General features: G+C 68.9%; 33 protein-coding genes and 4 pseudogenes (1 of these 37 cut by a window edge). 19 read left to right on the top strand and 18 right to left on the bottom strand.

Features of this window, described 5'->3' with window-relative positions:
* Positions 1 to 234: 234 nt before the first annotated feature.
* Positions 235 to 445: pseudogene (locus AB0N14_RS28280) on the bottom strand (transposase); the annotation flags it as partial.
* Between the two features lie 135 nt (positions 446 to 580).
* A complete protein-coding gene (locus tag AB0N14_RS28275; protein ID WP_366028531.1) occupies positions 581 to 2,383 on the bottom strand; it encodes a coagulation factor 5/8 type domain-containing protein in 1,803 nt (600 codons plus the stop codon).
* 261 nt (positions 2,384 to 2,644) lie between these two features.
* Between AB0N14_RS28275 and AB0N14_RS28270 the strand changes: the two genes are divergently transcribed.
* A complete protein-coding gene (locus AB0N14_RS28270) occupies positions 2,645 to 2,989 on the top strand; it encodes a hypothetical protein (protein ID WP_366028530.1) in 345 nt (114 codons plus the stop codon).
* A gap of 346 nt (positions 2,990 to 3,335) precedes the next feature.
* Here the strand turns inward: AB0N14_RS28270 and AB0N14_RS28265 are convergent, their stop codons facing one another.
* The 5 genes from AB0N14_RS28265 to AB0N14_RS28245 all read right to left on the bottom strand — a co-directional run bounded on the left by AB0N14_RS28265 (position 3,336) and on the right by AB0N14_RS28245 (position 6,940).
* Positions 3,336 to 3,950 carry a GAF domain-containing protein gene (locus AB0N14_RS28265; RefSeq protein WP_366028529.1) on the bottom strand — a complete coding sequence of 205 codons (615 nt, stop codon included), beginning with the start codon at positions 3,948 to 3,950 and terminating at the stop codon, positions 3,336 to 3,338.
* The gene (locus AB0N14_RS28260; protein WP_366028528.1) at positions 3,913 to 4,536 is read right to left on the bottom strand and encodes an ATP/GTP-binding protein; all 624 of its coding nucleotides are present in this window, start codon (positions 4,534 to 4,536) and stop codon (positions 3,913 to 3,915) included. The genes AB0N14_RS28265 and AB0N14_RS28260 overlap by 38 nt, the downstream gene beginning before the upstream one ends.
* Entirely contained in the window at positions 4,514 to 4,900 is a 387-nt protein-coding gene (locus AB0N14_RS28255; protein ID WP_366028527.1) for a DUF742 domain-containing protein, read from the bottom strand. The genes AB0N14_RS28260 and AB0N14_RS28255 overlap by 23 nt, the downstream gene beginning before the upstream one ends.
* A gap of 3 nt (positions 4,901 to 4,903) precedes the next feature.
* Positions 4,904 to 5,296 carry a roadblock/LC7 domain-containing protein gene (locus AB0N14_RS28250; RefSeq protein ID WP_263227256.1) on the bottom strand — a complete coding sequence of 131 codons (393 nt, stop codon included), beginning with the start codon at positions 5,294 to 5,296 and terminating at the stop codon, positions 4,904 to 4,906.
* Positions 5,297 to 5,371: 75 nt separating this feature from the next.
* Positions 5,372 to 6,940, bottom strand: coding sequence for an ATP-binding protein (locus AB0N14_RS28245; protein WP_366028526.1), 1,569 nt, complete (start codon positions 6,938 to 6,940; stop codon positions 5,372 to 5,374).
* Positions 6,941 to 7,191: 251 nt separating this feature from the next.
* Between AB0N14_RS28245 and AB0N14_RS28240 the strand changes: the two genes are divergently transcribed.
* Positions 7,192 to 8,055, top strand: a complete 864-nt coding sequence (locus AB0N14_RS28240; protein ID WP_366028537.1) for a DUF4328 domain-containing protein — start codon at positions 7,192 to 7,194, stop codon at positions 8,053 to 8,055.
* Here AB0N14_RS28240 and AB0N14_RS28235 read toward each other — a convergent pair.
* Entirely contained in the window at positions 7,952 to 9,661 is a 1,710-nt protein-coding gene (locus AB0N14_RS28235; protein WP_366028525.1) for an MFS transporter, read from the bottom strand. The two genes, AB0N14_RS28240 and AB0N14_RS28235, sit on opposite strands and share 104 nt — an antisense overlap.
* 580 nt (positions 9,662 to 10,241) lie before the next feature.
* A complete protein-coding gene (locus AB0N14_RS28230; RefSeq protein WP_366028524.1) occupies positions 10,242 to 11,444 on the bottom strand; it encodes a cytochrome P450 in 1,203 nt (400 codons plus the stop codon).
* A 438-nt stretch (positions 11,445 to 11,882) separates the two neighbouring features.
* Here AB0N14_RS28230 and adh point away from each other — a divergent pair.
* The 3 genes and pseudogenes from adh to AB0N14_RS28215 all read left to right on the top strand — a co-directional run.
* A pseudogene (gene adh / locus AB0N14_RS28225) lies at positions 11,883 to 12,551 on the top strand (aldehyde dehydrogenase); the annotation flags it as partial.
* Between the two features lie 912 nt (positions 12,552 to 13,463).
* On the top strand, positions 13,464 to 17,075 hold the full coding sequence (locus AB0N14_RS28220; RefSeq protein ID WP_366028523.1) for a discoidin domain-containing protein: 3,612 nt from the start codon (positions 13,464 to 13,466) through the stop codon (positions 17,073 to 17,075).
* Between the two features lie 178 nt (positions 17,076 to 17,253).
* The gene (locus AB0N14_RS28215; RefSeq protein WP_366028522.1) at positions 17,254 to 17,691 is read left to right on the top strand and encodes a hypothetical protein; all 438 of its coding nucleotides are present in this window, start codon (positions 17,254 to 17,256) and stop codon (positions 17,689 to 17,691) included.
* Between the two features lie 51 nt (positions 17,692 to 17,742).
* Here AB0N14_RS28215 and AB0N14_RS28210 read toward each other — a convergent pair whose 3' ends face one another.
* Positions 17,743 to 20,985, bottom strand: a complete 3,243-nt coding sequence (locus AB0N14_RS28210; protein ID WP_366028521.1) for a discoidin domain-containing protein — start codon at positions 20,983 to 20,985, stop codon at positions 17,743 to 17,745.
* A 450-nt stretch (positions 20,986 to 21,435) separates the two neighbouring features.
* Here AB0N14_RS28210 and AB0N14_RS28205 point away from each other — a divergent pair, with 450 nt between their 5' ends.
* The 6 genes from AB0N14_RS28205 to AB0N14_RS28180 all read left to right on the top strand — a co-directional run bounded on the left by AB0N14_RS28205 (position 21,436) and on the right by AB0N14_RS28180 (position 29,646).
* Complete coding sequence (locus AB0N14_RS28205; RefSeq protein WP_366028520.1) at positions 21,436 to 22,458, top strand: LacI family DNA-binding transcriptional regulator; 1,023 nt, start codon at positions 21,436 to 21,438, stop codon at positions 22,456 to 22,458.
* 192 nt (positions 22,459 to 22,650) lie between these two features.
* The gene (locus tag AB0N14_RS28200) at positions 22,651 to 24,009 is read left to right on the top strand and encodes an extracellular solute-binding protein (RefSeq protein WP_366028519.1); all 1,359 of its coding nucleotides are present in this window, start codon (positions 22,651 to 22,653) and stop codon (positions 24,007 to 24,009) included.
* 51 nt (positions 24,010 to 24,060) lie between these two features.
* The gene (locus tag AB0N14_RS28195) at positions 24,061 to 25,002 is read left to right on the top strand and encodes a sugar ABC transporter permease (protein ID WP_366028518.1); all 942 of its coding nucleotides are present in this window, start codon (positions 24,061 to 24,063) and stop codon (positions 25,000 to 25,002) included.
* Complete coding sequence (locus AB0N14_RS28190; RefSeq protein ID WP_366028517.1) at positions 24,999 to 25,865, top strand: carbohydrate ABC transporter permease; 867 nt, start codon at positions 24,999 to 25,001, stop codon at positions 25,863 to 25,865. The genes AB0N14_RS28195 and AB0N14_RS28190 overlap by 4 nt, the downstream gene beginning before the upstream one ends.
* A gap of 26 nt (positions 25,866 to 25,891) precedes the next feature.
* Positions 25,892 to 27,493 (top strand): glycoside hydrolase family 13 protein, encoded by a 1,602-nt coding sequence (locus tag AB0N14_RS28185; RefSeq protein ID WP_366028516.1) that lies wholly within the window; start codon positions 25,892 to 25,894, stop codon positions 27,491 to 27,493.
* Positions 27,494 to 27,699: 206 nt separating this feature from the next.
* The gene (locus AB0N14_RS28180; protein WP_366028536.1) at positions 27,700 to 29,646 is read left to right on the top strand and encodes a glycosyl hydrolase family 28-related protein; all 1,947 of its coding nucleotides are present in this window, start codon (positions 27,700 to 27,702) and stop codon (positions 29,644 to 29,646) included.
* A gap of 109 nt (positions 29,647 to 29,755) precedes the next feature.
* On the opposite strand, the gene AB0N14_RS28175 is transcribed toward AB0N14_RS28180, so the two are convergent.
* From AB0N14_RS28175 to mgrA, 8 genes and pseudogenes are all read right to left on the bottom strand, one after another.
* Positions 29,756 to 30,280, bottom strand: a complete 525-nt coding sequence (locus tag AB0N14_RS28175) for a 2'-5' RNA ligase family protein (protein WP_366028515.1) — start codon at positions 30,278 to 30,280, stop codon at positions 29,756 to 29,758.
* A pseudogene (locus AB0N14_RS28170) lies at positions 30,243 to 30,350 on the bottom strand (SAM-dependent methyltransferase); the annotation flags it as partial. The pseudogene AB0N14_RS28170 and the gene AB0N14_RS28175, both read right to left, overlap by 38 nt.
* A 106-nt stretch (positions 30,351 to 30,456) precedes the next feature.
* Positions 30,457 to 30,828, bottom strand: coding sequence for a ricin-type beta-trefoil lectin domain protein (locus tag AB0N14_RS28165; RefSeq protein ID WP_366028535.1), 372 nt, complete (start codon positions 30,826 to 30,828; stop codon positions 30,457 to 30,459).
* 45 nt (positions 30,829 to 30,873) lie between these two features.
* Positions 30,874 to 32,109: pseudogene (locus AB0N14_RS28160) on the bottom strand (alginate lyase family protein); the annotation flags it as partial.
* 609 nt (positions 32,110 to 32,718) lie between these two features.
* Positions 32,719 to 33,351 carry a hypothetical protein gene (locus tag AB0N14_RS28155; RefSeq protein ID WP_366028514.1) on the bottom strand — a complete coding sequence of 211 codons (633 nt, stop codon included), beginning with the start codon at positions 33,349 to 33,351 and terminating at the stop codon, positions 32,719 to 32,721.
* Between the two features lie 225 nt (positions 33,352 to 33,576).
* A complete protein-coding gene (gene msrA, locus AB0N14_RS28150; protein ID WP_366028512.1) occupies positions 33,577 to 34,089 on the bottom strand; it encodes a peptide-methionine (S)-S-oxide reductase MsrA in 513 nt (170 codons plus the stop codon).
* Between the two features lie 290 nt (positions 34,090 to 34,379).
* Positions 34,380 to 34,706 carry a putative quinol monooxygenase gene (locus tag AB0N14_RS28145; protein ID WP_366028511.1) on the bottom strand — a complete coding sequence of 109 codons (327 nt, stop codon included), beginning with the start codon at positions 34,704 to 34,706 and terminating at the stop codon, positions 34,380 to 34,382.
* A gap of 29 nt (positions 34,707 to 34,735) precedes the next feature.
* Positions 34,736 to 35,779 (bottom strand): L-glyceraldehyde 3-phosphate reductase, encoded by a 1,044-nt coding sequence (gene mgrA / locus AB0N14_RS28140; RefSeq protein ID WP_366028510.1) that lies wholly within the window; start codon positions 35,777 to 35,779, stop codon positions 34,736 to 34,738.
* 209 nt (positions 35,780 to 35,988) lie between these two features.
* On the opposite strand from mgrA, the gene AB0N14_RS28135 reads away from it, so the two are divergent.
* The 8 genes from AB0N14_RS28135 to AB0N14_RS28100 form a co-directional block, all read left to right on the top strand.
* On the top strand, positions 35,989 to 36,627 hold the full coding sequence (locus AB0N14_RS28135) for a TetR family transcriptional regulator (RefSeq protein ID WP_366028509.1): 639 nt from the start codon (positions 35,989 to 35,991) through the stop codon (positions 36,625 to 36,627).
* 68 nt (positions 36,628 to 36,695) lie between these two features.
* Positions 36,696 to 37,391, top strand: a complete 696-nt coding sequence (locus AB0N14_RS28130; protein WP_366028508.1) for a ParA family protein — start codon at positions 36,696 to 36,698, stop codon at positions 37,389 to 37,391.
* Positions 37,388 to 37,612: a hypothetical protein gene (locus AB0N14_RS28125; protein WP_366028507.1), complete on the top strand. Its 225-nt coding sequence runs from the start codon at positions 37,388 to 37,390 to the stop codon at positions 37,610 to 37,612. Before AB0N14_RS28130 ends, AB0N14_RS28125 begins: the two co-directional genes overlap by 4 nt.
* Before the next feature lie 483 nt (positions 37,613 to 38,095).
* Positions 38,096 to 39,091, top strand: a complete 996-nt coding sequence (locus tag AB0N14_RS28120; RefSeq protein ID WP_366028506.1) for an ABC transporter permease — start codon at positions 38,096 to 38,098, stop codon at positions 39,089 to 39,091.
* A gap of 134 nt (positions 39,092 to 39,225) precedes the next feature.
* Complete coding sequence (locus tag AB0N14_RS28115) at positions 39,226 to 40,812, top strand: Na+/H+ antiporter (RefSeq protein WP_366028505.1); 1,587 nt, start codon at positions 39,226 to 39,228, stop codon at positions 40,810 to 40,812.
* 301 nt (positions 40,813 to 41,113) lie between these two features.
* Positions 41,114 to 41,323, top strand: a complete 210-nt coding sequence (locus AB0N14_RS28110; protein WP_366028504.1) for a hypothetical protein — start codon at positions 41,114 to 41,116, stop codon at positions 41,321 to 41,323.
* Between the two features lie 50 nt (positions 41,324 to 41,373).
* A complete protein-coding gene (locus AB0N14_RS28105; protein WP_366028503.1) occupies positions 41,374 to 42,465 on the top strand; it encodes a substrate-binding domain-containing protein in 1,092 nt (363 codons plus the stop codon).
* Between the two features lie 203 nt (positions 42,466 to 42,668).
* On the top strand, positions 42,669 to 42,978 hold the 5' end (the start) of the coding sequence (locus tag AB0N14_RS28100; protein ID WP_366028502.1) for an ATP-binding cassette domain-containing protein. Its footprint extends 473 nt past the window's final position; 310 of the gene's 783 nt are visible here — the first part of the coding sequence; it begins with the start codon at positions 42,669 to 42,671; its stop codon lies beyond the right edge, outside the window.

Raw genomic sequence — 42,978 nt, 5'->3', positions numbered from 1 at the left:
GCCCGGCGCGGCGGCGCCCCCCCGCCCCGCCCGGGCCCGCGGGCCCCCCCCGGGCAGGCGTTCGGGGATCGCCGGAGCGGGTGTTCGCGGAGCCGGTCTTCGCCGGTGACGTGCCGGGGTGGGGCGGCAGCCGCACGGTGAAGCAGGCTCCGCCCTCCGGTCCCCGTCCCCGGACGGTGATGCGCGCTGCGAGGAGGCCGGTCAGGCGGTGGGCGATGGCCAGGCCTCAAAAGGCACCGTGCCGTGGCCACGCGCTATGACAAGATGTTCCGGCGCGAGCGCCGGGTCGACCAGGGTCTTGACCGGGCCGTCGGTGCACAGCAGTGCGTCGGTCAGCTCGAACAGGGCGTCCCGGCGGCCGCTCAGGCAGTCGTAGAGCTCCCGCCCGGAAGCATGACGGCGTCGCGAACGCCTCTCGCCTGCCCGGCCGTTGCAGCACACTCATCTCTACGGCCCCGGTCTGATCGCGTGGTCCTGGTCGGAGCACAGGATCAGACCGGGGCCGCCCGATGTCCGGCGAACGCCCAGGTGCGCAATCAAGTTCGAATCGCGTGTCGGACCAGGACCTCGAACGACAAGCTCAGGGGTACGACACCACGGTCGACGGGGTGGTGGAGGTGCCCGACGTCGGCGCGCCGGTCTCGTTGATGACGTGCTCGTACTGGCCCTGGCCGCCCAGCGAGACCACGAGCAGGTCGTGGAACCTCACCCCGGGCGCGGCGGGCGCCGAGAAGCCGTTGTGCTGCACGATGGTCGGGTCCACGTTGTAGTAGCAGTAGCTGCCCAGGCCCCAGCCCTCGTGGGTGGTGACCTGGTCGCCGACCTTGTAGGCGGCGTAGCCCTTGACCGGACCGTTCTGGACGGCGGCCTGGTTCGGGGCGTCGTACGCCTTCTCGTTCTGGAAGAAGATCGTGCGGCCCCGCTGCCCGTACCACTGCACGTCGTACTTGTTGAAGTGCTCCACGAACAGGCCGGTGCACAGCACGTCGTCGCCGTTCACGACGATGCCGTAGTCCGCGCGGTTGGTCTCCCAGCCGACGCCGGTGCCGTGGTCGGCGCGCCACAGCCAGGTGTGGTCGACGATGGTGTGCCGGCTGTTGATCACCATGCTCGTGGTCGCCTTGCCGGCGCCCGCGCCGCCGATGCGCACGAACACGTCCTGCACCGTGGTCGGATTGGCCGAGTGGTCCTTCGCCGCGCCCTGCGGGCCGACCTCCAGCAGCGTCGAGGAGTTGACCGGGCCGGCGTCGATCAGGAACCCGGCGAGCCGTACACCGTCGACGTCGGCCACCTTCATCACCGAGGCGCCGTTGTCGGGCACCAACGTCGCGTAACCGAGGCCCAACACCACTGTGTTGGGGCGGTCCACCTGGATCGGCTGGTCCACGTGGTAGATGCCCGGGGTCAGCAGCAGGTGGAGTCCCTGGGCGAGGGCCTGGTTGAGGGTCGCCGCGCTGACGCCGGGCTTCGCGACGTAGAACCGCGACAGCGGCAGGGACGTGCCCCGCGGGGTGCCGTTGCCCCAGGTGACACCCCGCGCGTTCGTGCGTTTCTCGGGCAGGAAGACCCGGAACTCGCTGCCGCTGACGTACAGGAACGGTTTCTCACGGGAGACCGGTGTGGTGTCGAGGGTGGTGTACGGCGGGTTGGGGAAGCTCTGCGCCGGGGCGCCCTGGACGCCGGAGAACACCATGTTCCACACGCCGTTGAGCCAGCTGCCGATCACGCTGTCGCGGGTGTACCACTGCTGCTGCGAGTACGGCCCGACCTGGCCGTCGATCCGGCTGTCCGCGATGTAGCCGCCGCTGGCCCAGCCGTAGCCGGACGGCGCCAGGTTGAGGCCGCCGCGTACGTGCATACGGCGGAACGGCGCGGCCTGTGCCACCGCCCACCGGTTGGTGCCACTGGCGGGTGTCAGGGCCAGGTTCTCCGCAGAACGCCAGAAGTTCTGGGTGGCGTTGCCGTTGAACCAGCCCGCGTCGACCGTGACGTCCCCGTTGATCGTCGTGTCGTCGGGGGAGAGGCCGAGGCCGGCGATGGAGGTGTAGAAGCCGATCTGGGCGTTGAGGCCGTTGTAGGTGCCGGGTTTGAACAGCAGAGCGTAGCGGCCGCTGCCGAACTGGGCCGACTCCTGCTGGTGGAAGACCTGGTCCAGCCTGGCCTGGATGTCCGGGGTGGACGGGTCGAAGACGAGCACGTTCGGTCCGAGATCACCGCCGCCGGGCAGGGCGCGGGGGAGCGTGCGGGACCGGGTGGCGGCCCGCGCCGGAGTGGACACGCCCGCCAGGACGGGCACGGCCGCGGCGGCGGCTCCTAGAACCGTCCGACGGCCCACGGGCGTCGGGGAGTCAGGGGAGTCAGGAGTGGGGGAAGACGGGGGCATGCGCGGCTCTCCTGGTTCAGGAAGTGAACGGAGTGGGGTGTGGGGAGCGCTCTCTCGCCGTTGGATGCTTCATTGGTGTGAAGCACACGTCAAGAGTTGTGACCGACATTCCTCATGCTTTGCATGACAGAGCGTCACATTCCTTACGTGGCCTTCGAGAAGTGATGTCAGTGTTCCGCTGATCCTTTGGTCGATTTCCTTGACGCCCTCGTGTCAACGGCTCAACACTCCAGCGGTGGGAGAGCGCTCTCCACGGACGGGGTGAGCAACAGCTACTGGGGTGCGCCCGCGCCCGGCGCCTCGGTGACGTACACCTTCCGCAAGCCGTTCCGCCTGGTCGACGTGATCACCGCCAACGGCCCGTCCAACGACCCGGAGCAGTACGCCCGCCAGGCACGCGCCCTTCAGATGGACCTGGTGGTGACGACGCGGGATGGCGGGCAGCAGCGCAAGCAACTCACCCTCAGCGACAAGGCCGGCCCGCAGACGATCCCCACCGGCATCAGCGACGTGCGGAGCGTACGCCTGGTCCTGCGCTCGCCCGTGGGTCTGACGACGGGCCGCCAACTGGCCCTCGCCGAGGTCGAGTTCTTCCAACGAGGCTGAGTCGCACCACCCGCGACGCTCGCGACCGGCCTCCATCGGCGCTGCACGCATTCTGATGCGCCACTTCCGCGGTCGCCCCGAGGCCTCAGTCCTCAGGCGCGTTCCACAGCTCGCTCAGTCCGGTCCAGTCGGGTGCCGGGCCCGGCAGCGCGGCGGCCCGGTCAGGGGCCGAGGTGTGCAGCCGGCGAGGACCAGGTGGCGTCCGCCTTGACCGACTGGGTCCGCTTCGTCGTCGTCTCCGGCCTCCGGTGGATGGGCAGAGTCGGCGTGGGGGAGCCGCGGTCGGGTGCTGGACGGCCGCGCCGGGGACGCTCCGGGCGGCCGCGTGCAAGTCCGGCAGCGCCGGTCAGCTGCGACGGTGCGCCGACTCCTCCAGCCGCTCGACGAGTTCGGCAGCCATGGCCTTGATGGTTTCCAGCCCCTTGCGCCCCCACGGCTGGGGGTCCTGGTCGACCACGCAGATCGTGCCGAGCACCACGCCGGTGCTGTCTATCAGCGGTGCGCCCAGGTAGGAGTGGACGCCGATCGCGTCGACCACCGGGTTACCGGCGAACCGCGGGAAGTCCCGGATGTCCTCCAGCACCAGCGCCCGGCGGCGCTTGACCACGTGCGGGCAGATGCCCATGTCGATGTCGCGGGGCATGACGCGGCCCGGCACCGGTTCCTCCAGCAACGGCGGTCCCCCGTGGGCCGTGGTGTCCTGCGCGGCGCTGTACAAGCCTGCGAAGTACTGGCGGTCGGCGTCGAGGAAGAAGTTGACCCCGGCGTAGCAGCCGCCGGTACGGTGTGCCAGTTCCCGTGCGAAGGCGTCGAGTTCCGCATCCGGACGGGCGTCGATGCCCAGCTCGCGCAGCCGCTCGGATCGGGCACGCACCTGTGGGTCCTCCGGGGGGAGGAGCAGGTGGCGCACGGCGATCCCGGACTCACGCCCGGAGGAGGGGTTGGTCGGTGTCGGTGCCATGGGAACTCCTTGTCGTGAGCAGATGCTGAATCAGTTCGAGCAGCACGCGGACGCCCGAGCTCTGGACGCGGGCGTCGCACAGCACCACCGGCACCTCCTGACTGAGGTCGAGTGCGGTCCGCACCTCCTCCCCGCGGTAGCGGTGGGCCCCGTCGAACTCGTTGACGGCGACGACGAAGGGCATGCCGCGCCGCTCGAAGAAGTCCACCGCCGCGAACGAGTGCTCCAGCCTGCGCGTGTCGGCGAGAACGACCGCCCCGAGCGCTCCCTCGGAGAGTTCGTCCCACATGAACCAGAAGCGCTCCTGTCCGGGCGTGCCGAACAAGTACAGGACATGGAACGGACTGAGCGTGATCCGGCCGAAGTCCAGGGCCACCGTGGTGGTGGCTTTGTTCTCCACTCCGTCCAGCCGGTCCGTGGCCGCGCTGACGGCGGTCAGCATCTCCTCGGTACTCAGCGGCTCGATCTCGCTGAGCGCGTTGACGAAAGTGGTCTTTCCCACGCCGAACCCACCGGCGATCAGCACCTTGATGCCCACCGGCAGCACTTCGGCCGGCAGCGGGTCACAGTCGTTTGATGAGGCCATCGCGTACCGCTTCCAGGAGGTCTCGATCAGGTCGTGCGTAGTGGCCCGGGGACGCCGGGTGCGTATCACCTGCGACCACCGCGCCTCCCTCGGCCAGATCGGAAAGCAACACCTTGACCACGGCGGCGGGCACCTGCATCCGGGCCGCGACCTCGGCGACGCTCACCGGCCGCTCGCACAGCGCCAGCACCTGGGCATGCTCCAGGCCGAAGGCGCCCTGCGTCTGGGCGCCAGTGGCCCGCACCATGGTCACCAGCGTGAAGTGGGACGTGGCCCTGGTCCGGCCGTCGCTCACCGTGTAGGGGCGGACCAGCCGCCCGGCCGCTTCGTCGACCAGCGGTCCGTCCGGGAGGACCGGCGTCATCGGTCACCCCACCGGGTGCCGGGGCGGTGTGGCCAGGTGCGGGCGCACGCTCTTCACCATCATCCCCATCTCGTAGCCCAGCACCGCCGCGTCGGCCTCGCGTCCGGCCAGCACGGCCAGCACCGCACCGTGCCCGGCGGAGGAGACGAACAGCAGCGAGGTGCTGAGCTCCGTCACGATCTGTCGTACGTCCCCGCCGTCGTCGAAGTGCCGGCCCGCGCTGCGCGCCAGCGAGTACAGCCCACTGGCGAGGGCGGCCAACTGGTCCGCGGCGTCCTCGTCGAGCCCCTCCGCTGCCTTCACCAGCCCGTCCGAGGACAGCAACAGGGCGCTTCGCGTGTGCGGCACCCGGTTCACCAGACCCGTCAACAGCCAGGAAAGGTCTTCGCTCGCCACGATCGTGTACTCCTCTTCGACGGAAGGAAACAGCTTGCTGGGCGGGGGCCATGGGCCCTCAGGGCGGCTCGGCCGTCAGGGCGTCTCCGCTTCCTCGGCCCTGCGTAGTCCGGCCTGGAACGCGGCCATCAGGCCCGGGTCGTGTGCGATGTCCTCGGAGGCATCGGTGCTGGGGACCGGGTGCGGCCGTTCCGCGGCGTGGCCCTGGCGGCGGCGCTGAGGCAGCTGCGGACGGTCGTCCGCGCCGTCGGAGGGCACTGGGGCGGGCTGGGGTTCGAAATGGGGCACGCGCGGATCCGTAACGACGGTCGCCACTGTCGCCCGGGGATCCGCCACGTCGGGTTCCACCGGGTCCTGCGGCCCCGCGTCAGAGGTCGGGACGGTGTGGTGCGCGGGCGCGGGTACCGCCGGCTGCGGGCCGAGCAGTGCGCCGGGCAGCACCATGACGGCCTGAGTGCCGCCGTAGACATTGCTCAGCAACTGCACGGCGATGTCGTGCCGCTGAGCCAGGACGGAGACCACGTACAGGCCGATCCGGCCGTCTTGCAGCAGCTCGCCGAGGGCGACCTTGTCGGGTGCACTCAAAAGGGTGTTCATCTGGTTGCGCTCGGCCGGGGACATGCCCAGACCCCGGTCCTCGACCTCGATCGCCACCCCCGCGGCCACGGGCTCCACCCGCACGTGCACGGTGGTCTGGGGCGGTGAGAACACCGTCGCGTTCTCCAGCAGCTCGGCCAGCAGATGGACGACGTCGACCACGGCGTGGCCGCTGACCGTTCCCTCGATGGGCGGGACCAGCTTGACGCGGGCGTACTGGTCGATCTCGGCGACGGCGGAACGCAGCACGTCGGTCAGGCCGACGGGTCGGGTCCACTGGCGGTGGGTGTTCGCGCCACCGAGCACGGCCAGGTTCTCGGCGTAGCGGCGGATCCGGGTGGACAGGTGGTCCACCCGGAACAGCCCCTTGAGCAGGTCGGGGTCCTCGACCTCGTTCTCCAGGTCGTCCAGCAGGCCGATCTCTCGGTGCACCAGCGACTCCAGGCGGCGTGCCAGGTTGGCGAACACCTCGAACTGCTCCAGCCGGGAGTTGTGTTCCGCACCGACCACCCCGGCGGCGGTCTCCAGCAGGGCTGCCTCCGCCTCCTGTCGGGTCGCGGCGATCTCGAATCCGAGGCGGGAGAGTTCGTCCGGGCCGGTCTGCGGCGGCAGTTCCGGCCGGCGCCGCGCAGGCCGCTCCCCGGCCCGCAACCGGCGGCACAACAACTCCAGTTCGGTCCTGCCCTCGGCCGTGATACGGGTCAGCTCGGCCAGCTCGGCACGGTTCCGGTCGGCCGCGCGGGACAGCTCCGCCCAGTGTGTGTCGACTGCTCGTGCCTCCGCCGAAGCCCGTATGCCCGCGATCCCCGCCGCCATGGTGCCGATGAGCACCACGCCGCCGAACACCGCGCCCCGGTCCGCCCGGTCCAGGTGGCCATCGCGGACCAGCGCGGTGGCCACCGCACCGGCCACGGCGACCACGCTCGGTGGCAGCACGGACGACAGCACCAGACGCCGCCTCAAGGCCCCGGCTCGCGACTCGGCCGTCACACGGGAGATCACGGGCGGCCTCGGCCGGTCGTCCGGCGGCACGGAAGGATCAGGCATAACAGTCCCCGGGCAGTGTGATGATCAGGCCGAGCGCGCACGTTATCGCGCACCAGGACCCCGGCGTCAGCCCCTGGCGCGTACAGAAATCGAACCGTTGTCCTCAAGTTCGCTTCGAAGCGCCCGTCCCAGGCGTGCGAGTGGGGAAGGGGCCACCAGCACTGGGGACAGCATCGCGCCCGCGGCCGTCACCAGCAGCCTGGTGCTTGCATTCCACGGATGCGTCGCTGAAGGAGTCCGGGTTCACGTCGATGGTCTTCGTATATGCAATGACGGCGGCAGCGGTGTTGCTCCTTGTATGGCCGGGGCGCTGTCGGCGTAACGCGCAGAGTCTCACCGGGACATCTGTCGGAACATCCGGAGTCTGGGCTGTCGTGGCGTGGTTCATCCCCGTGATCAACTGGTGGTTTCCGCGCCAGTTCGTGTTGGACATCGAGCGCGCGAGTGCCGGCGCGTCGCAAAAGGCGAGCAACGCGGCTTTGGTGAACGCCTGGTGGGCTAGCAGACCGACCCGGACACCGGCACCACGACGTTCGACAAGTACGACGACCTCAGCAACCTGCTGCAGACCACCTACGCGCGGCCAGACGCTCTCGTACGCCTACGATGTGCTGGACGGCAAGACCGCCGAGTCCTCCGGCGCCTGGTCCGCGACCCCGGACACGAGCAAGGAACTCGCGTCCTTCAGCTATGACACCCTGGCCAAGGGACACCCAACCTCCTCGACCCGCTATGTGGGCGGCGCGGGCGGAGACGCCTGCCCCCAGGCCATCACCGACTACACCACCGACTACCAGCCCACCGGCGCCGCCACCAGCGTTCCGACATCAACCGGTTTCCCCAGCAACGGCACCGGCAGCAACTCCAACACCTACACCGTCAAGTACAGCTACACGGAATGGCCGGGGGCTGGGCTGCCCCCGGTGGCAGCCGCGCGGATGATGGCCGACGCGGACAGCCTGGGTGGGCAGCGCAAGGGCTGCCCTCCCAGGCTGGAGGGTGGCCGCGGGATCAGTCGCCCTTCTCGGCGAGGGCCGCCAGTTCACGATCCACGGCGCGCTGGTGCTCCACCGCCTCATCGCGGGCCTTGCGCGGGCTCCAACGGCCGGTCATGACGAAGACGAACGGCAGGAAGAGCACTTGTCCGGCGACACAGATCAACCACCAGGTGCGCCACTGTTCGGGGCCCTGGGCTGCGGCGGTCTTCACCTGTGATCCGTAGCGTTGCAGCAGAGCCAACTGTGGCCGGGCCCTGCGCACGGTGGCCAGGTCGTCGGCCCCGACCTCGCGCACCGCCTGAGCCGCCAGTGCCGGCGGGACTGCGGTCGGAGGGTACGCCTCGAGTTGTGCGAAAAGCCGCGGGTGCGCGTCGATGATGGCCAAAGCAGGGGCGGCCTGGACGCTAGCTGCCTTGACCTGGGCGCCATGCTCGACCAGTGGTGTGGCCGACGTCACCACGACCGGGACGAACGCTGTGGAGATTGCGACCACCGCCCGGATGATCCATCCCCACACGGCCAGACCGGTCGCCGTAGCGGCCGGGTTCTGCTTCTCCACGGTTTCGGTGAAGCTCGCCATCCAGGGTGCGTAGGTCACGCCGGTGAGCACACCGATGGCGACGAACAGTGCGGCAAAGGTGTAGTAACCGGTTTGCGGCTCTGTGGCGTGCAGGGCGAAGAGCGTGGTGACCGCGATCGAGCCGATGGCTCCGACGATCATGAACGGTTTGCGCACCTTCAGCTTGTCGGAGAGTAGCCCCGCCGCCACCAGCGCGACCGCGTTGGCCGCCCAGTACCAGTTGGCCAGCCCGTTGGTGCGCTGCTCGCTGTAGCCGAAGGTCGCGGCGAAATAGACGACGAAGTTTCCCACAGCGCCGAAGTAGAGCAGGAGGAAGAGGCTGACAGCGGTGGCCGAGCCGACGATGTCCAGCCGCAGCATCTGCCGCCAGTGGCCCTCGGCCGCCGTCCTCGGATTGATGCCCTTGGCCCGCGCTTCGACCAGCGCACGGTCGCGGAGGCTGACCATGATCTGGTCACGCAGCCCGGGCGACAGCTCGCGCAGCCCCAAGAGTGCCAACACGAAGACGGCAAGCCCGGCCCAGCCGGAGTAGCGCAGCTCGTCCTGCCAGCCGGCGAAGGACAGGGTGCTGCTGGTGACGACGGTGACGACCAGGCTCCCGATGACCGGGCCCATGGTCCAGTAGCCCATTGCGGTGGCTCGGCCGAGCTGCGGAGAGAAGTCCCGGATCAGTGCCGGCGTGGCCACCAGCACGATGCCTTCGATGAAGCTGAGGCAGGCGAAGAGCACCAGGTAGGTGCCCTTGTCCGGGGCGTTGGGCAGGCCGAGGAGGCTGAGCAGGGCGGCGATGAGAAGCCCGTAGACCACCATGTTGGCCCGGCCCCAGCGGTCGGCGAGGCCCGCCACGAGCGAGGCGAAGGCGCCGACCGCGTTGCCGATGACGGAGACCCACACGAAATAGCTGTAGGTCATGTGGAAGTGCGTGATGATCGACGTGGCGACCGCGTACTGCACGTAGAGGGCGTAGTACAGGACCACGGTGGTCAACACCACGATCGCCAGGTACGCCATGCGGCGTGAGGTGACAGGGTAGTGGTTCAACTCGCGGCGCCACAACCGGGCGGCGCGGCCGGGAGTTTCCGGCCTGCCGGTATCGGCTGGTCTGAGATTCGTGTCGTCGGGCGAAGCAGGCATGGCAGTCATGCGGCGGCTCCTGGGTACGGGCCCATGGGCCCGGTGCGGTGGGTGCGGACAGTGCACGCCGTGCGGCGCGGCTGGCACGAGCACTGTTCGGCCGGGTGGGCCGAACCCCGGGGTCTCTGTGTCCAGACGGGGAGGATGTGCGCAGAGGCTAGTACCGACCAGTCGGTACGACCTAGAGGTGTGCATGGGGATGCCGAAATGTGACCTTGGGTCCGGTCACGCCGGGACCGGGAGTGTCTGATCAACGGTGGGTTCGGCCACCGAGCAGCCGCACCGGGCCAAGCGACGCTGCGGGTGCGGATACATCATCCGGCCTGTTCAGGCGGCCTGTTGATACGCGTGGGGGTTCCGCCGAGGAGGTCTCGCCGGCGTACCGCCCGATGTCTGATCTGCGCCGGCTCGTTGATCGGTTGGGGCGGGGGAGGAGCGGCTTGGCTCAGGGCTCGGTGCGGCCGATGGCCGTTGTAGAAGTTCCGGAAACCTGGCCCGGGCGGATGGTTCGTCGCGGTGCGGCAGCATCCTCCACGACGACACGCACGAGTCCTGACCAGCACGGATGAGGTATTCCGCAAGCGCGAGGTCAGGACTTCCACCGCACCGGCAGCTGACGCGGGCCTCGGATGAGCATGCCGGGGCGCCAGGTCAGGGCGGCCGGGTGGGCGTCGAGTGCGAGGTCGGGGCAGCGCTCCAGCAGGGCACGGATCGCGATCCGAGCCTCCATGCGGGCGAGCGGCGCGCCGAGGCAGTAGTGGATGCCGTGACCGAAGGCGACATGACCGCCTGCGGGCCGTCGGATGTCGAAGCGGCCGGGGTCGGGGAAGCGTGCCGGGTCATGGTTCGCGTCGGCCAGGGCCACGAGGACCAGTTCACCACCGCCGGGGATGACCGTAGTGCCGATCTCGACCGGTTCGGTGGTGAACCTGAACGTCGGCGTCTCCACCGGCCCGTCGTAGCGCAGCATCTCCTCCACCGCGTTGTCGATGAGCGTCATGTCCGCGCGCAGTGCGGCGAGTTGGCCGGGATGGGTCAGCAGGGCCAATACGCCGTTGGAGATCAGATTGACCGTGGTCTCATGCCCCGCGACCAGCAGCAGCCAGGCGGTTCCGCGCAGTTCGTCCGCGGACAGCCGGTCGCCGTCCTCGTCGGTGGTGCGGATCAGGGCGCTCATGAGGTCCTGGCCTGAGGCCTGGCGCTTGCGCTCCAACAAGTCGGTGAGATACCTGCCGACCTCACCCGTCGCCGCCAGCCGCGCCCCCGGGTCGGGATCGGTGAGGATCGTGCTGGTCCAGGCGCGGAACGCGGCCCGGTCGAGCATCGGCACACCGAGCAGCTCGCAGATAACCGAGATCGGAAGCGGGAACGAGAGTGCCTCGACGAGATCGGCCCGCCCTTCCGGGAGTGCCACCATCGCGTCGAGCAACTCGTCGGTGATCTGCCGCACCCGCGGCGAGAGGTGCTCGATCCGGCGCGGAGTGAACTCGCGGACGACCAGCTTGCGCAGCCGTTCATGGTCTGGAGGATCGGAGTTGAGCATGTGGGGTCCCGCAGATGGACTGGGGATCGGAAAGGAAGGCGAGGCGTTCTCCCACTGCTTGGACAACCGCGGATCCACAAGCGCGGCCCGCCCGGCCTCGTACCCGACGACAAGCCAGGCCTCCGCACCCTCGGGAATCCGCACCTTGTGTACGGGGCCGCGCTCCCGCAGCGCTGCGTAAACCGGATACGGATCGCGGACGAAGTCCTCGTCCATCGCCACCAGATCGATCACCTCGGCTGCCGCCATCCCCTGCCCCCGTCTCCTGGCTCGCTCCGACGCTAGCAATGGGCGCCGCTTCGTCGAAGGACGCATTCAGCCGAACCGGGTCGGGGAGAACCGGCGGCCCGTGGTCGGCGAGGGCGCGCTCGGCGACCGCCGTAATCGATGCGCAGACGTTGCGCACAGCAGGATCCACCGGGAGCCACATTCGCCCACGCTCCGGCGGGAGTTCCTGGCTGCAAAGCCATGATCGAAGAGGGCGCCACGCGTGAGCCCGCCGAACTGCGCCCCCACAAAGTGCCACGGGGAGGACAGCGGCTCCCCGGCCAGTTTCTGGCTGGGGAGGCCGCCCGCTCCACCCGTCCGCGTCCTCTGTGCTGGTGCGGGGCCTGCGAAGGGCGATGAACGTGCTCACTTCCCTCAAGCTCCGTGGCAGGTGCATGGCAAACTCGCTGAGCCGGCCGCTTCCACGAGCCGCTGGGCGTGGTCGGCCAGATCATTCCGTGGAACTTCCCGATCCTGATGGCCGCCTGGAAGCTGGCGCCCGCGCTGGCCGCCGGTAACTGCGTGGTCATCAAGCCCGCCGAGCAGAACCCGGTCAGCCTGCTGCTGGTGATCGAGCTGATCGCGGATCTGCTTCCGCCCGGCGTGCTCAACGTCGTCAACGGCTTCGGCGTCGAGGCGGGCAAACCGCTGGCCTCCAGCTCGCGCGTGGCCAAGGTGGCCTTCACCGGCGAGACGACGACCGGCCGCCTGATCATGCAGTACGCGAGCGACAACATCATCCCCGTCACGCTGGAGCTGGGCGGCAAGAGCCCCAACATCTTCCTGCCCGACGTGATGGCCGCCGACGACGACTTCCTGGACAAGGCGGTCGAGGGCTTCGTGATGTTCGCCCTCAACCAGGGCGAGGTGTGCACCTGCCCGTCCCGCGCCCTGATCCACTCGTCGATCTACGACGAGTTCATGGCCCGCTGCGTCGAGCGCACCAAGGCCATCGTCAGCGGCGACCCGCTGGACCCGCACACCACGATCGGCGCCCAGGCCAGCAACGACCAGTACGAGAAGATCCTCTCCTACATCGACATCGGCAAGCAGGAGGGCGCCGAACTCCTCACCGGCGGTGCGGTGGCCGCCACCGTCCTCGAAGCCACCAGTGGTCGCGGAGTTGACGTCTCCTTCGACGCGATGGGCTCACCGCAGACCCGCAGGGACTGCCTGCCGAGCACAGTGCCCGGCGGCGGGCTTGTCCTCGTCGGGCCGCACAAAGGCGAGACATCCTTCCCGGCCCCGACTAGATCATCCGGTCCCAGGTCACGCTCAGCGGAGTCTTCGCGTACTCGGTGGCCAACTTCCGCACCGCACCGCACTGCAGTGGCTCGAGGCGGGTCGGATCTGCCTGCGGGAGGGCGTCGTCGTGGCGCCGCTGTCGGACGGACCGCAGTGGTAGCCCGCTCAGCTGCCCCTCGAGCGCAGCGACCTGGTGGCGCAAGGCCAGGATCTCTACATCCTTCCCACGCGTTCGTCATGCGCAGGTATGCCAGTCGCAGCAGCACCACCACCCATCATGTCGCAGTGATCGTGCTCACGTGGGTGCATGCAGACGTCCACCGCGCCATGCCGCTCAGACACCCGCGACAGCTACTCCCACCTGCATGGATGAGGTATTCGGCATGAGCAAGGTGTGGATGGCCGGATGGCGGCCGGCACGACTCGAGATCAGCGATCAGCCTGCCACCCGCGCGGATGATCTATCGGCACCCGCACGCATGCCGGCCGGACCGGTGTACGTCACGGCCGGGTGACGCCTGCCGCGGTCGCCGTCCGGCTCGCCGGGAGGGTGGCAAGTGCCCGCGCTGCCGCATTCGTTGACGAGTGCATTGCTGCTCTGTAACTTCCTTTCAGTTACTTGTTCTGATTTTTCGTCAGGCTATGGCTATTGGACGAGGCCATCGCCGTAATTTTCCGAGCAGGTGTGGCCGTCAACGCACCGAGTTCGTCAACCCTCGCATCCGTATCCCACCCCCCAAGGAGCCGAGGACGAGGATGAGAACCACCGGAAGATCCTCCGCGCTGCCCGCGTCAGGCCGGCAGCGAACCGCCGTCGTCGCAGTGCTCAGCATGCTGGCCGCACTGCTGGCAGTGCTGCAGGCCGGACCCGCCCACGCCGCCGGGAGCGACCTGGCGGCGGGCAAGACCATGAGCGCCGGCAGCTACACCCAGACCTACACGCCGGCCAACGCCAACGACGGCAACCAGGCCACCTACTGGGAGAGCGCCAACAACGCCTTCCCGCAGTGGCTGCAGGTCGACCTGGGCGCGACAACCAGCGTCAACCAGCTCGTGCTGCAGGTGCCGGTGGCCAACTGGCCCGCCCGCACCCAGACGCTGTCGGTCCAGGGCAGCACCGACGGCAGCAACTTCACCACCATCGTGGCGTCCGCCTCGTACACGTTCGATCCGGCCACCAACAGCACGGTCACCATCAACTTCGCGGCAACCGGCACCCGTTACCTGCGGACGCTGATCACGGCCAACACCGGATGGTCGGCGGCCCAGATCTCCGAGTTCCGGGTGTACGGGCCGAGCACCGCCGACACCACGCCCCCCGCCGCGCCCGGCACCCTGACCTACACCCAGCCGCAGGCCGGTCAGATCGCCCTGTCGTGGGGAGCGTCAACCGACAACGTCGGCGTCACCGCCTACGACGTCTACCGCAACGGCGCGCTGGCCGTCACCGTCGGCGGCACCACCTTGACGTGGACCGACAACCAGCCGGGCACGGCGACGGTGTCGTACTACGTCAAGGCGCGCGACGCCGCCGGCAACGTCTCGCCCGCCGGCAACACCGTCACCCGCACCGGCACCACCGGCAGCGGCACCAACCTGGCGCTGCACAAGCCGATAACCGGTAGCCCGTACACGTACACCTACGCACCGACGAACGCGAACGACGGCGATCTCACCACGTACTTCGAGGGGTCCTCGTACCCGAGCCGGCTCACCGTGCAGCTCGGCGCGAACGCCGACGTCACCTCCGTCGTGGTGAAGCTCAACCCGGCCTCGGCCTGGTCCACCCGCACCCAGACCATCCAGGTGCTCGGCCGTGAGCAGAGCGCGACGGACTTCACCAGCATCTCGGCCGCGAAGACGTACACCTTCGACCCCGGCACCGGCAACACCGTCACCATCCCGGTGAGCGCCACGGTCGCGGACGTCGAGCTGAGCATCACCAGCAACAGCGGAGCCCCCGGCGGCCAGGTCGGCGAGCTCCAGGTGATCGGCACGCCGGCCCCGAACCCCGATCTGACCGTCTCCGCGTCCTCGTGGTCCCCGTCCGCCCCGGTGGAGACCGACTCGGTCACCGCGTCCGCCACGGTCGCCAACGTGGGCACCGCGGCCTCTCCGGCCTCCAACGTCAACTTCTACCTGGGCAGCACCAAGGTCGGCACCGCCCCCGTCGGCGCGCTGGCGGCCGGCGCCTCCGCCAAGGTGTCCGCAGTGATCGGCACGCAGACGGCCGGTACGTACCAGCTCACCGCCAAGGTGGACGAGGCGAAGAGCTTCATCGAGCTGAGCTACGACAACAACGCCTACACCAACCCGAACAACCTTGTCGTCGCGCCGGTACAGAGCTCGGACCTGGTCGGAACCGTGGACTGGACCCCGAACAACCCCTCCGCGGGCAAGACCGTCAAGTTCTCGGTGACACTGAGGAACCAGGGCACGGTCGCCTCGGGCAGCGGTTCCCACGGCGTCACGCTCACCCTGCTCGACAGCACCGGCAAGACGCTCACCACCCTCACCGGCTCCTACACCGGCACGATTGCCGCCGGTGCCAGTGCCCCGCCGGTGAGCCTGGGCAGCTGGACGGCCGTCAACGGCAAGTACACGGTGCACACCGTGATCGCCGTCGACACCAACGAGCTGTCGGTCAAGCAGGCCAACAACACCAGTGACACCTCGCTGTTCGTCGGCCGCGGCGCCAACATGCCCTATGACGTCTACCAGGGCGAGGACGGCCAGATCGGCGGCGGCGCCGCCGTGGTCGGCCCCAACCGCACCATCGGTGACCTGGCCGGTGAGGCGTCCGGGCGCAAGGCCGTCACTCTGAACACCACCGGCGCCTACGTGCAGTGGACCACCCGGGCCGGCACCAACACCCTGGTGACCCGCTTCTCCATCCCGGACGCACCCGGCGGCGGCGGTGCCACGGCCACCCTGAACGTCTACGTCGACGGCACCTTCCTGCAGACCATCACGCTGAACTCCAAGTACGCCTGGCTGTACGGCGCGGAGACCGGCCCGGGCAACAACCCCAGCGCCGGATCGCCGCGTCACATCTACGACGAGGCGCACGTGATGCTCGACCGGACCGTGCCCCAGGGCAGCGTCATCAAGCTGCAGAAGGACTCGTCCAACACCTCGCAGTACGCGATCGACTACATCAACACCGAGCAGGTCGCCCCGGTGGCCAACCCGGACCCGAACGCCTACGTCACCCCTGCCGGCTTCGGCCAGCAGGACGTGCAGAAGGCGCTCGACACCGTCCGGCAGGACACCACGGGCAAGCTCGCCGGCGTCTACCTGCCCGCCGGGCAGTACCAGACCACCGGCAAGTTCAACGTCTACGGCAAAGCCGTCAAGGTGGTGGGCGCAGGACCCTGGTACACCCAGTTCAACTCCCCCGCCACGTCGGAGAACTCGGACGTCGGCTGGTCGGTGCAGAGCAGCGCCAACGGCTCCACTTTCCAGGGCTTCGGCTGGTTCGGCAACTACACCTCCCGCATCGACGGGCCCGGCAAGGTCTTCGACCTGACCGACGTCTCCAACATCACCGTCGACGACATCTGGGTCGAGCACCAGGTGTGTGCCATCTGGGGCACCCATGTGAACGGGCTGAAGGCGACGAACATGCGGATCCGCGACACCTTCGCGGACGGCATCAACCTCACCAACGGAAGCCAGAACAACCTGGTGAGCAACGACGAGGCCCGGTCGACCGGCGACGACAGCTTCGCGCTCTTCGCGGCCCAGGACCACAACTCCTCGGACCTGACCAACAACACCTTCCAGAACCTGACCGCGCTGACCCCGTGGCGGGCGGCGGGTGTCGCCGTCTACGGCGGTGAGAACAACACCCTGCAGAACCTGTACGTGGCCGACACGCTGACCTATGCGGGCATCACCATCAGCTCGCTGAACTTCGGCTATCCCTTCCAGGGATTCGGCACACAGCCGACCACCATCCAGAACGTCTCGCTGGTGCGCGACGGTGGCCACTTCTGGGGAGGGCAGGTGTTCCCCGCGATCTGGCTGTTCTCCGCGACTCAGCCGTTCCAGGGGATCCGGGTGAACGACACCGACATCGTCGACCCGACGTACGCCGGCATCATGTTCCAGACCGACTACGCGGGCGGCACGGCGCTCAACCCGATCAAGGACACCGTCTTCACCAACACGTCCATCACCGGGGCACAGCAGAGCGGAGACGCCTATGACGCGAAGTCCGGCTATGGCATCTGGGCCAATCCGATGCCCGAATCGGGACAGGGCCCGGCCGTGGGCTCGGCGACGTTCAACCACCTGACCCAGACCAACAACCACATCGACATCTACAACCCGACCACGACCTTCACCATCAACGTCAATCCCTGACGGCAACGCGCCCGGGGGCCGGCCCACAACCGCGTGGGCCGGCCCCCGGGCCGTTGTGTGCAGTGCTTCTTTCGAAGCGCTGGGCGATATTTTCTTTATTGCATAGGGATCTTGCGACTTTTCAACAGCTCTATACGGTCGTGGCGCCCGTCTCCCACATTCCTTGAAGGAGCATCCGATGCGTCGGCCGCCGACGCATCGGATGTGCGCCGCGAGCACAGCGGCGGGCGCCACCACTCCGTCCATCACCTATGAGGCCGAGGCCGGCACCCTGGGCGGGGGTGCCGGCAGGGTGTCGCTGACCTCGGCGCCGACGACGCAGTACTCGAGCGCTGCACTCGAGGCGTCCGGGCACGCGTACGTCCATCTCGGCGCCACCGGTCAGTCGGTGCAGTGGACGAACAACACGGGCCAACCCATCAGCTTCATCAACGTCCGGGGCGGCATTCCCGACTCCTCGTCGGGCGGTGGCACCACCGGCAGACTGAACCTGCACGTCAACGGCACCTTCCGGCAGGCGCTGAACCTCAACTCCAATGCCTGGCCCTTCCGTACCCGGCCGCCGGACCAGCGGCGTTCCGCCCGCGGCCCGGCCGACAGGCGAGTGACGGCATGAGGGTGCCGCCGAGCGCCAGGGGACTCGGCGGCACACTGGGTTCGGGTCAGATCAGGTGTTCCAGACCTGGAACTCCGAGATCTGTCCCGCCGGCCAACCGGTGTTCGCCGTGATGTTCACCCGGAAGTACCGCTGGGTGGTCGCGGGGAAGGTGATGGTGACCGTGTTGCTGGTGGCGGGATCGAAGGTGTACGTGGCCGACGCCTTGACGGTGGAGAAGGTGGTGCCGTCGGTGCTGCCCAGCAGCGACAGCGTCTGGCCGCGGGAGCCCCAGCCGGCGGGCAGCTGCAGGACCACCCGGCTGGCGCTCTGCTGGGAGCCGAGGTCCACCTGCACCCACTGCGGCAGGGCGTTGTTGGCGCTCTCCCAGTAGGTGCTCTGGTTGCCGTCGGTGACGTTCGACGACGCGTAGGTCTGGGTGTGGCTGGACTCGCTGGTGGCCTTGCCGGCCGCGAGATTGGTGCTGACGGTGCCGGAGCCGCTGCCGCTGGGGAACACCTCGAAGTCCGACAACTGGGCTGCGTTCCACCCGCTGTTCGCGGTGATGTTCGCCCGCACGTAGCGCGCCGTGGTGGGGTTGAAGGTGATGGTCACGGTGTTGTTGTTGGTGTTGGGATCGAAGGTGTATCCGGCCGACCCCACGATGGTCGAGAACGTGGAGCCGTCCGTGGATCCCTGCAGTGACAGGGTCTGCGTGCGGGCCCCCCATGCCGTCGACGGCGGCAGCTTGAGGACGACCTTGCCGATGCCGTAGCTCTGGCCGAGGTCGACCTGGGCCCACTGCGGGAACGAGCCGTTGGTGCCCTCCCAGTAGGTGGACGGGTCGGAGTCGGTGAGGTTCGAGGCGACGTACGGGCTGTTGCTCGAACTGGCCGACGCCGGCTGGCCGGCTGCCACGTTGGTGCTGCTGTCGATGCCGCTGCCGACGAGGGCCACCGTGAGCGGGTTGTTGTTCGCGTTGCTGGACACGGTGAGGGTGCCGGTGCGGGATCCGGGGGCGGTGGGCTTGAAGGTGACGCTCACCGTGCAGGACGCACCGACGGCGACGGTGGAGCAGTTGTTGGTCTGGCTGAAGTCGCCGGTCGCCGCAACGCTGGATACGGCCGCCGTGGTGGTGCCGGTGTTGGTCACCGTCACCGTTTTCGCGGTGGCGGAGGAGCCGACCACCGTGCCGGGGAAGGACAGGTTCGCCGGGTCGGCCTTCAGCACAGGGCCGGCGGCGGTGCCGGTGCCGGAGAGGCTGACGGTGTTGGTGGTGCCACCCGCGTCGATGGTCAGCGTTCCGGTGCGGGTGCCGGTCGCCGTCGGCGAGAAGGTGACGCTGACGGTGCACGAGCCGTTCGCCGCGATGGAGCTGCCGCAGTTGTTGGTCTGGGCGAAGTCGCCGCTGGTGGAGATGGAGGAGACGGAGGCGGACGAACCGGTCGGGTTGGAGACCGTGACGTTCTGCGCCGCGCTGGTCGTACCGGTGGCCTGCGAGCCGAAGCTCAGCGCGCTCGGGGAGGCGGTGACCGTGCTGGCGGGATACGGCGGGTAGACCGGGGTGGGCCACGGGCCGCAGTACGCCGCCCCGCTGATGCCCGAGTTGCCGCCGCCGTCGGTCACCGTGAAGTTGCCGCCCTCGCAGCTGTAGACGGGTGCGGGCCCGTTGACGCCGGTCGCGGTGACGTTGGTGAAGCTCGCCGAGCCGCCGGTCTGCTCCTGAAGAGCGAAGGTGCCGGTCCCGGCGATGGTCACGTTGTTGAGGTTGACACCGCTGACGGTGCCCTCGACCCACTGGATCGCCTCATAGGGGCTCTGCTGGATCAGCGCGTTGGTCACGTTGATCGGGCCGTTGATGGCCCCCTGGCTGCCGTCGAACCACAGAGAGCCGACCCCGAACTGCCAGTTGGGGTCGAGACTTCCGTTGCGGATCAGCGTGTTGTTGGAGATGGTCGTGGTGCCGACCGGGGTGGAGCTGAAGCGCTGTCCGACGTGGATGCCGCCACCCTGGGTGATGCCGGTGTCCTGCACGAGGTTGCCGCTCACAGTGTTGTCGTGCCCGCCGTAGATCGCGATGCCGTTGGCGAGCATCTGCAGCTGCACCGTGTTGTTGGAGATGGTGTCGTTGGCGTCCGCGCCGATGCCGGCGTCCGCCCAGGTCGCGATGCCGTCGTCGCCCGTGTTGCGGATGTCGCTGCCCGTGACCTTGGAGTTGGTCACGCCGCCGTGGAAGTTGATGCCGTCGGCGGTGGTGTCGCGGATCCGCATGCCGCTGAAGGTCAGGCCGTCCATCGGCCCGTCCATCCAGGCGCCGACCTTCTCGTGCTCGATCCACACGTTGGACACGGTGGAGTTGCTCATCGCGCCGCCGATGCCGTTCACCTGCGCGCCGTCGTTGCGGTCCTGGACGTCACCGGAGATCGCGAAGTTCTGCAGGTGCACGCCGGTGCTCGGCGAAGGCGCGGAGTTGCCGTAGAAGCCCGGCGCCGACCCGGAGACCGTCGAGTACCACATGCCCGCGCCGGCGATCGTCACGTTGTTCACCGCGATGTGGCCCGGGATCTTGTACGTGCCGGGCGGGATCCACACGGTGCCACCGGCGCCTGCGGCGCTGATCGCCGAGTTGAAGGCGCTGGTCGAGTCGTTGACTCCGGTCGCGTCCGCGCCCTTGCCGGTCACCGACACCGAGCCCGCCGGCTGCGTCAGCGGGGCACCGACCTGCTCGAAGTCGGCGAAGTCGATGGTGTAGGACGTTGCGGTGTCCTCAGGGTCCACCTGTAGCTTGAAGGTGGTCCCGGCCGGATAGGTCTGCGTGAAGAGGCGATGGGCCTCGTCGAAGAAGTGGTGCGGGTTGCTGCCCGGGCTGTTGGTGAAGGGGTAGCTGCCGTAGAACCAGCTGTATGCGTTGGTCAGGGTGAAGTTGCTCTGCTTGGTGCCGTTGATGTAGAGGGACAGCGGCGCGTTGTAGACGGACCCGTTCGAGCTGTCCGGGATGCTGTACCGGAAGTTGATCGAGTTCGTGGCCACCGGGGTGGTGAAGGTGACGTACTTGCCCGCTCCCTGCAGCGTCACGGCCTTGCGGTAGGAGGCTTCGTCGGCCAGCTGGCCCTGGGTGTAGCTGGGGCCGATGGCGCTGCCGTTGGTGGCGGCGTTCTCCGCCTGGACCTCCGCATAGGGCAGGGCGGCACCGCTGCCGCCGGTGGCGGCGGCCCATGCCGAGGGCGCCGTCAGGAGGATGCCCGTGGCGACCAGCAGTGCGCTACTGCCGCCCAGGGCGACCGCGCGTCTGAGTGTGCGTAGGGAATGTAGCAAGGGTTGCTCCTTGGGACCGAAGCCGTCGTGAGGCGTGCCGCCGTCGGGTGGGGGTGCCCGAGGTCAAGTGCCCTTGGGCACGACGCAGCGCTTCGCCGGCCCTTCGTGGCCGGGCAAGGTCGAGCAGGTGCCAACAGGTGGAGAGGGAGGATCCGATCACAGACGGCGGCGCGTGCAGCACCGTATTGGCTCGGACAGATACGAGCAATATTCCGACTAGACCTTTGTTTCGTCCTTACTTTTTTTTGTAAACTTTCGATGTCCAGCATCGTGGTCGCGCCGACGCATGGAGAAGGCCTCCGCTCCTGGGCAGGGTGCCCCGGCCCCGGCGTCGGATCGTCCCCGGTGCAGCTTTCTCGCCGTGGCTGTCCCGACGTTCTTGCTGCAAGAACTGACGAATTTTTACGCCGGGCCGTAAGTGAATTGCGGATCATGCCCTAGGCTTGAGTCATGACACGACGACTTGCCGAGGTGGCCAGGAAAGTCGGGGTCAGCGAGGCGACGGTCAGCCGGGTGCTCAACGGCAAGCCCGGTGTCTCCGAGCAGACCCGCGAGGCTGTGCTGACCGCCCTGGACGTGCTCGGCTACGAGCGACCGACCCAGCTGCGGGGCGAGCGCTCGAGGCTGGTCGGGCTGGTCCTGCCGGAGCTTCAGAACCCCATCTTCCCCGCCTTCGCCGAGGTGGTCAGCAGTGCACTGGCGCAGCAGGGCTTCACGCCGGTGCTGTGCACGCAGACGGCGGGCGGTGTCTCCGAAGCCGACTACGTGGAACTGCTGCTCCAGCAGCAGGTCTCGGGCGTGATCTTCTTCGGTGGCCTGTACGCCCAGGCCGAGTCCCCGCACGAGCACTACGAGCGACTGGCCCGCCGCGGTCTGCCGACGGTGCTGATGAACGCCGCCATACCCGACCTGGACTTCCCGCAGGTCAGTTGTGACGACGCGGTCGCGGTGGAACAGGGCGCCGGGCACTTGCTGTCGCTGGGCCACCGGCGGATCGGCGTGGTGCTCGGCCCGCCCGATCACATGCCGTCGCGGCGCAAGCTGGCAGCGGCTCGCACGGTACTGGAGGGGGCCGGGCTGGAGCTCGAGGAGGCGGACGTCGCACACGCGCTGTTCTCCCTGGAGGGTGGGCAGGCTGCGGCTGCGCGCCTGCTGCAGCGCGGTGTCACCGGCATCATCTGCGCCTCGGACCCGTTGGCCCTGGGGGCGGTGCGCGCTGCCCGCAGGCGCCGCCTCGATGTGCCCCGGGATGTGTCGATCATCGGCTACGACGATTCCTCCTTCATGACCTGCACCGATCCGCCGCTGACCACCATCCGCCAGCCCATCGAGGCGATGGGCCGCGCCGCCGTGGAGCTGCTCGTGGGGGAGCTGGCCGGCGCCAAGGTCACCCACGACGAGCTGCTCTTCGAGCCGGAGCTCGTGGTGCGCGGATCGACCGGTCTGGCGCGAGAGAGCCCAGCCTCTGACTGAGCGCCAACTGGCAGCGCCGGCAAGGGCCGTACCCATGGGGTGCGGCCCTTGCGTTGTCTGTGGCGCGTCCCATCACGGTTTCGCGTTGATTTCTTGCAAAGTACCGTCGAGATATTGCGGTGCCGACGGGTCGGTGCTTAAGTGAGGCACGCCACACCCCCCGCACTCCGCCCATGAAGGGGTCTTACACCCATGCGCAGATCCGCAGCGCTGCTGATCGCCGGCGCTCTCACCCTGACCGCTGCTGCCTGTTCCAACTCCTCCAACGGCGGTGCCAAGCCGACCAACGGCAAGGTCTCGATCTCCATCGACTGCGCCCCGCCGAAAAGCCGCCCGACGCAGCGCAGGCAGTGGGCCGATGACATCGCGGCCTTCGAGAAGCTGCACCCGAACATCACGGTGAAGAGCATCGACACGTTCCCGTGCGAGACCCCTGAACTGTTCACCGCCGCGCTCAAGGGCGGCACCGAGCCCAACGTCTTCTACACCTACTTCACGGACAAGCAGCAGGTCCTGGACGCCGGCCAGGCGGCCGACATCACGAAGTACGTCACCTCCGAGAACCTGCCGGTCAAGGACGACATCATGTCCTCGGTGTGGGACACCCAGAAGGCCGACGGGAAGATCTACGGCATTCCGCGCACCAACTACACCATGGGCATGATCATCAACCGGCAGCTCTTCCAGAAGGCCGGACTCAACCCCGACCAACCGCCGCAGACCTGGGCCGAGGTCCAGGCCGACGCCAAGAAGATCGCCGCCCTGGGCAAGGGCATCGCGGGCTACGGCGACTACAGCGCGGGTAACAACGGCGGCTGGCACTTCACCGCCGAGATCTACGCCCAGGGCGGCCGGATGGTGAGCGACGACGGCACCAAGGCGGCCTTCAACAACCCCCAGGGCCTGGCCGTGCTGCAGAACCTGCACAAGCTCCGCTTCGACGACAACGTCATGGGCAGCACCCAGCTCTACAAGTGGGGTGACCTCCAGAAGCAGATGGCCGCGGGCAAGTTGGGGATGTACATCGCCGCCCCTGACGACATCACCTACATGGTGCAGAGCCTCGGCGCCCACTACGAGGACTTCGGCATGGGCCCGGTCCCCGGCCAGAACGGACCCGGCACCGGCACCCTCACCGGCGGCGACGACTACATGTTCAACGTCAAGGACACACCCGAGCAGATCAAGGCCGGGATCCAGCTGCTCAGCTACCTCTGGCTGACGGAGGGCCAGGGCCAGCAGTACAACTACCCCCGCTCCAAGTCCTCCGGCCAGGCGGTCGGGCTGCCCCAGCCGCAGCTGTTCCAGGGGGCCACCGCCACCAAGGACGCCCAGCTCAAGGCCGCCAACGCCACCATGTCGGTGCAGGCCTTCGAGCCCTTCGTGAAGGCCAACGTCCCGGGCGTCGTCGAACCCGGCAACGCCCAGGCCATCTACAAGATCCTCGACACGGCAATGGCGTCCACGCTGACGAACCCCAACGCCGACCTGAAGAAGCTGCTGGACACCGCTGAGCAGCAGGTCAACCAGGTCCTCGCCAACGCCCAGTAGCCGCAAGGGCCGCCAGGCCCCGGGACGAGCAGCCTCCCAAGGAGATCGACGATGGCGGTCGCGACCGCATCCTCCGGAACCGACGCGCAGCCCACCGCGGCGGCCGGCCGGGCCGGGGCACTGCGCAGATCCGTACAGCGCAACCTCACCGCACACGGCTTCCTGATCGGCGCGGTGCTCTGCTTCGCCTGCTTCCAGTGGTATCCCATGGTCCGCGAAGTGATCATGAGCTTCCAGAAGGCGAAGGCGGGCAGGACCACCTGGGTCGGCCTGCACAACCTCGACCAGATCGTGCACGACCCCAGCTTCTGGCCGGCCTGGCGGAACACCGCCGAATTCACCGGCCTGGCCCTGCTGTTCGGCTTCGCGCTGCCGTTCGTCACGGCCGTGGTGATGAACGAACTGCGGCACGCGCACGGCTACCTGAGGATCCTGGTGTACCTCCCGGTCATGCTTCCGCCGGTGTCCTCACTGCTGCTGTTCAAGTACCTGTACAACCCCGAGTACGGGCCGATCAACCGGGCACTGCAGCTGCTGCACCTGCCCACCTCCGGCTGGCTGCAGTCCCCGGACATGGCGATGCTCGCCGTTGTCATCGCCTCCACCTGGATGAACATGGGCAGCGCCACGCTGATCTACCTGGCGGCGCTGCAGAACATACCCGGTGAGCTCTACGAGGCCGCCGAACTGGACGGAGCCGGACTGCTGCGGCGCGTCTGGCACGTGACGATCCCGCAGACCCGGCTCGTCCTCTCGCTGATGCTGATGCTTCAGATCGTCGCCACCATGCAGGTCTTCGTCGAGCCCTTCATCCTCACCAACGGCGGCCAGGGGGTGGAGGGTTCGACCACCACCGTCGTCTACCTGATCTACCAGTACGCCTTCAACTTCTCCAACTACGGCGCAGCCTGCGCCCTCGGGCTGCTCCTGCTGCTGGTGCTCGCCGGGTTCTCGGTGATCTACGTGCGACTCAACCGGAGGCTGGAGTCATGAGCGACACCCGCACCCTGGTCAATCCTGCCCAGCTGAACCGCACGCTCTACCGCGCGACGCTGATCCTGGTCGTCGTCGCCTTCACGCTGGTCTTCCTGGGCCCCCTCTACCTGCTGGTGACGGGCGGGCTCAAGGGCACCACCGAGTCCATCCAGACCCCGCCCACCTTCTACCCGCACCACATCGTGGCCTCCAACTACAGCGACGCGTGGACCCGCCTCAACATTGCCCATCTGCTGCTCAACACGCTCTGGTACGCCTTCGGGGCACTCGCCTTCCAGCTCGTCCTGGACGTCGCCGCGGCCTACTCGCTGTCCAAACTACGGCCGGCGCTGGGCAACGCGATCCTCGGCCTGATGCTGGCCACTCTCATGATCCCGGCCATGGTGCTGGTCGTCCCGCAGTACCTGACCGTGCTGGACCTGCCGCTGACCCACCAGAACCTGCTCAACTCCCCCTGGGCGATCTGGCTCCCGTCGGTGGCCAACGCCTTCAACATCTACCTGCTGAAGCGCTTCTTCGACTCGGTGCCCCAGGAACTGCTCGATTCCGCCGCCATCGACGGTGCCGGACCGCTGCGCACACTGCTCTCCATCGTGCTGCCCATGTCCCGGCCGATCATCGGCGTGGTGTCCATCTTCGCCCTGGTCAACGTGTGGAAGGACTTCCTCTGGCCGCTGCTGGCCGAGCCCGACCCGACCAGGCAGACGCTCAACGCCGGCATCTACTCGCTCTCCCTGGGCGTGCCGGAGAACGTACTGATCGCCGCCTCGGCCATCTCCGCCGTGCCGACGGTGGTCTTCTTCCTGATCTTCCAACGCAACATCATGTCCGGGCTCACCGCCGGCAGCCTCAAGGGCTGACACCATTTCCCGAGGAGACTTCTACCGTGCACCAACCCCACGAGTGGTGGCGTGGCGCCGCGATCTACCAGATCTATGTGCGCAGCTTCGCCGACGCGGACGGCGACGGGGTGGGCGACCTGGCGGGCGTCCGGTCCCGGCTGCCGTATCTCGCCGAACTCGGTGTCGACGCACTCTGGTTCACCCCCTGGTACACCTCACCGATGGCCGACGGCGGCTACGACGTGGCCGACTACCGGGCCATCCACCCGGCCTTCGGCAGCCTGGGGGAGGCCGAGAAGCTGATCTCCGAGGCACTGGCGTCGGGTATCCGCACCATCGTCGACATCGTCCCCAACCACGTCTCCGACCGGCACCGCTGGTTCCAGGAGGCGCTCGCCGCAGGCCCCGGCTCGCCGGAGCGCGATCGGTTCTGGTTCCGTGAGGGCCGAGGCGAGAGGGGCGAACTTCCTCCCAACAACTGGATGTCGCAGTTCGGTGGCAGCGCCTGGACTCGCGTTCCGGACGGCCAGTGGTACCTGCACCGCTTCGCCTCCGCCCAACCCGACCTGAACTGGCAGCACCCCGAGGTGCACCGGGAGCACGAGGAGGTGCTGCGCTTCTGGTTCGACCGGGGCGCGGCCGGGGTCCGCATCGACTCCGCCGCCGAGGTCATCAAGGACCCGGCGCTTCCCGACCTGGTGGACGGCATGGACCCGCACCCCTACCTGGACCGCGACGAGATCCACGACGTGTACCGGGACTGGCGCAAGGTCGCCGAGTCCTACACCCCGCCGCGCGCCCTCATCGGCGAGGTCTGGCTGCCCGACCCCGAGCGCTTTGCCCGCTACCTGCGCCCCGACGAGCTGCACACCGCCTTCAACTTCGGTTTTCTCACCTGCCCTTGGGACGCCGTGCGGCTGCGCGAGGCGATCACGACCACGCTCGCCGTGCACACGCCCGTCGGCGCGCCCGCCACCTGGGTGCTGGCCAACCACGACGTGACCCGGACCGTCACCCGCTACGGCCGTGCCGACACCGGCTTCGACTTCGCGGCCAAGGCCCACGGCACCCCCACCGACCTCGCACTGGGCACCCGGCGCGCCCGGGCGGCAGCGCTGCTGAGCCTGGCCCTGCCCGGCTCCGTCTACCTCTACCAAGGCGAGGAGCTCGGCCTGCCCGAGGTCGAGGACCTGCCGCACTCGGTCATCGAAGACCCGATGTTCCACCGCACCGGAGGAGCCGACCCCGGCCGGGACGGCTGCCGCGTGCCGCTGCCGTGGAGCGGCGACGCCCCGCCGTTCGGCTTCGGCCCCGAGGGCACTCAGCCCTGGCTGCCCCAGCCTCACCACTGGTCGACGATGACGGCGGAGCAGCAGGTGGCGGACCGGGACAGCATGCTGAGCCTGTACCGCACGGCGCTGCGCCTGCGCCGGAGCGAGACCGCACTCGGCGACGGGCAGATGACCTGGCTTCCCAGCGGCCCCCAGGTCCTCTCCTTCACCCGCGACCCCGGGTTCGGCTGCGTCGTCAACCTGGGCTCGGAGCCGGCACCGCTGCCACCGCACCGGCAGGTCCTGCTGAGCAGCGCACCGCTGACGGACGGGCAGCTGCCCACCGATACCGCGGTCTGGCTGCGCCTGCCCTGACCCGGACGCGGCACCGACCGCACCCGGGCCGTGCCGCTCATGGAAGTGAGCGGCACGGCCCGCCCCTTCCCGCAGCTCCCGCGAGGATCCATCGCCTTCCACCAGAGAATCGAGGCGCAGTGAACCGCACAAGCAAACGTGCCGGCGCGCGGCGAAGAGCCGCCGCAGCCCTGGCGGTCGTGACAGCGACGGTCGGCCTCACCGCCGTGCCGGCCGGCGATGCCGCGGCGGCCGGTGCCGCCCAGGAGACCCAGGCTGCGCCGGTGACCCGCGCCGGGCTCGACCCCGCCCTGGTCGCCGGTCGAGGAGCCGACCTCGGCTTCCTGGAGCAGGAGGCGGAGCACGCCCCGACCGACGGCACCGTCATCGGGCCGGGCCGCACCGCGTACACGCTCGCCGCCGAGGCTTCAGGCCGCAGTGCGGTCAGTCTCGCGCCCGGCCAGTACGTCGAGTTCACGCTGCCGCGAGCCGCCAACGCCATCACCGTGCGCTACAGCATCCCGGACGCCCCGACCGGCGGCGGGATCACCGCCCCGCTCGACGTCAGCGTGAACGGGCGCCACCGCAGCACCATGACGCTGACCTCGCAGTACGCCTGGCTGTACAACCAGTATCCCTTCAGCAACGACCCCACCGCCGACGTGCTGCACCCCGACTGGTGGATCACCGAGTGCGGCTGCGTCCCCAACGCCACCACCCCGGCCCCGGTGATTCCCAAGCCGTTCCGGCCGAACCACTTCTACGACGAGCAGCGGCTGCTGCTCGGCCGTACCTATCCGGCCGGTGCACACATCCGGCTGCGCGTGCCGCAGCGCAGCGAGGCCGCGACCACCGTGATCGACCTGATGGACTCCCAACTCGTCGCTCCGCCGAAGGCGGACCCGTCCGCGGCCAACGTGCTGGCCTTCGGAGCGGACCCCAACGGCCGGCGCGACTCCGCCGACGCGATCGACAAGGCCATCGCCTTCGCCAGACGGGCACACTTGAAGGTCTACATCCCTCCGGGGACGTACCAGGTCAGCCGTCACATCATCGTCGACGACATCACGATCGAGGGCGCCGGCAGCTGGTACACGATCATCAAGGGCCACCAGGTCACCCTCGGGGCACCGGCCCCGGACGGCTCGGTGCACACCGGCGTCGGTTTCTACGGCAAGGACGCTTCGGCGGGCGGCAGCCACCACGTGCACCTGTCGGACTTCGCCATCGAGGGCGACGTGCGCGAACGGATCGACACCGATCAGGTGAACGGCATCGGCGGGGCACTGAGCGACTCGACCATCGAGGGGCTGTACATCCACCACACCAAGGTGGGCATGTGGTTCGACGGACCCATGAGCAACCTGCGGATCACCGGCAACCAGATCGCTGACCAGATCGCCGACGGCATCAACTTCCACACCGGGGTGACCGACTCCCTCGTCTCCAACAACTTCATCCGGAACACCGGCGACGACGGGCTGGCCATGTGGTCGGAGAAGACGGAGGACGCGGGCGACGTCTTCGACCACAACACCGTGCAGACCCCGGTGCTGGCCAACGGCATCGCGCTGTACGGCGGAACGGACAACACCGTCTCCGGCAACCTCGTCGCGGACCCCATCCGGGAGGGCAGCGGTATCCAGGTCGGTTCCCGTTTCGGCGCCGAAGCCTTCACCGGCCACCTGTGGATCACCGACAACACCACGGTGCGTGCCGGTACATACGAGCTCAACTGGAACATCGGGCTCGGGGCGATCTGGTTCTACGCCCTGGAGAAGGACATCGGCGCGGACGTCGAGGTGGTGGGCGACTCCTTCCTCGACAACACCTACAACGCGGTGATGTTCGTCGCCGACTGGCCGGTCAAGGACAAGTACTCGATCACCAACGTGCACTTCAAGGACATCAAGGTCGACGGTACGGGCACGTCCGTGGTCAGCGCCCGCGCCGCGGGGTCGGCGAGTTTCGAGGACGTGCAGGCCCGCAACGTCGGCGCGGTCAGCGTCAACAACTGCGGATCCTTCCACTTCACGCCCGCTGGTTCGGAGTTCTCCGTCTCCGACCGCGGTGGCAACGGGTCCTGGCTCGCGCCGTGGGAACTGCCCAACACCATCACCTGCGACGACCGGCCTGCGGTGGTGCCCCCACCGGCACCCAGCCCCTGGCCGTAGGAGTCCGGACGATCCCATGTGATGGTCACCTCCCCGGGTCTCCAGGCTCCGGCGTCGAGGCGGCCGACTGCGAGGCCCTGGACCGCCCGTACGACCTGGCCCGGGTCCGTCACCGGCTCACCGAGTCGCTGCCGGCCCCGGGCGGCGGCGAGGACGCGCGTGAGCGGGTTCCCGGTGGGTCGGCCCGAGGAGGCCCGGCGAGAGGTGCGCCAAGTTCCCAGACCGTCGCCGTCATGGCGTCGAGCCGGGTGGCGCAGTCGGCGCTGACTCGCTGTGCATCCCGGGTCCGGCCCAGGGAAAGATGCGGGGCGAAGTTCTTGGCGGGCCCCCGACAGCGCGGGAACCGCTGCTGCAGTGCGCTGTGCAGGTCCGCCCACGGCGCCTTGCCGCCCGCCGTCGGGTCGAGCCACACGGTGGAGTACGCCCTGTGCCGGAAGGTGCGCACCCCGTCCAGCCGGGCGGTGAAGACCGGCGTCTCGGCCGTCGCCGCGGCGAGCAGCGGGGCGGCCCGCTCGAAGTCGGACTCCGGCACGAAGCCGAAGAGGACATTGACGTGCGGCGGCCAGCGGTGGATCTGCGGATCGTAATCCCGGCGCGCCGATCTCCCGGTCCACGGCGTAGTTGTCTTTGCCACCGAGCAGGTACTCGTAGACGCGGGCGATACTGGGCCTGGTGGCGTCGATGGAGGAGCCTTCATCCGTCATGTCGACAATCCTCTCCTGCGACGTCGCCCGCTGACCATCACTTTGGAATCCTTGAACGGCCTTCCCTCGCGAAGAGGGATCGGGCTGATCATCCGGCCGTGTCAGTTCACGTCGGCAGGGTCCACAGCTGATTGGGGGTGCCGGCGCAGGTCCAGATCTGCAGCCGGGTGCCGTTGGCGGAACTCTGCCCGGTGGCGTCCAGGCACTTGCCGGACGCAGAGTTCACCAGCGTGCCGTTCGCCTGGGGCTTCCACTGCTGAGCACCGCTGCCGTTGCACGAGTACAGCTGGATCTTTGTGCCGTCGGCTGTCCCGGCGGCGGTGACGTCCATGCACTTGCCGAGGGCGCGCAGGGATCCGTCGGTGGCCACGGTCCACTGTTGGGCCGGGGTGCCGTTGCAGTCCCAGAGCTGGATGGCGGTGCCGTCGGCGGTGCCGGCCCCGGCCACGTCGACGCACTTGCCGCCGATACCGGTGATCGGACCGACCGGGGACGGCGGTGACGACGTACTGGAGGCAACGTAGGGGTTGTCGGCGTTGGTCAGGGTCTCCCAGGCCACGAAGAGGTTGTTGGTGCCTTGCGGACGGTGGGACTCCGTGTACGACTGCGTGTTGGCCATCGCATAGCCGTACCGGTTGTGCATGGCGTTGAAACCGGGCTCGGTGATCGGGCCCAGGCCGAGGTTGAGCGTGCCGTTGCACAGCCACGACGGGACCGCGGCGCCGTTCTCGTAGGTGGTCTGGAAGCCCAGCGCCTGCCGCAGCCGCTCACCGACCTGGGGGTACAGATCCTGACCTTGGATCAGCGCAGTCTCCGCGACGTGCGAGATCGCGGAGATGCCGTACCCGGTGTGGGTGAAGTCCCGGCAGGTCTCCTGGGTGAGGCCCGTGACGAAGGTCGACTGTCCCTGCCAGTAGTTGATGACCTTTTGCGAGGTGTCCAGGCCGCTGCCGGGCACCGTCTTGGGGAGGGAGCCGTCCGAGGACAGGTAGATGTAGGCCGGGACCCGGTTCAGGTAACGCTTGATGGCCGAGTCGTAGCCCGCCGGGTCCTCGATGAAGACGGAGATGCCGACGGCGGCCTCCATCATCGAAAGCTCCCAGTTGCCGTTGCTGTTGGATCCGTTGATGACCTCGGGGAGGTAGACGTTCCGCAGCATCGCCGTGAAACGGCCGATGTCCGAGGAGGACCAGCCGGTGTAGGTGTAGCGGATGATCTCGGCGGCCCGGGGCCACACCGAGCCCGCCCAGCCGGTCTGCAGCGGGGCGTTGCTGTTGGTGTGGTCGGTGATCACGGCAGACCACGCGTTCATCAGCTGGATCGACTTGTCGGCGTACCGGCTGTCGCCGCTGATGTACCAGATCAGCGCGTCGGTGTAGGCCGCGATGGCGTCCTGCCGCTCGTCGGTGCAGCCGTGGTCCGGGTTGGAGTAGGAGCCGCAGTCGACGACCGACCACGGCTTGGGGACGCGCGACAGCGAGGCATAGGAACTCGACGTCATCTGCTGGTATGCGGACGCCCACGGCTGGACGCCTGTCTGCACCTGGGTACGGACGTAGTCCAACTGGGGTCTGCTCACCATCACGCCGGGATGGGTGAAGGTGGTGGGCGAGGCGGCGACCGTCGCCCCGGTGGTGGCGGTGCCCTGCGCGGTGGCCGGGCCGGCGAGGCTGCCGCAGAGCAGGGCCGCAGCAGCCGCGAGGGTGCCGGGAAGCACGGTTGCGGCGCGGATCCGCCGCAGGAATCGACTCAGTTGCATGGCAGTTCCTGCCCTTCGGACTCGTCTTACCGGTGCGGAACGGATCAGGCGGGGAGGGCGGCGGCACCGAGCAGGGAGACCGACGCCAGGAAGCCGACGAGGGGGGACAGACGTCTGATACGCATGGGCCATCCAACTGGGTCTGGTGAGGGACCGGTTCGTGGGGGAGAAGAAGGAGCGGCCGAGCAGCGCGAAGTCAACTAGCGAAGAGAGCAACGCGCAAGAGAACTGACAGGAAAGGTTCCTGTCGCGGTTGACTTCGACTTCTTCGAACGGCCGCGCGTCCCGGCCCGCGGTCCAGTTTCACGAGGTTGCGTCACAGACCCCGCCTGACTCCCTTGACGCCTTGCTGCGTACGGGAGTTGAATGCGCGACGGCCGAGCACCGCAAGGGGAACCGGCCTTGCACCGTCGCTGTCGGTTCGCCGCGTTCGCCGTCGGAGAGGGCTGGAGGTGACCGGCTTCCTCCTGCACGGCAACGATGCGGGCAAGCCGCCGGATGCAGTCGTCGTCCGCGTTCGTTGCCGTCCTACCGTGGCTGCGAGGGTGGCCTTGACACGGCCCGGCTCCGCCCGACCCCGTCCCCCGAGCCACCGCAGCATGGACTCCGTCACGTCGCTGACTGGTGAAGCTGACGCGCGGTGAGACGCCGCACGTCCCAGATGAGCTCGGCGAGGCCCGCGGCGGCCGACCGGAGGTTCGGGGACACGCCGGGGAGCGGGGTGCCGGTCAACGCCGCCAGGTCGCCGGCGGGCACGTCGAGCACAGTGGAGAAGTCGACCAGCAGCTCGGGGGTCAGCTGCGTGCGATCGTGCCCCACCCCGCCGTAGGCGGCAGCCGACCAATACCGGCCGGTGACCACCAAGAACGTTCCGGCGGTGGCGAGCCGGTCGAGATTGCGGTTCCGGGCCATGCGCATCGGCAGAGCACCGGGGCCCGGAAGATACCGCTCGTGGACCGGCAGGCCAGGAACAGGCTGCGTGCGCTCCTGGCGCGGCAGCGACGCCGCGAAATCGCGCGACTCGGCGCGCTTCTCCGGCGGCAGAGCGAGGGCCTGACGGACGAGGCCGGGCACCGCACCCGCTCTCCGGCCCGGTGTCCGCAGGGGCGAGGTCGGCGGGCACCTCGGCACCTCCATGAAGAGGTCCGCGGTGTGCGGGCGGAGCGCGGGCGCAAGCCGCCGAAGCAGAGACGGGCTCGGCGCCCCGCCGAGGAACAGGCTCAGCAGTTCGGGCTCGGACACATCGGCGCAGGGCGCCGATGTCCAGTTGCCGGTGATCCGCCGGCCGCTCCAACAGCGCACCGCACCCGTCAGCCGCTGCCATCAATCCGGCCGGGCCTGGTCAAAGCCTGGTCAAATGACCACACCCCCATCAGCGGCCGGCCACGATCGCGGTGGGCGACGGCGTGGGCACCGGTGTGGCGACACGCTGACGCGGATCGCGGCCTGTGCCGGTGGCGGAGTGGCTCAGCCCTCCGTGCGGGCGGGCAGCCGCCATCCCGGGCGGGGGAAGTGGCAGGTGTAGCCGTCGGGGTAGCGCTCCAGGTAGTCCTGGTGCTCCGGCTCGGCCTCCCAGAAGGGGCCGACCGGCTCGACCTCGGTGACCACCTTGCCCGGCCACAGTCCGGAGGCGTCCACATCCGCGATGGTGTCCTCGGCGATCCGCTTCTGCTCGTCGTCCACGTAGTAGATCGCCGAGCGGTAGCTGAGGCCGATGTCGTTGCCCTGGCGGTTCTTGGTGCTCGGGTCGTGGATCTGGAAGAAGAACTCCAAGATCGTGCGGAAGTCGGTCTTCTCGGGGTCGAAACGGATCTCAATGGCCTCAGCGTGGGTCCCGTGGTTACGGTACGTCGCGTTCGGCACGTCGCCCCCGGTGTAGCCGACCCGGGTCGCCGTCACGCCCGGGAGCCGGCGGATCAGGTCCTGCATCCCCCAGAAACATCCGCCCGCCAATACGGCCCTCTGCGTCTGCGCTGCCATGTCGGCCCCTCCACTGTCTGTCGCCTCGGTCACTGGCGCCGCTCGGCTCGCACACCGTCGGCGTCCCATACCTCTGGCTACGTCAGCGCGTGAGGGCTCCGAACAATTCCGCGCCTGCCCACCCGGTCCTCCGGACGCCGTGCGCTCGGCTTGTCAGCGGGCCCGTGCTGCCTTGCGCGCCTCCCGGCGACTGCACAGGACCCGGGTGCGTCCGACCGCGCGGCGTTGCGTCCGTGACCCTCATGCGCCCTGACGGGCGCGCGGCAAAACCTCGGGCCCTGTGACTCGGATCAGTCCTCGACGGCCATTTCCCCGAGCAAGGACCAGTCGTCCTGTTCGAGTTCCGTGTTGACGATCCGCGGTGTGTCCGCCAGGTACGGGGGCAGGGTCTGCTGCGCGGCCTTGAAGTGGGCGGACTGGACGTGTGCGGCGCCGGCGTCGGCGTCTCGGAAGGCCTCGACGAGTACGTACTCGGCCGGGTCGGCCAGGCTGCGCGACCAGTCGAACCAGAGGCAGCCGGGTTCGCTGCGGGTGGCCTCGGTGAATTCCCGGGCGATCTCCGGCCATTGCTCCGCGTGCTCCGGCTTGATCCGGAACTTTGCCGTGATGAAGATCATTTCGCTGCTCCCTGCAGTACCGGTGATGGTCAGCCGAGGTTTCCGAGGCGGGCGTCCTGCCACAGGTCGACGCCGCCGTCGGTGGCGTACTTGTCGATCTCGGCCAGTTCCTCGGTGGTGAAGTCGAGGTTGTCCAGCGCGGCGACGTTCTGTTCCAGCTGTTCGGTGCGCGACGCGCCGATGACGAGGGAGGTGACGCGCTCGTCGCGCAGGGCCCAGGCGAGGGCCATCTGGGCCAGGGTCTGCCCACGACGGGCCGCTATGTCGTTGAGAGCGCGCAGCCGGTGCAGCATGTCGTCCGACAGCCACGCCGTGTCGAACGACGTGCCCTGTGCGGCCCGCGAGTCACCGGGGATGCCGTCGAGGTACCGGCCGGTCAGGAGCCCCTGGGCGAGGGCCGTGAATCCGATGACGCCGAAGCCCTCCTCCTGGGCGGTGTCGAGCAGACCGTCGGTCTCGATCCAGCGGTTGAGCATGCTGTACGACGGCTGGTGGATGAGGAGCGGCGTGCCCAGGTCCCGGAGGATGGCGGCCGCCTCGCGGGTCCGTTCGGCGTCGTAGGAGGAGATGCCGACGTACAGCGCCTTGCCCTGACGGACGGCGGTGTCCAGTGCGCCCATCGTCTCCTCGAGCGGTGTGGTCGCGTCGAGCCGGTGGGAGTAGAAGATGTCGACGTACTCCAGGCCCATGCGCCGCAGCGACTGGTCGAGCGAGGCGAGCACGTGCTTGCGGGACCCGCCGCCCTGACCGTAGGGGCCGGGCCACATGTCCCAGCCGGCCTTGGTGGAGATCACCAGTTCGTCCCGGTACGGCGCGAGGTCCTGCTTCATCAGGCGCCCGAAGTTGATCTCCGCGGAGCCGTAGGGCGGGCCGTAGTTGTTCGCGAGGTCGTGGTGGGTGATCCCGAGGTCGAAGGCGCGCAGCGCGATCTCGCGCTGGGCCTCGAACGGCCGGTTGTCGCCGAAGTTGTGCCAGTAGCCCAGGGACAGGACGGGAAGGTCGAGTCCTGAGCGGCCGGTGCGCCGGTAGCGCATGGTGCTGTTGTAGCGCTCAGGATCCGCGACGTGGTTCATCGGGCGATCTCCGGGTGGGGCGGTGAATGCCCCCGTCGGGTTCGAGGGGACGGTTCCAACGGTGCTCCTGCGCGACTCTGAAGTCCAATAACGCCAAGTCATCTGATTCAGCAGTGTTGCTTCTGAATGGGATCCAGCACCCCACGCCCCCACTTTTCCTGTCAGTGGCGTGGAGCAGCCGCGACAGGTGACACCCCGTTGCGCCGGTCATGCATCGTGAAGTCGGACCGGACGGCCACACCGGACTGCAGCAGCTTCTGGCGGACCACTGGATTTCGGCCGGGGTACGAGACAACGTCGAGAAGCGTGCCGAGCTGCTCAAGCAGGTCGTGCACCACCTCCAGCACCACGGCGTCGCGCAGATGTCGCTGAGCCCGCTCGCCGAATCGATCGGCACCACCAAGCGCATGCTTCTGTACTACTTCGGCAGCCGCGAGAACCTGCTGGCCCAGGCACTGGCCGCCAGCCGTCCCGACGCCCACGCGATGTTCGACGACGTCCACGACACCGCCGGGCTGCGCAGGGCAGCCCATGCCCTGTGGGAAGCGATGACCGTCGGGGAGCAGTCCGGGCCGGTCCGCATGCTGCTGCAGCTGCTCAGCCTGGCCGCCACCGATCCGGAGCGGTACGGCAACCTTGCTGCCGACAGCGTCGAAGTCATGATCGGCCCCATCGCCGCCGCATGCGTCCGGCTGGGCCACCCGCCACAGCAGGCGCGGGCAGGAGCCACGCTGCTCGTCTCCGGCCTGCGCGGGTTGTGCCAGGACCGCCTGGTGACCCATGACGTCGCCCGTACCGACGCGGCCGCCCGCCGCCTCATCAAGGACGCGGTCGCGGCGGCCGACTGAGCTCGATGGGGCCTTGCGGCTTCCCCACTGGCCCATACGAATGATTCACCGGCGCCGCAGGGTGAACGATGGGACCAGGTGCCTCGAGCCGGCGGCCGACGGCCGCCCGCGACCATACGTTGACTCCTGTGTCGCTGAGCTACGCCTTTGTGAACCTGAAGCCCGGAGTGGGAAAAACGACGAGCGCGGTCTGGTTGGCGCACGCACTTCACGAGTCGGGTATCCCACCGCTGCTGGTCGACAGTGACGCCGCCTCCTCCGCGCTGCGCTGGAGCGAATTGGCAGGTGGCTTCCCGTTCCCGGTGGTCGCTCTTCCCGTGGGCGACGTGCACCGGCGCGTGAACGACTTCCTCGGCGACCGCAAGGCCGTCGTCTTCGACGCCCCGCAGCTGGAGGACCACGCGCACATCACCCGGAGCATCATGAGGTACGCAAGCGAGTGGATCTTGCCGGTGACCCCGGCTCCCATCGAGCTGGATCGCATGGCGCCCATCGGCGGCGAGATGGGCGACGTACAGTCCCTGCGCGCCCAGCCGGCCCGTGCCGCCGTTCTGCTGAACCGAACGAATCGCGCCGAGGCCACCCGCACCGGTCCCGACGCCGACGCCCGCGAGGCTCTCACCGAGCGGGGATTCCACGTGTTGTCCACCCACATTCCGCGGCTCGACCTGTACGCCCAGTCATTCGGCAGTCCCGTCGACGTCAAAGGCTCGGCGTACATGGACCTCGCGGACGAACTCATCAAGCGACAGGACAAGGCATGAACCAGCGCAAGGACACCTACCGGGCCGCATTGCAGCGCGGACCGGACGCCGCCGTACCGCGTCCCGTCAAGGTCACTCGGCTGCACACCCGATACGTGCGGGTGACCATCGAGCTCGACGCCGGCTTCCCGCGCGACCTCATGCGATGGGCAGGGTCACCGGTGTCCGCGATGGCGCGGGTCGGCGCCGCTGCCCTGCGACCCCTGAGAAGCACCCCGTAAGCGGGGTGGCGCAGGCGCGCGTGCCCCGAACGGCGATCAAGGCCGCCGTACCCGTCAGGAGCGGTGTCGAGATCCACGGCGAGGTCTTGCGCCTCGGTCCAGAACCTGTCGTCCGCATCCTGGAGCCGAGAGGCTGCGTGCGTCAGGTGGCGGCGCGCGGCGGCGCGTGCCGCCTCGGCGTCACCTGCCTCGATCGCGGCGAAGATGGCGTGGTCAGCTCGGCTTCAGGATGATCGCCTGGCCTCCCGCGCCGGCCATGGCAACGTCGAGCGTGGACTGCGAGGTCACGGTCAGAGAGGTAGGACGAGGACGGCACCCTCGAGGTCCCCGGCGGGGTCGAGACGGGTCCGGCATGCCGGTGACGCCTCCGGTGCGGCAGCCGGGCGCCACCCTCCACGCCCCCATACGATCACGGCCATGGGCGAGCATGGGTACGCAGCGGAGCCTCGTCGGCAGCCTCGTCATGGCGGATGGTCGCGGCCGGTGTCCTCGCGCTTCGTGCCGGCCGTGGTGATCTCCCTCATCATCGCGGCCCTGGCCGGGCTCTTCGTCGGCGCCTACTGCTGGGCCATGGCCGATCCCGTTCCGCATCGCATCCCCGTCGCGGTGACGGGAGAGTCGGCCAAGGGCGAACGGTTCGTCGGTGCGCTGGAGGCCGCGCTCCGCACTTCGCTGGTCCTCCACCCGTATGCCGACTACGACAAGGCCCTCGCCGCGGTCGACGCGCAGCGGGAGTTCGCGATCCTGCAGCGCCACCCCGCCGGGGTGGAGGTCGACGTGGCGAGCGCGGCGGGTGCGTCGGTCGCCCGGGTCCTCAGCCAGAGTGCCCCAGCGGTGGGCCGGGCGCTGGGCATCCCCGTCCAGGTCAGGGACGTGAAACCGCTTCCGGCCACCGACCCGCAGGGGCTCGCGCTCTTCTACATCGCCCTGGGGTCGACCATCCTCGGTTTCGTCGGCGCCATCCAGCTCGGAGTGCATGCCCTGGCTCTGCGCCCCGCCGAACGGATCGCCGCCACCGCCGGCTACTCCGTGCTGGGCGGACTGTCCATCTGCGCCATGACCGACTGGGTGCTCGGCGTGGCACGGCTGCCGTTCGCCCAGTCGTGGGGAATCTGCGCGCTCACGATGTTCACCGCCGGCATGATCTTCACCGCGTTCCACACCTTCCTCGGCCGGTGGGCGCTGCTGCCGACGTGGCTGCTGCTGGTCATCCTCGGCAACCCCTCCTCCGGGGGTGCGGTCGCCTGGCCGCTGCTCCCTCCGCTCCTGGGCTTTCTCGGGCGGTACCTGCCACCGGGCGCGTCGGTGAGTGCCCAGCGCAACGCCATCTATTTCCCTCACGACCAGCACGTCGAGCCCTATGTCGTGCTCGCCGCGTGGTGCCTGGCCGGCACGTCGGTCTTCCTTGCCTGGCGTGCACGCCACCCCGGCAGCCCGGCGAACGCACCGGCCACCGCGCCCGGTGCGGGAAGCGCGTGATGAGCGGGCACCTGGATCGCCCTGTGGGTCGAGGTGCGCGAGACGTCGGCGGCTGCGTCGCCGCCCGCGGTCGGTTACGTTGATAAAGCCTGGTCAGAGGGTAGTGACAAGTCGTAACCACCCGGGGACGCACCATGACCGGCCTGACCGTCGTCCTTCTGCTCGTGGTCCTGGCCACAGCCGTGGCGACCGGTGCCCGGCGCTGGAGCCTCCCGGCCCCCTCGCTGCTCGTCGTCGCCGGTCTCGTCGTCGGGCTGATGCCGTGGGTTCCCGAGGTGCGCCTGCCGCCTCACACGATCAACGTGCTTGTGCTGCCGCCCCTGCTCTTCGCCGCGGCCGGGGAGATCTCCGTCCGCGACCTGCGCACCGTGTGGCGGCCCGTGACCGGCCTGGTCTTCGGCCTGGTCCTCGCCTCCGCCATCGCCGTCGGGTACGTCGCCCGAGCGATCACCCCGCTGACCGCCGCGACCGCGTTCATCCTCGGCTCGGTCCTGGCCAGCACCGACCCCGTGGCCGTGACCGCGCTCGGCCGGCGCTTGTCCCTCCCACCGCGCGTGCAGGCCATGGTCCAGGCGGAAAGCCTGTTCAACGACGCCACGTCCCTGGTCCTTTACAAGGTCGCCGTGGCCACCGCGGTTTCCGGCAGCGCCATCACCCTGTCCGGCACCGTCGAGCAGTTCCTGATCCTCGCAGGCGGAGGAGTCCTCATCGGCGCGGCGGTCGCCGCAGTGGTGACCCTCATCCGCCGACGGACCGAGGATCCCATACTGGACACCGTCATCGCCTTGGTCACTCCGTACGCCTCGTACGTCATCGCGGAGCAGTCGCACACCTCGGGCGTGACCGCCGTCATCGTGTCCGGCGTCGTGCTCGGGAGCACCGGTCACCAGCTCAGCAACGCCCCCATCCGGCTCCAGGTCCACGCCGTCTACGACACCGTGGCCTTCCTGCTGGAGAGCGTCGTCTTCGCCCTCATCGGCCTGCAGCTCCCCTCCGCCGTCCGCCAACTCGCGCACGACGAGCGCGGCTGGCCGCTGTGGGTGCCGGTGATCGCCTTCACCGTGCTGGCGATCCGCCTGCTGTGGGTCTTCCCGCTGTCCGCCCTGATGCAGCACCGGCACAGTGCGGGCGACGGTCGTCTCTCCTGGCGCGTTCCGGCCGTCCTGTCCTGGGCAGGCACCCGAGGCGTCATGCCGCTGGCCGCCACGCTCTCCATCCCCCTGACCACCGACGCAGGGGCTCCGCTGCCGCACCGGGCGCTCATCCTCACACTCACCACCGGGACCGTCGTGCTCACTCTTGTCTTCCAGGGGTTCACCCTCGCCTCTGTCGTCCGCCGCTCCGGCATCGCCCTGGAACCGGAGCACACCGCCCGCGAGGAGGCCAGGACCCGCCGGCACATCGCCCACTCCGCTCTCGAAGAGCTCAAACAGCTCGGCGATCTGGATCAGCTCGCCGAACTGGGTGGCGCCGCCGAGGCTGCCTTGAAACAGGCCCGTCGCCATCTGGAAGCGCGTATCCACCAGGTCGAAGACGCCGACTCCAGCGACCCGGACGCCCGTCCTGCCGACGTCTACCGCGAGATACGCCGGACACTCATCGCGATCGAGGCGGCCGAGCTCCAGCGCCTCTACGAAGCCAACAAGATCAGCGACGCTACCCGGCGCCGGATCCAGCACGAACTCGACCTCGAAGAAGCCAGCCTCCGGGACCGCGGCTGACTGCCGGCCGGTGACCCGCTCCTGCGGGGCCGGGTATGACCGGTTCTCCGACGCTTGGTGCCTCCGCCGGCGCGTGCCACCCCCATGGACCCGGTGCGCTCGCAGGTCGTCGCAGCCGGTGCCAGACTGACGACGTGGCCGTCATGTCACTCTCGGGCGGCACGTTGCGGGCGCAGAGCGCCGACGCCCGCATCGTGGCCGTCCGCCGTCCGCCGTCCGCCGTCCGGCGGACCTCGGCCCGCCGGTACACGTGGCATGGTGAGGAGGCCGGGTACCGCCGTGCACAGTCAGGGAGGCGCCCGTGCCCGCTGGACGACCTGTCCTGTCGACGGCCGCCGAGGGCCCCGCCGCCGAACGGCGCAGCCGTGCCCACGTGCGCCGCCGGGCCGACGACTGCGGGCCCGGGACTTGTCGCGACCGGGACGTGTCCCGCCGGGACCTGTCCCGACCCGGGATCCGCCCCGACCCGGGACCTGTGGAAACCTGCCGGCCCGAGGCCGCGCTCGGCTGAGGACCTGATCAGGCCTCGCCCCGGTGGGAAGGCCCAGGGAGGTCTCCCGCATGAAGACCTGGATACGGAACGCCGTCCTCGCTGTGACCGCGGTGTCGGTGGCCGTCGCTCTCGCGGCCTGCGGACAGGGCGGTGGGAGCGCTGTCGGCGGCGGGAGCGGTCGGAGCATCGGCCTGCTGATGCCGGATGCGGTCACGTCCCGCTGGGAGAGGGACGACACGCCCCTGCTGGAGAAGAACATCAAGGAGTTGTGCGGCGACTGCACGGTCGAACACGCCAACGCCCGGGGCGATGTGGCCACCCAGCAGCAGCAAGTCGACTCCATGATCACCAGGCGGGTCGATGCGCTGGTGCTCGTGGCGGTCGACGCCAGGGCGCTCAGTTCCGCGGTCGGGAAGGCGGATCAGGCGGGTATCCCGGTGATCGCCTACGACCGCCTCTCCGAGGGTCCCATCTCGGGCTATGTCTCCTTCAATGGTCAGGAGGTCGGCAGGCTCCAGGGCAGGGCGCTCCTGCAAGCCATGGATGACAGAAGGCACGGCGACGAGATCGTCATGATCAACGGCGACCCCACCGACCCCAACGCTGTCGCGTTCAAGGAGGGAGCCCTGTCGGTGCTCAGAGGCAAGGTCAAGATCGGCAAGGTGTTCGACACGCCCATGTGGCGGTCGGACCTCGCCAACATGAGCATGTCGGGAGCCATCGCCGACCTGGGCGCCGACCACATCGACGGCGTCTACTCCGCCAACGACGCCCTCGCCTCCGGCGTCATCTCCTCCCTCAGAGCGAACAAGATCAGCCCACTGCCCCCGGTCACCGGGCAGGACGCGGACCTCGGAGCCGTCCGGCGCATCGTCGACGGCGAGCAGTACATGACCGTCTGGAAGCCGTTCCGGCCCGAGGCCGCCGCGGGTGCCGCCATGGCCGTGGCCGCCGCCCGGCGCGAGAGCCTCGACCGCGTCGCCACCGGCAAGGTGAGCAACCGCAGCGAGAAGGCGGTTCCGGCCGTCCTGCTCACCCCGGTGGCCGTGACCGTCGGCAACGTCAAGGACACCCTCGTGAAAGGCGGGGTGTACACGATCCAGCAGATCTGCATTCCCCGACTCAGGGCGGCCTGCGACAAGGCCGGACTCACCGGATAGGCCGAACAGGCCGAATGGGTCGAACAGGCTGAATGGGTCGAACAGATCGAATGGGACGAACAGGTCGAATGGGACGAACAGGTTGAACGGGCCGAACGGGCCGGATGGGACGAACAAGTCGACGGACCGACGAGGCCGGACAGGGCCGAACTGGCCGGACGGGCCGGACAAGCCGGTTCACCACGGCCGGGCCCGGGAAGGAGATGGTTTCCGTGCCGGCTCAACCCCTGCTGGCACTGCACGGCGTCTGCAAGCGCTTCGGCGTCGTTCAGGTCCTCACCGACATCGAACTGGAGGTTCGAGCCGGTGAGGTCGTGGCGCTTCTGGGCGACAACGGGGCCGGCAAGTCCACCCTGGTCAAGGTGATCTCGGGCGTCGCGCCCGCGGACACGGGCGTCATCGAGTGGGAGGGCCGGCCGGTGCAGATCAGGCGTCCCCACGACGCCCGGGGACTCGGCATCGCCACCGTCTACCAGGACCTCGCCCTGTGCGGGAACCTCGACGTCGTCGGCA

This window comes from Streptomyces sp. NPDC051104 (assembly GCF_040682835.1).
GTDB classification, from domain to species: domain Bacteria; phylum Actinomycetota; class Actinomycetes; order Streptomycetales; family Streptomycetaceae; genus Streptomyces; species Streptomyces cynarae.
Note: the sequence above shows the minus strand (reverse complement) of the source record. Positions and strands in the feature narration are given on the sequence as shown.

Excerpts from the sequence above, each read along its gene's own strand:
- AB0N14_RS28275 (WP_366028531.1), bottom strand. The coding sequence starts at position 2,383 with ATGCCCCCGTCTTCCCCCACTCCTGACTCCCCTGACTCCCCGACGCCC.
- AB0N14_RS28265 (WP_366028529.1), bottom strand. The coding sequence starts at position 3,950 with ATGGCACCGACACCGACCAACCCCTCCTCCGGGCGTGAGTCCGGGATC.
- AB0N14_RS28260 (WP_366028528.1), bottom strand. The coding sequence starts at position 4,536 with ATGGCCTCATCAAACGACTGTGACCCGCTGCCGGCCGAAGTGCTGCCG.
- AB0N14_RS28255 (WP_366028527.1), bottom strand. The coding sequence starts at position 4,900 with ATGACGCCGGTCCTCCCGGACGGACCGCTGGTCGACGAAGCGGCCGGG.
- AB0N14_RS28245 (WP_366028526.1), bottom strand. The coding sequence starts at position 6,940 with ATGCCTGATCCTTCCGTGCCGCCGGACGACCGGCCGAGGCCGCCCGTG.
- AB0N14_RS28240 (WP_366028537.1), top strand. The coding sequence starts at position 7,192 with ATGGTCTTCGTATATGCAATGACGGCGGCAGCGGTGTTGCTCCTTGTA.
- AB0N14_RS28235 (WP_366028525.1), bottom strand. The coding sequence starts at position 9,661 with ATGACTGCCATGCCTGCTTCGCCCGACGACACGAATCTCAGACCAGCC.
- AB0N14_RS28230 (WP_366028524.1), bottom strand. The coding sequence starts at position 11,444 with ATGGCGGCAGCCGAGGTGATCGATCTGGTGGCGATGGACGAGGACTTC.
- AB0N14_RS28220 (WP_366028523.1), top strand. The coding sequence starts at position 13,464 with ATGAGAACCACCGGAAGATCCTCCGCGCTGCCCGCGTCAGGCCGGCAG.
- AB0N14_RS28215 (WP_366028522.1), top strand. The coding sequence starts at position 17,254 with ATGCGTCGGCCGCCGACGCATCGGATGTGCGCCGCGAGCACAGCGGCG.
- AB0N14_RS28205 (WP_366028520.1), top strand. The coding sequence starts at position 21,436 with ATGACACGACGACTTGCCGAGGTGGCCAGGAAAGTCGGGGTCAGCGAG.
- AB0N14_RS28200 (WP_366028519.1), top strand. The coding sequence starts at position 22,651 with ATGCGCAGATCCGCAGCGCTGCTGATCGCCGGCGCTCTCACCCTGACC.
- AB0N14_RS28195 (WP_366028518.1), top strand. The coding sequence starts at position 24,061 with ATGGCGGTCGCGACCGCATCCTCCGGAACCGACGCGCAGCCCACCGCG.
- AB0N14_RS28190 (WP_366028517.1), top strand. The coding sequence starts at position 24,999 with ATGAGCGACACCCGCACCCTGGTCAATCCTGCCCAGCTGAACCGCACG.
- msrA (WP_366028512.1), bottom strand. The coding sequence starts at position 34,089 with ATGGCAGCGCAGACGCAGAGGGCCGTATTGGCGGGCGGATGTTTCTGG.
- AB0N14_RS28145 (WP_366028511.1), bottom strand. The coding sequence starts at position 34,706 with ATGATCTTCATCACGGCAAAGTTCCGGATCAAGCCGGAGCACGCGGAG.
- mgrA (WP_366028510.1), bottom strand. The coding sequence starts at position 35,779 with ATGAACCACGTCGCGGATCCTGAGCGCTACAACAGCACCATGCGCTAC.
- AB0N14_RS28135 (WP_366028509.1), top strand. The coding sequence starts at position 35,989 with ATGCATCGTGAAGTCGGACCGGACGGCCACACCGGACTGCAGCAGCTT.
- AB0N14_RS28130 (WP_366028508.1), top strand. The coding sequence starts at position 36,696 with ATGGGACCAGGTGCCTCGAGCCGGCGGCCGACGGCCGCCCGCGACCAT.
- AB0N14_RS28125 (WP_366028507.1), top strand. The coding sequence starts at position 37,388 with ATGAACCAGCGCAAGGACACCTACCGGGCCGCATTGCAGCGCGGACCG.
- AB0N14_RS28115 (WP_366028505.1), top strand. The coding sequence starts at position 39,226 with ATGACCGGCCTGACCGTCGTCCTTCTGCTCGTGGTCCTGGCCACAGCC.
- AB0N14_RS28105 (WP_366028503.1), top strand. The coding sequence starts at position 41,374 with ATGAAGACCTGGATACGGAACGCCGTCCTCGCTGTGACCGCGGTGTCG.